The organism is Archangium minus (assembly GCF_044360475.1).
Taxonomy (GTDB): domain Bacteria; phylum Myxococcota; class Myxococcia; order Myxococcales; family Myxococcaceae; genus Archangium; species Archangium minus.
The window spans coordinates 111,496-169,166 of the sequence record NZ_CP043494.1 but is presented as its reverse complement, the minus strand read 5'-3'; the positions used below and the strand labels follow the sequence as shown (position 1 = coordinate 169,166).

General features: G+C 67.4%; 45 protein-coding genes and 3 pseudogenes (2 of these 48 only partly in view). 22 read left to right on the top strand and 26 right to left on the bottom strand.

Features of this window, described 5'->3' with window-relative positions; translation table 11 throughout:
- On the top strand, positions 1 to 155 hold the 3' end of the coding sequence (locus F0U60_RS00765) for a tryptophan synthase alpha chain (protein ID WP_395812866.1). Its footprint begins 2,050 nt before the window's first position; the window shows 155 of its 2,205 coding nt (coding positions 2,051–2,205); the start codon falls outside the window, past its left edge; it ends in the stop codon at positions 153 to 155.
- Positions 156 to 195: 40 nt separating this feature from the next.
- Here the strand turns inward: F0U60_RS00765 and F0U60_RS00760 are convergent, their stop codons facing one another.
- From F0U60_RS00760 to F0U60_RS00750, 3 genes are read right to left on the bottom strand one after another with little or no spacing between them, the layout of a single operon-like run.
- The gene (locus F0U60_RS00760) at positions 196 to 1,359 is read right to left on the bottom strand and encodes an App1 family protein (RefSeq protein ID WP_395812864.1); all 1,164 of its coding nucleotides are present in this window, start codon (positions 1,357 to 1,359) and stop codon (positions 196 to 198) included.
- A gap of 12 nt (positions 1,360 to 1,371) precedes the next feature.
- Positions 1,372 to 2,004, bottom strand: a complete 633-nt coding sequence (locus tag F0U60_RS00755) for a YdcF family protein (protein WP_395812862.1) — start codon at positions 2,002 to 2,004, stop codon at positions 1,372 to 1,374.
- Between the two features lies 1 nt (position 2,005).
- Positions 2,006 to 2,566 carry a putative glycolipid-binding domain-containing protein gene (locus F0U60_RS00750; protein ID WP_395812860.1) on the bottom strand — a complete coding sequence of 187 codons (561 nt, stop codon included), beginning with the start codon at positions 2,564 to 2,566 and terminating at the stop codon, positions 2,006 to 2,008.
- Between the two features lie 379 nt (positions 2,567 to 2,945).
- On the opposite strand from F0U60_RS00750, the gene F0U60_RS00745 reads away from it, so the two are divergent.
- Positions 2,946 to 4,250, top strand: coding sequence for a hypothetical protein (locus F0U60_RS00745; protein ID WP_395812858.1), 1,305 nt, complete (start codon positions 2,946 to 2,948; stop codon positions 4,248 to 4,250).
- Positions 4,244 to 4,594: pseudogene (locus F0U60_RS00740) on the top strand (DUF2019 domain-containing protein); the annotation flags it as partial. The gene F0U60_RS00745 and the pseudogene F0U60_RS00740, both read left to right, overlap by 7 nt.
- A gap of 385 nt (positions 4,595 to 4,979) precedes the next feature.
- Here the strand turns inward: F0U60_RS00740 and F0U60_RS00735 are convergent.
- On the bottom strand, positions 4,980 to 5,423 hold the full coding sequence (locus F0U60_RS00735) for a hypothetical protein (RefSeq protein WP_395812856.1): 444 nt from the start codon (positions 5,421 to 5,423) through the stop codon (positions 4,980 to 4,982).
- An 889-nt stretch (positions 5,424 to 6,312) separates the two neighbouring features.
- Here F0U60_RS00735 and F0U60_RS00730 point away from each other — a divergent pair.
- Positions 6,313 to 7,463 (top strand): annotated as a pseudogene (locus F0U60_RS00730) (IS4 family transposase).
- A gap of 9 nt (positions 7,464 to 7,472) precedes the next feature.
- Here F0U60_RS00730 and F0U60_RS00725 read toward each other — a convergent pair.
- Positions 7,473 to 7,577, bottom strand: a complete 105-nt coding sequence (locus F0U60_RS00725; protein WP_395825915.1) for a helix-turn-helix domain-containing protein — start codon at positions 7,575 to 7,577, stop codon at positions 7,473 to 7,475.
- Positions 7,578 to 8,785: 1,208 nt separating this feature from the next.
- Between F0U60_RS00725 and F0U60_RS00720 the strand changes: the two genes are divergently transcribed.
- A protein-coding gene (locus F0U60_RS00720; RefSeq protein WP_395812854.1) for an IS3 family transposase occupies positions 8,786 to 9,957 on the top strand; the annotation gives its coding sequence in 2 pieces (ribosomal slippage) (positions 8,786 to 9,041 and positions 9,041 to 9,957; 1,173 coding nt in all).
- On the opposite strand, the gene F0U60_RS00715 is transcribed toward F0U60_RS00720, so the two are convergent.
- From F0U60_RS00715 to F0U60_RS00705, 3 genes are all read right to left on the bottom strand, one after another.
- Positions 9,934 to 10,647, bottom strand: a complete 714-nt coding sequence (locus F0U60_RS00715; protein ID WP_395812852.1) for a GMC family oxidoreductase — start codon at positions 10,645 to 10,647, stop codon at positions 9,934 to 9,936. The genes F0U60_RS00720 and F0U60_RS00715 overlap by 24 nt on opposite strands.
- A 259-nt stretch (positions 10,648 to 10,906) precedes the next feature.
- The gene (locus F0U60_RS00710; protein WP_395812850.1) at positions 10,907 to 11,533 is read right to left on the bottom strand and encodes a hypothetical protein; all 627 of its coding nucleotides are present in this window, start codon (positions 11,531 to 11,533) and stop codon (positions 10,907 to 10,909) included.
- A gap of 8 nt (positions 11,534 to 11,541) precedes the next feature.
- Positions 11,542 to 13,116, bottom strand: coding sequence for a hypothetical protein (locus tag F0U60_RS00705; protein WP_395812848.1), 1,575 nt, complete (start codon positions 13,114 to 13,116; stop codon positions 11,542 to 11,544).
- A gap of 136 nt (positions 13,117 to 13,252) precedes the next feature.
- On the opposite strand from F0U60_RS00705, the gene F0U60_RS00700 reads away from it, so the two are divergent.
- The 4 genes from F0U60_RS00700 to F0U60_RS00685 all read left to right on the top strand — a co-directional run bounded on the left by F0U60_RS00700 (position 13,253) and on the right by F0U60_RS00685 (position 18,027).
- Entirely contained in the window at positions 13,253 to 15,022 is a 1,770-nt protein-coding gene (locus tag F0U60_RS00700; protein WP_395812846.1) for a hypothetical protein, read from the top strand.
- A gap of 44 nt (positions 15,023 to 15,066) precedes the next feature.
- Positions 15,067 to 16,356, top strand: a complete 1,290-nt coding sequence (locus tag F0U60_RS00695) for an adenylate/guanylate cyclase domain-containing protein (protein WP_395812844.1) — start codon at positions 15,067 to 15,069, stop codon at positions 16,354 to 16,356.
- A 156-nt stretch (positions 16,357 to 16,512) separates the two neighbouring features.
- Entirely contained in the window at positions 16,513 to 17,349 is an 837-nt protein-coding gene (locus tag F0U60_RS00690) for an alpha/beta fold hydrolase (RefSeq protein ID WP_395812842.1), read from the top strand.
- 60 nt (positions 17,350 to 17,409) lie between these two features.
- Positions 17,410 to 18,027, top strand: a complete 618-nt coding sequence (locus F0U60_RS00685; protein ID WP_395812840.1) for a TetR/AcrR family transcriptional regulator — start codon at positions 17,410 to 17,412, stop codon at positions 18,025 to 18,027.
- A gap of 33 nt (positions 18,028 to 18,060) precedes the next feature.
- Here F0U60_RS00685 and F0U60_RS00680 read toward each other — a convergent pair whose 3' ends face one another.
- From F0U60_RS00680 to F0U60_RS00650, 7 genes are all read right to left on the bottom strand, one after another.
- On the bottom strand, positions 18,061 to 22,917 hold the full coding sequence (locus F0U60_RS00680; RefSeq protein WP_395812838.1) for a CHAT domain-containing protein: 4,857 nt from the start codon (positions 22,915 to 22,917) through the stop codon (positions 18,061 to 18,063).
- Positions 22,918 to 23,048: 131 nt separating this feature from the next.
- Positions 23,049 to 23,453 (bottom strand): DUF2019 domain-containing protein, encoded by a 405-nt coding sequence (locus F0U60_RS00675; RefSeq protein WP_395812836.1) that lies wholly within the window; start codon positions 23,451 to 23,453, stop codon positions 23,049 to 23,051.
- 8 nt (positions 23,454 to 23,461) lie between these two features.
- Positions 23,462 to 23,812, bottom strand: a complete 351-nt coding sequence (locus tag F0U60_RS00670; protein ID WP_395825912.1) for a DUF2019 domain-containing protein — start codon at positions 23,810 to 23,812, stop codon at positions 23,462 to 23,464.
- Complete coding sequence (locus F0U60_RS00665) at positions 23,812 to 25,146, bottom strand: hypothetical protein (RefSeq protein WP_395812834.1); 1,335 nt, start codon at positions 25,144 to 25,146, stop codon at positions 23,812 to 23,814. Before F0U60_RS00665 ends, F0U60_RS00670 begins: the two co-directional genes overlap by 1 nt.
- 114 nt (positions 25,147 to 25,260) lie before the next feature.
- A complete protein-coding gene (locus F0U60_RS00660; protein ID WP_395812832.1) occupies positions 25,261 to 27,111 on the bottom strand; it encodes a glycoside hydrolase family 15 protein in 1,851 nt (616 codons plus the stop codon).
- A gap of 103 nt (positions 27,112 to 27,214) precedes the next feature.
- The gene (locus F0U60_RS00655; RefSeq protein ID WP_395812830.1) at positions 27,215 to 27,856 is read right to left on the bottom strand and encodes a cyclase family protein; all 642 of its coding nucleotides are present in this window, start codon (positions 27,854 to 27,856) and stop codon (positions 27,215 to 27,217) included.
- 104 nt (positions 27,857 to 27,960) lie between these two features.
- Positions 27,961 to 29,055 carry a glucose 1-dehydrogenase gene (locus F0U60_RS00650; protein WP_395812828.1) on the bottom strand — a complete coding sequence of 365 codons (1,095 nt, stop codon included), beginning with the start codon at positions 29,053 to 29,055 and terminating at the stop codon, positions 27,961 to 27,963.
- A gap of 141 nt (positions 29,056 to 29,196) precedes the next feature.
- Between F0U60_RS00650 and F0U60_RS00645 the strand changes: the two genes are divergently transcribed.
- The gene (locus F0U60_RS00645) at positions 29,197 to 29,793 is read left to right on the top strand and encodes a hypothetical protein (protein WP_395812825.1); all 597 of its coding nucleotides are present in this window, start codon (positions 29,197 to 29,199) and stop codon (positions 29,791 to 29,793) included.
- Positions 29,794 to 29,827: 34 nt separating this feature from the next.
- On the opposite strand, the pseudogene F0U60_RS00640 reads toward F0U60_RS00645, so the two are convergent.
- Positions 29,828 to 30,142: pseudogene (locus F0U60_RS00640) on the bottom strand (winged helix-turn-helix transcriptional regulator); the annotation flags it as partial.
- A 133-nt stretch (positions 30,143 to 30,275) separates the two neighbouring features.
- Here F0U60_RS00640 and F0U60_RS00635 point away from each other — a divergent pair.
- Both F0U60_RS00635 and F0U60_RS00630 read left to right on the top strand, forming a co-directional pair.
- On the top strand, positions 30,276 to 30,878 hold the full coding sequence (locus F0U60_RS00635) for a malonic semialdehyde reductase (RefSeq protein ID WP_395812823.1): 603 nt from the start codon (positions 30,276 to 30,278) through the stop codon (positions 30,876 to 30,878).
- A gap of 143 nt (positions 30,879 to 31,021) precedes the next feature.
- Entirely contained in the window at positions 31,022 to 31,579 is a 558-nt protein-coding gene (locus F0U60_RS00630) for a Uma2 family endonuclease (RefSeq protein WP_395812821.1), read from the top strand.
- 8 nt (positions 31,580 to 31,587) lie between these two features.
- Here the strand turns inward: F0U60_RS00630 and F0U60_RS00625 are convergent, their stop codons facing one another.
- Positions 31,588 to 31,992, bottom strand: coding sequence for a hypothetical protein (locus tag F0U60_RS00625; RefSeq protein WP_395812819.1), 405 nt, complete (start codon positions 31,990 to 31,992; stop codon positions 31,588 to 31,590).
- A gap of 223 nt (positions 31,993 to 32,215) precedes the next feature.
- Here F0U60_RS00625 and F0U60_RS00620 point away from each other — a divergent pair, with 223 nt between their 5' ends.
- Positions 32,216 to 32,458, top strand: coding sequence for a hypothetical protein (locus F0U60_RS00620; protein ID WP_395812817.1), 243 nt, complete (start codon positions 32,216 to 32,218; stop codon positions 32,456 to 32,458).
- Between the two features lie 10 nt (positions 32,459 to 32,468).
- Here F0U60_RS00620 and F0U60_RS00615 read toward each other — a convergent pair whose 3' ends face one another.
- Positions 32,469 to 32,978, bottom strand: a complete 510-nt coding sequence (locus F0U60_RS00615; RefSeq protein ID WP_395812815.1) for a YkgJ family cysteine cluster protein — start codon at positions 32,976 to 32,978, stop codon at positions 32,469 to 32,471.
- A gap of 157 nt (positions 32,979 to 33,135) precedes the next feature.
- Between F0U60_RS00615 and F0U60_RS00610 the strand changes: the two genes are divergently transcribed.
- From F0U60_RS00610 to F0U60_RS00580, 7 genes are all read left to right on the top strand, one after another.
- The gene (locus F0U60_RS00610; RefSeq protein WP_395812813.1) at positions 33,136 to 34,605 is read left to right on the top strand and encodes an MDR family MFS transporter; all 1,470 of its coding nucleotides are present in this window, start codon (positions 33,136 to 33,138) and stop codon (positions 34,603 to 34,605) included.
- A 124-nt stretch (positions 34,606 to 34,729) separates the two neighbouring features.
- The gene (locus F0U60_RS00605; protein ID WP_395812811.1) at positions 34,730 to 36,820 is read left to right on the top strand and encodes a hypothetical protein; all 2,091 of its coding nucleotides are present in this window, start codon (positions 34,730 to 34,732) and stop codon (positions 36,818 to 36,820) included.
- A complete protein-coding gene (locus F0U60_RS00600) occupies positions 36,817 to 38,157 on the top strand; it encodes a hypothetical protein (protein WP_395812809.1) in 1,341 nt (446 codons plus the stop codon). The genes F0U60_RS00605 and F0U60_RS00600 overlap by 4 nt, the downstream gene beginning before the upstream one ends.
- A gap of 80 nt (positions 38,158 to 38,237) precedes the next feature.
- The gene (locus F0U60_RS00595; protein WP_395812807.1) at positions 38,238 to 40,343 is read left to right on the top strand and encodes a hypothetical protein; all 2,106 of its coding nucleotides are present in this window, start codon (positions 38,238 to 38,240) and stop codon (positions 40,341 to 40,343) included.
- Complete coding sequence (locus F0U60_RS00590) at positions 40,340 to 41,680, top strand: hypothetical protein (RefSeq protein ID WP_395812805.1); 1,341 nt, start codon at positions 40,340 to 40,342, stop codon at positions 41,678 to 41,680. Before F0U60_RS00595 ends, F0U60_RS00590 begins: the two co-directional genes overlap by 4 nt.
- Before the next feature lie 80 nt (positions 41,681 to 41,760).
- Positions 41,761 to 42,531, top strand: coding sequence for a hypothetical protein (locus F0U60_RS00585; protein ID WP_395812803.1), 771 nt, complete (start codon positions 41,761 to 41,763; stop codon positions 42,529 to 42,531).
- Positions 42,528 to 43,862: a hypothetical protein gene (locus F0U60_RS00580; RefSeq protein WP_395812801.1), complete on the top strand. Its 1,335-nt coding sequence runs from the start codon at positions 42,528 to 42,530 to the stop codon at positions 43,860 to 43,862. The genes F0U60_RS00585 and F0U60_RS00580 overlap by 4 nt, the downstream gene beginning before the upstream one ends.
- Positions 43,863 to 43,872: 10 nt before the next feature.
- On the opposite strand, the gene F0U60_RS00575 is transcribed toward F0U60_RS00580, so the two are convergent.
- Positions 43,873 to 45,936, bottom strand: a complete 2,064-nt coding sequence (locus F0U60_RS00575; RefSeq protein ID WP_395812799.1) for a PilZ domain-containing protein — start codon at positions 45,934 to 45,936, stop codon at positions 43,873 to 43,875.
- 462 nt (positions 45,937 to 46,398) lie between these two features.
- Here F0U60_RS00575 and F0U60_RS00570 point away from each other — a divergent pair, with 462 nt between their 5' ends.
- Positions 46,399 to 48,948: a protein kinase gene (locus F0U60_RS00570; RefSeq protein WP_395812797.1), complete on the top strand. Its 2,550-nt coding sequence runs from the start codon at positions 46,399 to 46,401 to the stop codon at positions 48,946 to 48,948.
- Between the two features lie 184 nt (positions 48,949 to 49,132).
- On the opposite strand, the gene F0U60_RS00565 is transcribed toward F0U60_RS00570, so the two are convergent.
- The 6 genes from F0U60_RS00565 to F0U60_RS00540 all read right to left on the bottom strand — a co-directional run bounded on the left by F0U60_RS00565 (position 49,133) and on the right by F0U60_RS00540 (position 56,600).
- Complete coding sequence (locus F0U60_RS00565) at positions 49,133 to 50,596, bottom strand: cyclic nucleotide-binding domain-containing protein (protein WP_395812795.1); 1,464 nt, start codon at positions 50,594 to 50,596, stop codon at positions 49,133 to 49,135.
- A 52-nt stretch (positions 50,597 to 50,648) separates the two neighbouring features.
- Positions 50,649 to 53,450 (bottom strand): ELWxxDGT repeat protein, encoded by a 2,802-nt coding sequence (locus F0U60_RS00560; protein ID WP_395812793.1) that lies wholly within the window; start codon positions 53,448 to 53,450, stop codon positions 50,649 to 50,651.
- Between the two features lie 82 nt (positions 53,451 to 53,532).
- Positions 53,533 to 53,892: a DUF3471 domain-containing protein gene (locus tag F0U60_RS00555; protein WP_395812791.1), complete on the bottom strand. Its 360-nt coding sequence runs from the start codon at positions 53,890 to 53,892 to the stop codon at positions 53,533 to 53,535.
- On the bottom strand, positions 53,868 to 54,932 hold the full coding sequence (locus F0U60_RS00550) for a serine hydrolase domain-containing protein (protein ID WP_395825909.1): 1,065 nt from the start codon (positions 54,930 to 54,932) through the stop codon (positions 53,868 to 53,870). The genes F0U60_RS00555 and F0U60_RS00550 overlap by 25 nt, the downstream gene beginning before the upstream one ends.
- An 86-nt stretch (positions 54,933 to 55,018) precedes the next feature.
- Entirely contained in the window at positions 55,019 to 55,564 is a 546-nt protein-coding gene (locus F0U60_RS00545; protein WP_395812789.1) for an SRPBCC family protein, read from the bottom strand.
- 52 nt (positions 55,565 to 55,616) lie between these two features.
- Positions 55,617 to 56,600, bottom strand: coding sequence for an NAD(P)H-binding protein (locus tag F0U60_RS00540; protein ID WP_395812787.1), 984 nt, complete (start codon positions 56,598 to 56,600; stop codon positions 55,617 to 55,619).
- A 99-nt stretch (positions 56,601 to 56,699) separates the two neighbouring features.
- Here F0U60_RS00540 and F0U60_RS00535 point away from each other — a divergent pair, with 99 nt between their 5' ends.
- On the top strand, positions 56,700 to 57,593 hold the full coding sequence (locus F0U60_RS00535) for a LysR family transcriptional regulator (RefSeq protein WP_395812785.1): 894 nt from the start codon (positions 56,700 to 56,702) through the stop codon (positions 57,591 to 57,593).
- Between the two features lie 44 nt (positions 57,594 to 57,637).
- Here the strand turns inward: F0U60_RS00535 and F0U60_RS00530 are convergent, their stop codons facing one another.
- Positions 57,638 to 57,671: the 3' portion of a DUF1579 family protein gene (locus F0U60_RS00530; protein ID WP_395812783.1), read on the bottom strand. Its footprint extends 542 nt past the window's final position; 34 of the gene's 576 nt are visible here — the last part of the coding sequence; the start codon falls outside the window, past its right edge; it ends in the stop codon at positions 57,638 to 57,640.

Below are 57,671 nucleotides of genomic sequence, written 5' to 3'. Positions count from 1 at the left end.
TGGTGGACGGCCTGGAAGGTGAGACCGAGGCCACGCCCATCCGCTACACGCTGCACATCAACGAGTACGTGCCCCGTGAGTCCGGCCGCTGCTCCAACGGCGCCGACGACGACGCGGATGGCCGGGCGGACGAGAAGGATTCGGACTGTCGGTGACAAACCCTCACCCCAGCCCTCTCCCAGGGGGAGAGGGAGCTCAGCCGTGGTCGCGGTCGAGCTTGTCCAGGAGGGTCCGGGCCTCGGCGTCCTGCTGCTGGTGGGCCTGGACCTCGGCCACCTCGCGCCAGCGAATCCAGCCCTGGCTGGCGGCGTGGCGGGCCGCCGTCACGGTGTCATCCACGGCCAGCATCTGACTGCCAGCGGCGCGGATGTCCGCGGCGATGAAGGCCAGCTCGCGCTCGCGGCCTGGGCGGTGCCACACGTTGCGGATGTAGACGCAGCGGATGCGGCCGGGGAACTCGTGGACGATGGTGCGGTAGTGCTCGGCGTCCTCCTGCCCGCTGTCGCCAATGAGGATGAAGGGCAGGGACTCCATCGTGGCCAACAACCCACGAATCTTCTCCAGCTTGTGCCCGTGTCCGCCGCCGGGAGCAAAACCGGTGCGGCTCAGCCCCCAGTCGCGCAGGAGCAGCGGGCCGGCGGGAATTCGATGCAGCCCGAGGAACTCATCGAGGTGCTCATACAGGTTCCACGGGCTGGAAGAGACGTAGAAGATGGGGTTGCCCGCCGAGCCAGTGCTGCCCTGGTGGAGGGCGTCGTAGAAAGCATCCACGCCCTCGAAAGGCAGACGCGTGCGGTGCTCGGTGAGGAAGAGCGTCCAGGCGCGCTTGAGGAAGTTGGTGACGTTGGTGACGATGACGGTGTCGTCGATGTCGCTGATGACGCCGAACTCGGCCTCGGAGCCGGCCACCAGCACGGGGGAGCGCACCCGGGCCACGCCCTTGGGAGCGGGCGACAGCAGCTCCAGCTCCACGTCGTGCCAGCCGGCCTTCACCCCAGCGGGAGGCTCCACCCACAGCTCCAGGAAGCCCTCCTCGTCGGTGGTGCCCTCCCAGTGTTTATCCCCCCAGCACACCTTCACCCGGGCGTGGGGAATCTCCACCGTCATGTAGCGCTTCCACGAGGCGATGGCGCTGCCTAGCAGCGTGTGGCGCTTCCAGGGCGGACGCACGTGCCGATCCTCCAACACACGCGCCTTGATGACGGACTGACGGGGCGTCCCGTAGCCCCGGTAGGGGAGGATGCGCGGGGGGCGGCCCAGCCCCACCTTGCGCCGCAGGCGCCAGCTCCACGATTCAACATGGTGCTCGACGTGGAAGGCGAGCCGGACAAGGGGGTTGGGCGACTTCTGGGAGGCCATGGCCGCGGAACTCTACCGGCTCGGCTCGCGAGCGAACAACACGCGCGGATGCAGCAGCAGCGCGGCGGCCTCGCGCACCGTCCAGTAACAACGGTCCACGAAGCCCATGTTGCGCTCAGAGAGGAAGGCGGGGCTGGTGGCCACCTCGAAGCCGTGGAGGCGGAAATACTGGCGGGCGCGCAGGAGGTGGTACGGGTCAGAGACCACCACCACGCGCCGAGCGCCGAGCGAGCGCAGCACGTCCGAAGAAAAACGCGCGTTCTGCTCCGTGGAGTGGCTCTGCTCCTCCAGGAGACAGGCCTCCTCGGGGACACCGAGCCGCATGGCGAGGTCGCGCATGACGCGGGCCTCCGAGGGAGGGTTGATGCCCACGCCGCCGGAGAAGAGGAGCCGGGGAGCCAGGCCCCGGTGGTAAAGCTCCACCGCCTTCTCGACACGGGCGCGCAGCGCCGGAGAGGGCGAGCCCCCCGGCAGCACGCGCGCCCCGAGCACCACCACGACGTCCGACGGGACAGCCCGCTCGCGCTGGCCGAAACGGTCCACCACGAAGGCCATGCCGTAGAGACCGAAGGTGGCCACACCCAGCCCGACGAAGAGCCAGCGCCGGAGGGGACCGGCCCCCTTCTTGAGAGCGAGCGGAGGCACGTCAGCGCGAGGGGAGGCGGCGGAAGAGCCCCGGGTAGTCGAGCACGAGGCCTTGGGAGTCAACGGGCAGCTCGGCGCGAAAGCCGGACTCGAGACTCTCGAAGAGGTAGCGCTCGGGGCCGAGACAGGTGTAGCGCTGGCGGCAGCGACGGACGGAGAGCTCGGGCACCGCGAGGTAGACGACGACGATGTCGTCGGAGGAGTCGGGAGCGAGCCCCAGGCGGCGGATGGGGAGGGTGTTGGTGAAGGGGCTCGCGGAGATGTCCACGTCGATGCAGCCGTCGAGCTCGGGCAGGGAGCGGCCCTTCTCATCGGTCCACCTGCCGGCGCCATCGGAACGCAGGGCGAGCCGGGCGTCACTGCCGAGCAGGGCCAGCTCCACCTCGCGGACGCGGCAGGCGGAGTCGGTACGCAGGAAGTAGCGCAAGGAGAAGGGACGGCCCTCGTCGGTCACACCCTCGACGGAGCTGTGCGCTGTGAGGGCGCTGGAGACCTCGCGCAGCACCAGATGCTCGTGACCGGGGCCGGACCAGGGGGCCCAGGCGACATGTTGCTCGTTCATGCTCGGGCGCAGCATACGGGAGCCCCGACCTGGAACCAGGACAACCTGCACGCCCCACTCCATGCCGCGCTGCGCCCAACTCCGGGAACGCTCGCGGGCTGGCTGATGAACAGTGCGTGAAAAAGAGTGGTGTTCGGCGTGGGCGCTGAGAGGAAGCCGGGGCAACTCGACGGCTTGACTTAGCTGTCAGCCGTTCTCTGAAATTGACGGATTTGGCTTCCAGCCCGGGCGGCTCACCCGGGGAGGTGCGGCAATGTCTCGGCGTTCTGTCGGAACTCTCCCCGTGGACACACGGTGGCCCCTACGCGCGGGAGCGCTGGCGCTGGCTGCTTTGATGCTGTTTACAGCGTGCGCCACGGGGGCTCCCAGGGGAGGAGAGTTGACGGCTTCCCGTTACCGTCCGCCCGTGCCGCACGACTCGTCCGAACCGTGGGCGCTGGAGGCGGAAGCCCAGGCCGGGGAGGCTATCTTTACCAAGCTGCCCACAGACTTTGCGCCTGTGCAGGTGAGTGACGCTGAGTTTTCGGCAGCCATGACAACGCTTTGGCTTAACATGCCGCTCCGGGTGGCCGCGTCCCGCTCTCCGTTGTATGTCGGCCGTAGGCTGGCGTTGGCTTCCGCGCCCCTGAGTGGCGAAGTGTGGCAATCAAACCTGGCCCGGTCCTATGGGCAGTTTTGCGAGCGGTGCGGCACTCCAGGGGACTGCCTGACGCTGTTTGAAGACGGGCCCCACCTCCAGGATGACGACAAGCGAAGCCTTGCGCTCGCCCTGGCGGTAGGCCCTGCCCTGGAAGGAGTCAACGCGGAAGTGCGGGCCATGCTCGACCCTACACGAATGCTCGCGATGCTGAGTATAAGCATCACGGTTTATATGGCGCTGCTGTTGGCGCCTGTGCCCGAGCCGGTGACAAAGGGCGCGGCCCTGGTGTTTAGCGCCGCCTTGTGGGGTTATCTTGGTTATGAATTCTTCGATTTGCTGCGAGCCTATGCGCAGCTTTACGAAGATGCGCCCCGGGCCTCTACCTTTGCGGAGTTGCGCGAGCTCGGCGAGCGTTTTGGACGTGTCATCGGCCCCAACAGTGTGCGCATTCTCGTCATCGTGGGGACGGCGGCCCTTGGCAAAACGGCGGCCCTTGCATCCAAGACCCCAAAGCTCCCCGGATTCGCGCAAGCGTCGGAGAGAGTCGCGGTTAGCACTGGCTTGGGTCTGCTGGAGACGTCAACCGGAGCCAAGCGCCTTATTGTCTCTGTGCCCGAGGGGACGATCCGCATGGTGTTGGCGCCTCATGCCGTGGCGATGGCTGCCCGGAGCGTTGGCGCTGGGAGTCCAGCGCCGAGTCGGGGTAAGCTCCTGTCCAACGGACATAGGGCTTGGGGCTCGTACAGTGGCTTTAAGTCGGCCATGGGGTCAGCGGGAAAGGGTAAGGAGTGGCATCACATCGTGGAGCAGACCCCAGGCAACGTGAATCGGTTTGGGGGCGAGGCCCTGCACAATACCGAGAACGTCATCGCATTAGACAAGACTCTGCACACCAATGTGAGCCGCCTTTACTCCTCGATTCGCTATGATATCACAGGCTCGTCCACCTTGACCGTTCGGAAATGGCTAGGTGGTCAGTCGTATGAGGCGCAGCGAGCGTTTGGCTTGCGCGCAATAAAGAACGTAAAGATTGGGATATGGTGAAGAGCCTCGAAAAGCTCGTTGAAGAATTTGCTTATCACGTACAAGCGCAGAATGAAGAGATTTTCAAGGGAGACGCGAGGACCGGAAATAAACATGCCAAGAAAGCGCTTGCCGCTTTCCTGCAACTTCGCTCCCACGGAGATACCGGGCGTGATGCGCTCGCGGTTCTGTTCTCACATCCTCGTATGGACGTGCGGGTAATGGCTGCGGTGTTCCTGCTCCGCCATCGGACAGCGGAGGCCAAAGCTATTTTGGAAGAGGCAGCAAAGGGGCAAGGATTGGTTCCGTTCGGCGCATCCGAAGCCTTGAAGCGCTGGGAAGAGGGCACTTGGGCCCTGGACCCTGCTGAGGATGATGCGGGGCAGTCAGAGGAACCCCGTCCCACCCCTCCGACCAAGCGCAGCCGACCACGTACAGAGCGCGCCGCTTCTGCGAGGCAGAGAGGCAGCAAACGGGACAAACCTGGCGGTTGAGCTTGAGCGGGGTGTGCAAGGGTCCGGCAGGAGTTCCTGCCTCCATAACGCCTGGAACCTCGCGACCTCCGGACTCCTCTCGGGCCTGAGATAGGGACTCCATATCCGAGGGCCAGTAGTTCCGCGCGATGGAGGACAACTACTCGGCCGTAAAGGTCATGGGCTCAGCTCAGAAAGCATAAAGCCCCCAGACTGCGCAGGTCAGAAGAGCTGCCTGGGGGCTTTCACTCACGTACAGGGCACGACCTCGCGGCGGTCAATCCGGGAAGTGGCGGTCGGGGAGTTGGACGTACGCGAACACCAGGGGCGCGTTGAGGACGGCGGCCTCCCGGCCACGAACTACCTTGGCCGGATCGACCTCGGCCCCCCTGTCCGGACTGGCCGCGTGTGTCAGCACCCCGAACTTCGTCCGGTCGCGATCGCTCACGACCACGGCGCAAATGGGAGACGGTACGCGGCCGGGAGTCGCCGGGTAGAGCCCATCCAGGTAGATCCGATCGAACTGTGCATAGACTCGATCCGGGAACACCTTCGCCTCGCCGGTCACCCGCCGGATGCTCCCATCGGGCAGCAGCATCCAGGCCTCCATGGGTCCACTCCTGACGTTGATCAGGCCCGTCTTCTCCTTGCCAGCATCCGTAACGGTCGCCAGCTCGATATTCGTGAAGGGTCCTTTTTCGAAGCCCAACTGGACGGCCATCAGCCGAGCCTCAGGAGGACAGCGTTCCAGGAAGCCTCCGACGTCAGGGCGAACGGGTGCGCTCGTGCAGCCAAGGAAGTGGGTGGAGGCGGCACAGAGCAGTATGAACGTTTCGCCAAGAGATCTGGGAGTGGAGAAGCGCAAGGGTTCGCATCCTTTTTCGGAAAGCGCGGGGAGGGCCAAACAGACGACTCCCCACCCTATCCCGAGCAGGAGCGGAATGAGGGCGAGCACGGCGGGTGCCCTCCCCCAACCCCCGCGATGCAACCCCGTTTCCCTCCTGGCACTGCCCGACTCGACCATTCCCGGGGCCGCTGGTGCTTTCCGCTCGAACAACGGAGGCGAGTCTTCCCTCTCGGAGATGAGGGAGGCCGAGAGAAGACGGGGAGCCTCGACAGCCTCTGGCCGAGGGGTCGCTTTGTCGCGCGTCGAGGGGAAGGCATACGGCGCCGTCCACGCCTCCGTGTTCCCTTCCCTCTCCAACATCCGCACCAACTCCTCGTGCAAAGCCCTGGCGCTCGGGGGTCGCTGCTCCGGTGCCTTCGCCAACAACCTCATCACCAGCGCGTTCAGGCCCGGAGGTACACGCGGGTCCAATCGGACTGGCTCCACCGGTGGAAGGAACTCAATGGCGAGCAGGAGCGTCTCCGCGGGCATGCGGGGATTGAAGGGATGGCAATCCGTGAGCGCTTCGTAGAGCAGGGCGCCGAACGCGTAGAGATCCACCGAGGGCTCCGCGGGGAAGTTCACCCCCTCTTCCCATGCACCCCCTCGCAGAAAGGCGGCAACCTCGGGAGCCCTGAGGCATCCCCTCATATAGCAAGTAGGCGAGGAAGCGTGTATCTGGCCATATGGTTTGAGCAGTAGGGTCATGGATGTTACCGGAGAAGTGGGTACTCAAGCCATCAACGAACAGCAGGTGCATGAATTCCTCGCCGGACTCTTCGGAGAAGACCTCCACGCCAAGAGGGTGTTGTCGCTCTCCCTGGCGACGCTGGGCGTCATCCACGCCGCGAGCCTCTCGGTGTACGCCATCGGGCAGGCCCTGGCAGTGGCGCGGGGGAAGAAGGGCAAGCACGGGGTGAAGCAGGTGGACAGGTTGCTGTCCAACACGGGCGTGGACGTGTGGCACTTGTTTTCCCTCTGGGTGCCCTACGTCATGGGACAGCGCACCGAGACTGTGGTGGCCTTGGACTGGACGGACTTCGACGAGGACGACCACACCACGTTGGTGGCCTCGCTGCGCACCGGACACGGTCGCTCTACTCCCCTGGTGTGGTTGACGGTCCCCAAGTCCACGCTCAAGGGGATGCGCAATGACGTGGAGGACAGCGTCCTGCTGCGACTGCGGGAGTTGATTGCGCCCGAGGTGAAGGTGACGATTCTGGCCGACCGGGGCTTCGCGGACCAGAAGCTCTACGCCCTGCTCGAGGAGTTGCGCTTTGAGTACGTGGTGCGCTTCCGTCAGCGAATCATCGTCACCAGCGCCCAGGGAGAGCGCCGGAGCGCGGCGGAGTGGGTGCCGACCTCAGGCCACCTGCGCAAGCTCAAAGGCGCACGCGTCACGGCCGATGAGGTGCAAGTCGCCGCGGTGGTATGCGTGAAGAAGAAAGGCATGAAGGAGCCCTGGTGTCTGGCCACCAGCCTGACAGAGGCTTGCGGAGCCGAGGTGGTGGCTCTCTACAGTGGGAGATTCACCATTGAGGAGAGTTTCAGGGACGTGAAGGATTTGCGCTTCGGCATGGGCCTGTCCTCCTTCCGAATCGCGGAGACGGACAGGCGTGACAGGCTGCTGCTCTGAGTGCCCTCGCGTGTGCCCTGCTGACGTTGCTGGGCGCTGCTGGCGAGAGCCTCGGCATGGAGCGCGACCTCAAAGCCAACACCTCCAAGAAGCGGACCTACTCCCTCTTCCGCCAGGGCTGCATGTACTACCAGGCTCTGCCCAACATGCCCGAAGCCCAGTTGCGGCCTCTCATTGAACGCTTCGCCCAACTTGTCTGCGAGCAGCTCGTTTTCCGTGAAGCCTTTGGCCTTTTATGAGGGGATGCCTCAGGGCCCCGGGAGCTTGATCTCCAGCGCATCCAGGCCCTCGCGGCTCCATGCCTTGAGGACACGGCGCACTGTTGCCGCATACACCCCCAGGTGTGCCGCAATCCGTGGGGTGACCAGCCCGAGGCGGACAGGAGAATCATCTCCACTCGGTCACGCTCCCACGGAGTGGCAAAGGACGAGCGGCCCCGCTCTCGGAGCCGCACCCAATCCTCCGGGTTCACATCTGCACGCAGCATTGCAGATGTGTACAACATCTATGGCGGATCGCTTAGCTTGGTGGAGTGGTACACGCCAGAGATGAGGGACAACCTGGCGATGCGCCATACCAATTATAATCTGACAACCCCGCCTATTTGACCATGCAAGTCACCGAAAGGGGAAGAACAGTGCCATTCCAGCACTGAACCAACGCTGAACTCCGGTTGAGGGTGATTTCCCCAGAGACGTGCACTTTCCCTGCGGCCAAGGCAGGAATAGTGAACTCGCACGTATTTTTTCGTATCTTTGTTGAGGCACAATCAACCCCCGCAGGATTGCGCCCCTGAGGCCCCTGAGGCCCCTGAGGCCCCTGAGGCCCCTGAGGCCCCTGAGGCCCCTGAGGCCCCTGAGGCCCCTGTGGTCCCATAGCCCCCACTGAACCTTGCGGCCCCGTGTCGCCCTTGGGACCCGTGTCGCCCTTGGGCCCCGTGTCGCCCTTGGGCCCCGTGTCGCCCTTGGGCCCCACGGCCCCTATTGTGACATCAAATGAATCATTCTGCGGAACATTCGCACCAGCCGAAACCTTGAGCAAATACGCTCCAGGCGTCTCAAAATACACCGATGGCAACGTCGCAACCAGGAATGTATCCCCATTGCTCTGAACGCCAAGCAGTTCATCAGCGAACCTGACCTCAGGAGCGGTATCACCAAAATTGCGTCCGTGGATATAAATTAGGCCCGCTGGCTGGTCGACCTCCACCTGAGTCACCACCAATGGGTGCAAGGGATCGGGAGCCGCAGCACTCGCCCATAGCGAGCCAAGAAAAGCAACACAGAACGACAACTTGCATGCCGCTTTCACACCCAAGTCGAACTTGGTCCTACCCATTTTTAGTTCTCTCCAATGCGCTTGCCCCCCATCTCATTAGCGCAGCACATCCGCTGCTCGAATTCCGAGACCAAGAGGCCGGTGAATTGTCCACTGAGAAGAGCAGAGAGATCAATCCCCGGCCCAATATTCCAAGCTCTCAAAGCATAAGAAGGATGGAATGTGAGCCTGCCCCGGTTTTGTGGACACACCTCATAAGTCGGCTACACGGGAGGTAGTGTTCATGGAGCGAAGGAAGAGGCGGAGTTTCACCCCGGAGTTCAGGGCCGATGCGGTCCGGTTGGTGCGCGAGGGCGGCAAGAGCTTGCCCCAGGTGGCCAAGGACCTGGACCTGACCGAGTCGGCCCTGCGCAACTGGGTACGTGAGGCCGAGGGGGGAAAGGGCAAGAGCCCAGCAGGCGAGCTCACCTCGCAGGAGCGGGAGGAGTTGGTGCGGCTGCGCAAGGAGGTGCGTCATCTGGAGATGGAGCGCGACTTCCTAAAAAAAGCGGCGGCCTTCTTCGCGAAGGAGACCTCGAGGTGAAGTTCGAGTGCTTCCAGGCGCAGAAGGCCCACTTCCCTGTGGACTTCATGTGCGAGCAGCTGGGCGTTTCCCGCTCGGGCTACTACGCCTGGAAGGAGCGCCCGGAGTCCGAGCGGGACAAGGCGGACCGGGCCTTGGCCGAGGAGGTGACGCGGATACATCGCGACAGCCGCGGCACGTACGGCAGTCCTCGCGTCCACACGGAGCTGCGTGCCCGGGGGCAGCGCGTGAGTCGAAAGCGTGTGGCCCGGCTCATGAACGAGCACGACATCGCTGCTCGCAAGAGACGTCGCTTCGTGCGCACGACGGACTCACGCCACAACCAGCCCGTTGCCCCAAACATCCTCGAGCGCAACTTCTCCCCCGGCCAGCCCGATTGCACCTGGGCCACGGACATTACCTACGTGGGGACAAGGCAGGGCTGGCTCTACCTGGCCGTCGTCATGGACCTCTTCTCTCGCAAGGTGGTGGGCTGGTCCATGAGCCAGAACATCGACCGGCACCTGGTGCTCAACGCGCTGGACATGGCGCTCAAGGGACGCCAGCCGCCGCGCGGGCTGCTGCATCACTCGGACCGGGGCAGCCAGTACGCCAGCACCGACTATCAGCAGGCACTGGCCGCTCGTGGGATTCAGTGCAGCATGTCGCGCAAGGGCAACTGCTGGGACAACGCCGTGGTGGAGAGCTTCTTCAGCACCTTGAAGCAGGAACTCGTCTACACCACCGACTTCGCCACGCACGAGCAGGCCCGGCTGGCCCTCTTCGAGTACATCGAGGTCTTCTACAACCGCCAGCGCCGGCACTCATCGCTGGGCTACGCCAGTCCAGCGGATTTTGAGCTTGCGGCCTTACCGCAGAAGTTGGCATCTTAATCCTACTGTCCACGTAACCGGGGCAAGCCCACGGGGATTGGCCAGGTACTGAGACACGAAGGCGGAGAAGGCGTCCTGGCGGATGCCGTCCACCACGTTGAGCTGGCTATAGGTGACGCCCAGTTGGTTGTCGCCGTTATAGTCCTCGTTGAAGGGATAGCCGAGGCCCACTGCGGCCTGGACGATGGCCTGGGATAGCGAGTTGCGCGCAGTGAGCGCGTTGGAGGGGCGGATGGGTCCAGACAGAGCCTGGAAGGAGGGGAGGACGCTGGCGAAGTCCCAGCCCTTGCACCCGGCCGCGGCCCAGCCGTCGTAGTCGGCTCTGTTGCCGCGCACCCAGACCATGCCGTTGATGGAGCTGCTGCCACCGAGCACCTTGCCACAGGAGTACGACTGGGGCCTGCCGTTCAGCGAGGCCTGCGGCTCGGACTTGTAGGCCCAGTCGGTCTCAGCACCCGGCTGGGTCAGCTTGTAAGACTGGGTGAAGTCCCTGATCTCCGGATGCTCCTGGGTGCCACCCGCCTCGATGAGGAGGACACGGGCGTCCGAGTCCGCCAGAAGCCTGGCGGCCAGCGTGCAGCCCGCGGAGCCGGCGCCGATGATGATGTAGTCGTAGTCCTTCGAGTCCGAGCACCCAATGAGGGTGGGCATCCCGAGCGCGGCGGTCGAGAGACCGAGCAGCTTCAACAACTCACGGCGGGAGTATCTGCCCGCAGCCGCCGTCTGGAGGAGAGCCTTTATGTCGGAAGCGGAGCGGGTTCTGTTCCTACTCATTCGGTATTTGCCTTGGATGGAGTGGGTCGGACTGTCAGCGCTGGGGCCGCGCAAGATTATCCGCTGCCTCGAGTGCACGCGCACGTTCAATGGGCAGGACCGGCTCCTTTAGGGCGAGCGCCCAGAGTTGAGCCGCGGTCCCCGAGCAAGGCCGGAGCGTCCGCACAGGAGATCGTCAGTAGACGATGAAGTCGAACTTCTCGATGACAGCCTTGAGCTCTTCCGCAGTGGTCTCGAGTTTCTTCGCCACCGCGGGAGCGTACTTCGTCAGGGCCACCGTGGCCGGCGGCTGGGTATGAAGGTTGTCTATGACGACGCCACCAAAAAGGCCCGGCCACTTGACGCTGCGCAGTTCGGGGGCTCTGCGGATGGGATCCAGAATGGTGAAGCAAGGCCACTTGGGAAAGCGCAGGGTGCGGGTGTCACACCCCATGAACCGGCAGGCGTCCAGACGGGCCTCGGTGAAGTCACAGTCCTCGATGGCACCGCCCTCCCATCCCTTGGAGTAACCGGGCCAGCGGCCAAAGTCGCATCCCGTTAGGCGCCCATTGAACCGGCAGCCCTTGAGAGAGGCGAACACCCAGTCCTGGTGGTTCTTCAGTTCCTGCTTCACCTCGAAAGAGCAGTCGATGAAACGTGTTCCTTCACAGATAAACAGATTCCTGGCGGATACCTTGGAGATGATGGTGCAGTTCCGCAGCGTCAGGTTGGAGCCAAGGAAGTAGAGCGATCCTTTGTCGGTCAGCTCCAGCCGCTCGTTTTGGATTTCCCTGTCCTCGTAGAAAACCTTGGTGAAGAGCATGCGCCCTCTCAGAAGGTGAGCATCCGGAAGACCTCGCCTGACAAGCGCCTGCCATGCCGCGCCAGGTTCGACGCTGTCCCGGAGAGAATCTCGTACCGGCAGCCTGTCTTCGGGTCAATCACATCGACACCCTTGTTCCGACTGAAGTCGTAGAGATGCTTGAACTGGTCGCTCACCCGTCGTTCCACGAAGCGGCCCCGGGCTTCGCGTTCCAACAAGCGCGCCAGCCAGTACCTACCCTCTTTCAGGGCCTTGTCGATGGCATCTCTTTCGCCATCCGAGAGCTTATCGGGTCCCCATTCCCTGGCTGCACGGGTAACTGCTTCCTGGAGTTCATCCCCCACCTTGTCCTCTGCGGGAATGTCCGCAACCGACTTGCCGCGCGGCAGATGCCAGCGCTGGCCATTGCCAAGCACCACCTGCTGATTGCCGCCCCGGTGGCGCATGGCGACAGTGACGGAGGAACCACCCCGAGGGGCAGCGGCACCGCCCGTCCCCTTCTTGAGCATCACCACCGCCAGCGCGCCCTGGGGCGAGGCCACCACCGTCTCCACCGCGTGCAGCACCTCGGCGAGCGCGCCCTCCTGCACCACCGTCTCCACTCGCTCCAGGACAGCGGACCCGTCCCGCTGCGCCTTCCACTGTGCTCCCGCCAGGCCATAGCCCGGCAGCGAGCGCACGCGTGCCGATACCTCGCCCAGCGTGCGTCCCGTCAACGCGCCCACGGCCAGGAGGAGTGCCCGCGCCGCGTCCGTCCCCAGTACCTTCGCGAACTGCGCACCCGCCTCGCGCAGCTCCGTGAAGGTGGTCGCCTCGTGGGCCTGAGTGGCCAGTCGGGCCCACCCGTCCATCAGCCCCCACACCGTGTCCAGCCCCAGCCATGCCACCAACATCACCGTCAGGGCTCCAGCCAGTGCTTTCGTGGTCGGCTCGGGCACCAGCCACATGCCCAGATACAAGCCGACCGTCCATATGCACATCGACACCAACGCGCGTGGGTCCAACTCCCGTCCCAAGGCCTCGCGCGTCTCGTCCAGCACGGAGCCAAAGGCCAGGGCGAGCGCCAGCGTGCGGCGATCGTCCGTACGCAGGTAGGGCCCATCGTCGAGCAAGTGCAGGCAGTCGCCCCCGCCCCGTGTCTTGCACCAACCCGTGTACCTGCTTCGCAGGGCGGCGTCCGCTTCAGGGGCGAGGGGACTGTTATCCTCCAGGGGCACCAGGGTGAGGACGCGGCCCCGGCTCACCTCAGCCAACCACTCTCCTTCCAGTTCCGGATGTGTCCTCAACAGCTCTCGGGCGGCCTCCTGGGGCGTTCCCTCCAGCCGCATCTCACGGGCCAGCCCCAGCAGAGCGCGCTGGAATTCACCTTTGTCGAGCGGGACGGGCCGGGTGGCCACCGTGCCCGGCTCGAGCACGTCCACGTCGTACACGACAGCAGAACCGAAGTGAGTCTCCGGGAAGGAGCTCCCCACGAACGACCTACCCCCTGGAGAACGGCCGTCCGTGGCACACGCGGCGTGGAGGACCAGGACGACGAGGGCATGAACGCGCAACCAGGGACGCAGCCGACAAGGTTTGGGCATGCCGCACCTCGAATCGACAGCGATGGGTTGGGACTGAGTCTTGAAATGTATCAGGTAGGCCAGGGGAGCGGGCTGGGACCGGCCGAGCAGCCATGAGTGGCCCCGCGTGACGGCAGAGGTCATATTCCCCTCACCTATGTCTGGAGTCGACCTGTCCCATCCCTCTGGGGAGAAGCTGTCCCTCAAGGTGTACCGCGAGGCCGTCGAGGCCCGGTTGGAGTCCTGCTCCGAGGAGGAGCTGCGCGCCATCCTCCGCTCCCTCGCCAGTCGCGTGCGTCCCTCGGAGCGGTTCGCCTTCCTGCAATCCCTTCATTCCTCCCAGGACGCCGGTGCACAGGAGCTCCGCCAGCACGAGCTGCTTGATGACATCGCTGAGCTGGCCCACGCGCTCCCCGAGAAGGCGAAGGATTGGGAGGACGTCTGGTCTGAGTCGGATGTCCTCGGCCCCTACGCGGAGCTGCTCGAGCCTCTCACCGCCCTCTTCGCGCGCGCCCAGGAGGCCTCCGAGCGGGGCCAATCTCCGCTCGCCCGCGAGGCCTACCAGGCCCTGTTCTCGCTCCTCGAGTATGAGGACCCTCGCGGCCAAGGTCTCCGCGCCGAGCACCTCTCTCAGGTGGACTTCCCCGAGGCCCGTGCCCGCTACCTCCGCGCCGTCTACGTCACCACGCCCCCCGAGCAGCGCGCTCCCGTGCTCCTCGAGCAGATGCGTCGAGTGCGTTCGCTCCTGCCTCACGGACCCCGGCCCCTCATGCAGGAGTGGCTCGACATCTCCTCCGAGCCTCTCCCCGACTCCGAGGCCTTCCTCCAGGACTGGGTCTCCCTCCTCCGCCAGCAGGCAGACCCCGACGCCGATGCCTGGTTGCGCGAGGCCATCCGCCTCTCCCAGGGCACCCGCGGGCTGCGCGAGCTCGCTTTCTCCGAGCCCACTCGCCACCCTCGTGCCTTCATTGATCTGCTCACCGCCCTCGAGCGCGAGGGCTCTCCGCATCAGGTCCTCTCCACCGCCCAGGAGGCCCTCGAAGCACTCCCCTCCGGCCTCCCTTTGCGCGCTGCCATCGCCGGCTTCCTCGCCTCGGCCGCCGAGCGCCTCGGACAGCCCGACACCGTGCGCGCCGCTCGCTGGGAGGCCTTCGTCTCCCAACCCACCCTCTCGCGTCTGCTGGAGCTGCGCGACGCTCGTCCCTCTGAGCCCGAGCGCGCCCACGTCATGAGTCAGGCCGCTCGTCACCTCGAGAAGGTCCTGCGCCAACCTCGCGCTCCCTCGGGCTCCATGGCCACTCTGCCCCACAACGGGGATCGTCTCGAAGTCCCCGCCCACGCGGATCGGCGGCTGCTCGCCCATGCCTGGTTGCTCGCGCACGACGGGGAAGCCGCCCACGCGCTCGCCGCGAAGGAGAGCGCGCTCGGCTGGACGTATGGCGACAACCCCCAGGGCACCGTGGTGCCTGCCTTCCTCGTGCTCCTGTCCCGGCAGCCCCTCGGGGAGCTGCCTCGCAACGTGGACAAGCTCTGGCGCCAGGCACTCGAGTCGGGCACGCAGGCGGGGGATTGGTACTCAGGTGGCGCGCGTCACGACGAGGCCCTCCGTGAGCGGTTGGCGCGCGCATACGACGAGGCCCTCGCTGCCTTCTCGGTGGAGCCCTCGGAGCAGGAGCAGATGCTCGAGTGGTGTCTGGAGGTCGCCCGCAAGCGCGCCAGCTCCATCGTCAGCCGCCAGCACCGGCGCAGCTACGGCAAGGCGGCCGTGCTGCTCGTCGCCTGTGCTGAGGTCCTCTGGCTGCTGGGTGAGCAGGCGCGCGGCAACCTGCTGCTCGCGGGTTTCCGAGAGAGCTTCCGCCGTCACCGCGCCTTCCAAGCCGAGCTGGATGAGGCCGTGGGCTCGCCCGCGCCCGCATCTAAACGGTGACAAGGTGCGCGCTGCCCGCGTCCTGGCGCTATTCTCGACTCCACATGCGCGCCTCTCCCCGCTCCCGTCCCGTTCCCAGCGGGTTCGACGCCCTCTACGCCGAGACCGTGTTGTACATGGAGTCGCGCGTCGCGCAGGTCGCCACCACCGCGGGCGTCATCGCCACCGCGCTGGTGCTCGCCGCCATTGCCTCGGGCTCGGCCATCCCCCGCATCATCCTCGCCGCCACCCTGGCGTTCCTCGCCTGGTACTCCTGCGTCGTGCTGCTGATGCGCACCGGCCGCTTCCGCCCGTGGATGCGCTATGCGTCCTCGCTCTTGGACGTGTCCATGGGCAGCGTCGTCGCCCTGCTGGATTTGCACGTCAACGGCCCCGCCTTCGCCGTGTCCGCTGGAGGCCCTGCCCTCTATGCCGTGGGCGTCGCCATGACCACCCCCCGGCTCCAGCCCCGCCTGTGTCTCTTCGCCGGCCTCACCGCCGCGGCCCAGCTCGTCGCCATCATCCACTTCGTCCTCCGCCCCGCCGCCACGCCCGAGCTCCTCGCCACCGGCGCCTACGACTTCTACCTGACGCTCGCCAAGGCCATCTTCCTCGTCATCACGGGCGCGCTCGGCATGGTGGCCAGCCGCTCCATGCGCAAGCTGCTCTTGCGCCTCACCGAGAGCGCCGTCGAGCGCGAGCGCGTGCGGGGCCTCCTGGGCATGCACGTGAGCGAGCAGGTCATGGAGCACCTGCTCTCCGGCCGCATGCCCGAGGGCGGTGAGCGCCGCGCTGTCACCATCTGCTTCACCGACGTGCGCGACTTCACCCGCCTCTCCGAGTCCCAGCCTCCCGAGGAGACGCTGCGCCTGCTCAACCTCTACTTCGGACGAATGTGCGAAATCGTCGCGGCGCATGGAGGACTGGTGAACAAGTTCCTTGGGGACGGGATGCTCATTGTCTTCGGTGCGCCCACGCACCAACCGGACGACGCACGCCGCGCCCTCGCCGCCGCTCGCGAGATGCTCGTCGAGGCCGCGCGCATGCGTGAGAGGGGTGAGTTCCCCGACCTGCGCATTGGCGTGGGTCTGCACCGCGGCGAGGCCGTAGTGGGCAACGTGGGGGGCGCCCAGCGCCAGGAGTACACTGTCATTGGGGACACGGTGAACACCGCCTCGCGCGTTCAGGATCTCACCAAGGTGCTCGGCCGGGAGCTGCTCCTCACCCGCGAGTGCCGCGAGGCCCTGGGTGAGGAGGCCTCCCTCGAGCCGCTCGGCGCCCATGCCGTGAAGGGCCGTCAGCGACAGCTCGAGCTCTTCAGCGTGCCCGAGAGCGACTCGCTCCAAGCCGCCTGAGCCCGCGTGTCCTCGAGCGCACGAATGAGGGGCAACTGACGGCCAGCAGACGGCGGCACCGCACTTCGGTCCCCTGTCCTACCTGGTCCTTCCGAAGCATGTCTCCGCCCCAGGCTGAGCGCGGGATGAACCCAGCGCCGCCGGGGGGAGACGCACATGGCCGAGACGCGCGTGGGTGGGGCTCGTATCCGTTATGACGACGTGGGGCAGGGAGGGCCTACGCTGCTCTTCATCCCCGGCTGGTGTACCAGTCGCGCGGTGTTCCGCAAGCTGGCCCCCTGGTGCTCCACGCTCCACCGGACGCTCGTGGTGGACCTGCCCGGCCATGGCGAGTCCAGCCTGCCTGGCATGGACTTCGAGAACGCCACCGTGGTGGACATCCTGCGCTCCGTCATCGACGCCAGCGGCGCTCGCCAGGTGGTGCCCGTGGCCCTGTCCCACGGCGGCTGGTGGGCCCTCGAGCTGCGGCGCCAGCTCGGCTCGCGCATCCCCGCGCTCGTGCTGCTGGACTGGCTCGTGCTGGAGCCGCCCCCGGCCTTCCTCCAGGCGGTGCGGGCCCTGCAGACGCCCCAGTGGCGGCAGGCCCGTGAGGGGCTCTTCTCCCTGTGGCTGCAGGGGGTGAGCTCGCCGGATGTCATCCGCTTCGTCCAGGAGGACATGGGCTCCTTTGGCGAGGACATGTGGAAGCGCGCCGGGCGCGAGGTGTCCCGGGCATACGCGCAGTATGGCAGCCCGCTGCGGGCGCTCTCCGCGCTCTCGTCCCCCGTGCCCACCCTCCACCTCTATGCCCAGCCGGAGGACAGCGCCTGGTTGGACGCCCAGCGCTCGTTCGCCTCCTCGCACCCCTGGTATCAGGTGCAGAAGCTCCCCGCGCGCAGCCACTTCCCCCTGCTGGAGCTCCCCGAGGAGATGGCCGCCCGCATCGGCCGGTTCATCGACGCCCGCGTGGATGTAGGCAACCCACTTGATAGGTTGGCTCCTTCGCCCTCTTGATTCCAACCCCCTCGCGCGGTTAGTTAGTTATCGATAGCTAACCAATCAGCGAGTGAAGTCATGGGGCGACCCCGACAGGTCCTGGACGAAGACATTCTGGAAGCGGCACGAGCCTGTTTCATCGAGCACGGAGCCTCGGTGAGTACGGAGACAATTGCCGCGCGTCTGGGGGTGTCGGGGCCGGCGTTGCTCAAGCGCTTCGGCAGCAAGCGGGAGCTGCTCAAGGCGGCGTTCGGGGTGACGACGACGCCGCCGTGGCTCGGGATGATGGAGCAGGGTCCGGACGAGCGAGATCTGCGGCTGCAGATGCGCGAGGTGGCCGGGGCCATTGACGCCTTCTTCCGGAAGATGGTGCCGGCCTTCGCGGTGTTGCGCGAGGCGGGCATCACCCCCGAGGACCTGCGGGGCAAGCACGGGGAGCTGCCCCCTCCGGCGCAAACCTACGAGACGGTGACGGGCTGGTTCCGCCGGGCCCAGGAGCAGGGCCGCCTGCGTGGGGGGGACCCTGGCGTCATGGGCGGCATGTTCCTGGCGGGTCTGCAGTACCGCCACTTCCTCGCCCACATCACCAACCAGGTGGTGCCTCCGGAAGAGGATGACCCCTGGGTGGAGCGCATGCTGGACGTCTTCTGGCAGGGCGTGGCGCCAGAGAAGAAAGGCGACGCGAAGCAGGGCTGAGCCGAAGGGCCGAGCCCCTCTCCATGCGTCAGCTCAGCCGGGACTCCCTGGCCTGCTGGAAGAAGTGAGGCTCGCCCGCTCGCGCACGCACCGCTCGAAGCCGATCCGGGACTCCTCGGGCGTCTCGAGCAGGTAGCGCTGCCGATGCTCCGGTGACAAGCAGCCCGTGGTCGCCTCGCGCAGCAGCGTCTGGAGCCGGCCCGTCCCCACGCTCCACAGGCAGAGGGTCCGCTCCGTGCTCAAGAGGATGCGCGAGCCCTCCGGGTCGAACTCCGCGGCGCCCACCTCGCACTCGTGGAACAGGCTGACAATCGGCTCGCCAGCGCCCTCTTCCGTGCACCACACCCGCGCCATCCCATCCTCGGACACGGCGAGCACCCGCTTCCCGTCCGCGCTGAAGGAGAAGCGCGCCCTTCCTCCGTAGGCGCGGAGCACGAGCGGCGCTCCCACGCCATCCGCTCGCCACACCCGCACCGTCCCATCATCGGATGCGGTGAGCACCCGCTTCCCGTCCGGACTGAAGGCCGCGCGCTCGACCCGTCCCTCATGGCCCGTGAGCACCACGGGCTCCCCGATGCCATCCGCCCGCCACACCCGCACCGTCCCCTCGCGCGAGCACGTCAGCACCCGCTGCCCGTCCGGACTGAAGGCCGCGCGCTCCACCTCTTCCTCCGGGCCGGCGATGAGCGCGGGCTCGCCCTCGCCATCCGCCCGCCACACCCGCGTCGTCCCGTCCTCCGCGACGGTGACCACCTGCTGCCCGTCCGGGCTGAACTCAGAGGAGCGCACCCCGCCCACATGGCCGGCAAGCACCACCGGCGGCCCGCCTCCATCCGCCCGCCACACCCGCGCCGTCCCGTCCCCCGACATGGAGAGCACCCGCTGCCCGTCCGGGCTGAACTCCGCGGACCACACCTCTTCCTCATGGCCCCGGAGCAACACGGGCTCTCCGGTGCCGTCCGAGCGCCACACCCGCACCGTGCCTTCCCTCGAGCGGATGAGCACCCGCTGCCCGTCTGGACTGAGCTCCGCGGGCCACAGCACCGCCAGGTAGCCCAGGAGCACCACGGGCGTCCCGGTGCCATCCGCCCGCCACACCCGCACCGTGCCTTCCCGTGAGGCGGTGACCACCCGCTGGCCGTCCGGGCTGAAGGCCCCGGAGCCCACCTCTCCCCCGCGGCCCGCGAGCACCACGGGCTTGCCCGCGCCGTCCGCCCGCCACACCCGCACCACCCCGTCTCCCGAGGCGGTGAGCACCCGCTGGCCGTCCGCGCTGAACTCGGCGGACCACACGCCGCCCACGTGGCCCGCGAGCACCACGGGCTTGCCCGTGCCGTCCGCCCGCCACACCCGCGCTGTCCCGTCCTCCGACGCGGTGAGCACCCGCTTCCCGTCCGCGCTGAACTCGGCGAACCACACGCCACCCTCGTGGCCCGCGAGCACCACGGGCTCCTCGGAGCCGTCCCGCTTCCACACCCGCGCCGTGCCGTCCCCCGACGCGGTCAGCACCCGCTTGCCGTCCGAGCTGAACGCCACGGACCACACACCGCCCGCGTGTCCCGCGAGCATGACGGGCGCTCCCTTGCCGTCCGCGCGCCACACCCGCGCCGTCCCGTCCTCCGACGCGGTGACCACCCGCCGCCCATCCGGGCTGAACGCCGCGGACGCGACCCCTCCCGCATGGCCTCGGAGCACCACGGGCTTGCCCGTGCCATCCGCCCGCCACACCCGCGCCGTCCCGTCCTCCGACGCGGTGAGCACCCGCTGCCCGTCTGGACTGAACTCGGCGGAGCGCACACCCCGCTCATGGCCTCGGAGCACCACGGGCCTGCTCCCCCCATCCGTGCTCCACACCCGCGCCGTCCCGTCCTCCGACGCGGTGACCACTCGCTTCCCATCCGGGCTGAACGTCGCGCTCCTCACGCCGCCCTCATGGCCGCGGAGCATGACGGGCTCCTCGGTGCCATCCACCTGCGCCACCCGCACCGTCCCGTCCTCCGACACGATGAGCACCCGCTGCCCGTCCGGACTGAACTCCGTGGGCCACACCCGCTCCTCGTGGCCCGCGAGCACGATGGGCTCGTCGGTGCCATCCGCCCGCCACATCCGCACCCGCCCCTCGCGCGACGTGGTGAGCACCCACTGCCCGTCCGCGCTGAACTCGGCGGACCACACGCCGCCCTCATGGCCCGCGAGCACCACGGGCGTCCCGGTACCATCCGCCCGCCACACCCGCGCCGTCCCGTCCTCCGAGCCAGAGAGCACCCACTGCCCGTCCGCGCTGAAGCCGGCGAGCTCCACCTTTCCCTCATGGCCCTGGAACACCACGGGCTCCCCACCGCCCCGCTGCAGCACCTCGAGCGCCGTCTGGTGCCACTCCGGCGTCCGCTCCGGCGCCGACACCTCGCGCAGCACGAGCGCCGCCATCGCCGGCTCCGTCTCCATCAGCCGCCGGGCCTGGAGCACGCGCGACACCTCCAGCGCGTGCCGCAACCGCTCCTCCTCCGCACGCCGGGCGCGCTCCTCCGCCTCGCGGGCCCATTCCTCCTCTTCGCGTCCCCGCGACTCCTGCCCCCACCGCCCCAGCCGCTCCCACCGGCGAATCAACGCCTCGTGGGCGATCCGCAGCCACGGCTCCCCCGGCTGCCCACCGGTGCCACCGTCCGCGTCCCGCACCACCAGCCGGCGCCGCACCAGCTTCTCCACCACCGCGTCGAACGCGGCGGCAAGCTCCTCCTGCTCCGGGCGCAACGCCTTCAACGCCTCGCCTCGGAGATCCACCAGGCGCACGAGCAGCTGGCGAGCCTGGTGCCGCTCGGCCTCGGGTAGCTCCGCGTAGAGCTGGTCTCCCGTGCGGGCCAGCGCGCCCCCTACCCCGCCGAGCTCCTCGTAGGCCGCCTGCGTCAGCACGCGCCCCACCCGCCGCTCCCACAAGCGATCCATCACATGCGAGAGCAACGGCAGCGAGCCCGGCTCCTGCTCCACATCCCGCCGCAACAGCTCCAGGAGGCCCGGCTCCAGCTCCAGGCCCACTGCCCGCGCGGGACCCTCGATGCTCCGCGCGAGCAGCTCGCCCCGGAGCGGGCCGACGAAGAGCCGGTGCTCTCCCGAGTACACCACCTCATCCAAGCGCGGGCCCTGAGCGTCCACGCGCACCTGCGCGCAGCGCTCGAGCGACTCCACCCGCAGCGTGCTCACCACCACCACGCCAGACGACTGGGCGTGCGCCAGCTTCCACAGCGCGCGCACGAAGGCCTCGCGCTCCTTCGGCGTGGACGCCTCGTTGAGGAGCTCCTCGAGCGCGTCCACCACCAGCAGCAGCCACCGCCCTGGCCGGGCCTCGCGCAGGAGCCGCGCCTCCTGGAGGACCTCCGCGACCGTGGCAGGCCGCGTCGGGGGAGCACCTTCGGGGCGATAGAGCCCGGCCAGCAGTGACCGCAGCCGTCCGAGGGAGCCGAACCGGCCCGGGCCCTGCGACGCGAGCGTCCGAAGCGTGCCCACCCCGCCCGAGCGCATCACCGCCACGTCCCACGGGTCGCGCACGTCCTCGCGCAACCTGGGTATCAGCCCCGCGAGCACCAGCGAGGACTTGCCGCTGCCCGAGGCGCCCGCCACCACCTGGAAGCGAGAGCCCCAGCCCACCCTCGCCGCGCGCACGCGCAGCACCAGCTCCCGCTCCAGCTCGCCGCGCCCGAAGAAGAAGCGCCGGTGCTCGGGCTCGAAGGGCAGCAGGCCGCGGTAGGGGCGTGGGGACAGGGGACGGATGCCAGGACCTGCCTCGGTCCGGGCGTAGAGCTGCAGCGAGGCCCACTCCATGAGCCCCGACTCCCGCAGACGCGCGCGCGCCGCGCTCAACGCGGACTCCAGGGAACCGGGTGCTTCCAGCGGCGCCTCGGGCGAGCTCGGGACACCCAGCAGCGTGCCGTAGAGTGTCTCGGTCAGCGCGAGGTAGCCCTCGGTGGACAGCCGCAGCCGCGAGGCCACCACGGCGGGAATCCCCACGCGGTGGAGCCCCTGCGCCACGCCACCCAGCTGGCTGCCTAGCCGCTCATGGCCGCCCTGACAGACGCACAGCACCACCATCCGCAGCGTGCCGGCATACGGCGCCAGCACCTCGCCCAGCCGATGGGCGTCAACGAAGCTCTTGGTGTGCCCCGGGCTGTCTCCTCCCTCCAGGAGGAGCCCATCCACATTCCCCCTCTGCCCGCCGTGGCAGAGCAGGTGCAGCACACTCACCGGCTCTCGAGCGGCCCGGGAGCGCTCCAACTCCCGAGACAGAGAGGCGAGCGACACATGGGCGAGCACGTCTCGCGTCTCGTCGAAGGGGTAGCCCCCCCTGCGGCAGACCTCGCGCAGCACCCGGAGGTGGGCCGGGGCGGGCACATCCCCCCCAGCCGAGGACCAGGTGAAGAGGATGCGACCTTCCGCGGAGGAAGTTTCCACCCGAGGCGGCTCACCCGCGCCGGTCCACTCGTAGTGAAGGGTGCAGCCCTTCTGCTGGCTGAAGTGCTGCCCCGAGTCGCGCAGGGTCAGCAGCTCCCACGGCAGCGCGTACAGCTCGGCGGCGGCCGAGCGGACGGTGAGGAGGACCTCCCGCTCCTGGCTCAGCGCCTCGTTCAGCTCCGCCTCGTCGCGGCCCCAGTCCAGCTCCTCGAGGAAGCGGCGCAGCTCATGGCCCAGACGCTGGATGAGGCCGAGGTCCAGGTCCTTGCGCTCGAGGCGGGACAGGTCATCGAGGAGCCCCTGGCTCCAGGGAAAGAGAGCGCTGCGGACAGACCCGTCCGCCCGCTTCCGCAGGTACTCCTGCTTCTGGAAGTGGAAGGCGAAGGGATCGGCCGTGCTGTCCTTGCGAGACAGCTCCAGCGTCAGCACGAGGGGCTGGTTCTGCACGGCGCCACCTTATCAGCCGGAAGCCCGGGGCAGGACCCGGCCCGTGCGAGAACGCGCAGAAGCCGGGGCCGATACCACCCGGGAGACGCAAGTCCCTCAGGCCGTTGGGGAATCAAGCGGGCGTCATGCCTTCACTGGGAGCGAGACCTCTTCCGACCCCGAGCGCTGGTGGACGGAGTGGGCTCGGAGGGATCCAGGGCCCAGGTACCGTTCTCCCAATTCTTCAATACGATCGAAGCTTCAAAGGGGACCAGCCCCTCGCCTTTCGCCGCTTCCTCCAATACCGCGCGGGCCTCTGCCGTCCGGTATCGGAGCAGGTACGCGGCTGCTGAGACCCGAACGTCCATGCGCGGGTGCGTCAACAGCATGGCGAGCGCTTCGCGCCCGGCATCGCCGTGAGCACGTAACGCATCGAATGCGGCAATGTAACGCTTGGCGTGCTTGTTCCCGGTCTTCGCATCGCCCCGCCAGATCGAGTCAGTCTGCGCGGCCACGTTCTGGGCGAACTCCTCGACCCATTCTTCGAGTGTTTTCACCGGCCGTCCTAATCGATATCCAAGCGCCAGGTACCCTCTTCCCAATACTTCAACGCCTGAGATGCTTCGAAGGGGATCATGCCTTCTCCCTTGGCTGCTTCCTCCAAGACAGGCTTGGCTTGCGCCGGCCGATCACTGAGCAGGAAGACCGCCGCGTTGACTCGAACATCCATACGCGGATGAGTCAAAAGCGCAGCGAGTGCATCCCGTCCCGCCTCACCGTGGTCGCGCAACTTCTTGAATGCGGCAATGTAACGCTTGGCATACTTGTTCCCGCCCTTGCGATCACCACGCCAGATCGCATCAGTCTGCGCGGCTACATTCTGAGCGAACTCCTCCGCGATACTCCCCAAATCCATCACCAGATACCCTTCCTGACATTCTCAATTGCCAGCAGACCAAACTCTCGCTGCGCCTCATACGACTGCGTAGCAAGCCACTGCCTTACCGTCAGTTTGGTAGACTTGGTAATAGCCACTCGAATCGAGGAGTAGAAAGAGCTCACCTTGCCGTGCAGCGCCTTATCCATCGCGACGACGTTCTCTGTGTTGTGCAGGGCCTCGCCCCCGAACCGCTTCACGTTGCCCGGGGTCTGCTCGACGATGTGGTGCCACTCCTTGCCCTGTCCCGCCGCGCCCATGGCCCGTCTGAAGCCGCTATACGAGCCCCATGCCCTATTCCCTGAGGGAAGGAGCTTGCCACTCCGAGCAGCCATGGCCACGACGTGAGGCGCCAGCACGACACGGATCGTCCCCTCGGGCACGGAGACGATGACGCGCTCGGCACCGGTTGCCGCCTCCACCATGCGCGAGGCCTGCCCGAAGCCCGGCAGCTTCGGCGCCCTGGACATGAGAGACCCAGTCCCGCCCACCGCCGCCGTCCCCACCATGACGAGGATTCGTACGCTGTTGGGACCCATGACCTGTCCGAACCGCTCGCCCACCTCGCGCAACTCCGCGAAGGAGGAGGCCCGGGGCGCATCCTCGTAGAGCCGCGCATAGGCCCGGAGCAGGTCGAGGAACTCCCACCCAAGGTAGCCCCACAGCAGCACGGTAAACGCAATGGCCGCGCCCTTCGAGATCGCCTCCGGCGCCAGCACGAGCGCCATATAGGTCGTGATGGCGAAGCTCACGGTCGCCAGCACTCGCGTCGGGTCGAGCATGGCCCGCACCTCCGCGTCCACTCCCTCCAAGGCAGGGCCCACTGCCAGGGCCAACGCGATGTCGCGCTTGTCGTCGTCTCCCAGTCCGGGCCCGTCCTCGAACAGCGTCAGACAATCGCCCGGACTGCCGCGCCGCTCGCAATATCGCCCATAGGACCGCACCAGGTCCGATAACCCCGCCTCGCCACCCAACGGCGCAGAAGCCAGCGCCAGCGGACGGCCGACGTACAGCGGGGCACGGCGAGCAGCCACCCGCAGCGGCACCTCGAGCACCAGCGACGAGAGGACGGCCGTGAACTCCGAGTCCCCTACTCGCACCGGCGCGAAGTCCGTGGGCAGCGAGGCCAGGACCGCGTCTCCCGTGTCCAGGGACTCTCGCGGCGGGGACGAACCCTCCGTCATCCGCCGTCCACCCGTATGAGCCCCCGTGGCGCACGCGGTCAGCAGCATCAGCGCCGCCAGGGCCAGCGCGCCCACGCGCGAGCACCACCGCTCACCCACGGGGCGCGAATCGACGACAGGGGTAGACACGCCGCACCTCTCCGAGCAAACCGCCGGGCGGGAGACCACGGCCCACCGATTACACGGAGCGGCCACCCCTCACGTCAACCCACGGGGCGTAATGCCAGAGCGCCGCGTCTCCTCTCAATCCCGATGGCCCAGGGCCCTGTCCAAATTGTACGCCGCGCTGATGAGCGACAGGTGCGTGAGCGCCTGCGGGAAGTTGCCCAACGCCTCGCCCGAGGGCCCCGTCTGCTCCGCGAACAGCCCCACGTGGTTCGCATAGCCCAGCATCCGCTCGAACGTCAGCCGCGCCTCGTCCAGCAGATCCGGCCGCGTCACCCTCGCCCGCGTCATCGCCTCCACCAGCCAGAAGGTGCACAGGTTGAACGTGCCCTCGCGCCCCAACACTCCGTCCGGCGTCGCCTCCACGTCGTAGCGGAACACCAGCCCGTCCGACGTGAGCCCGCCCTGTGCCGGTGGCTTGCGCAGCACATCCAGCGTCGACAGCATCCGCGGATCCACCGGTGACAGGAAGAACACCAACGGCATCAGCAGGTTCGCCGCATCCAGCGACATCGACTCGTACGACTGGATGAACGCGCCCCGCTTCGAGCACCAGCCCTCGCGCATGATCTCCTCGAAGATGGTGTCGCGCGTGTGGAGCCACCGCGCCCGGTCCGCCGGGAAGCTGCGCTTGTCCGCGAGCCGAACGGCCCGGTCCAACGCCACCCAGCACATCATCTTCGAGTACACGAAGTGCTGCTTGCCCGCGCGCACCTCCCAGATGCTCTCGTCGCGCTCTTGCCAGTGCTCGCACAGCCAGTTCATCAACCGCCGCAGGTGGCTCCAGAAGTCATACGAGATGGGCGCCCCGTACTTGTTGTACAGGTACACCGAGTCCATCAGCTCGCCGTAGATGTCGAGCTGCAACTGGTGCGCCGCCCCGTTGCCCACGCGCACGGGCCTCGAGTCCCCGTACCCCGCCAGGTGCAACAGCTCCTGCTCCTTCGGCACCTCGCCCCCATCCAACGCATACATGAGGGGCAGGGGCTGACCGTCGGGCAGCTCCGCGATGCGCTTCTCCAGCCAGCGCATGAACGCCCCCGCCTCCTCATGGAAGCCAATGCGCATCAGCGCGTACACCGTGAAGGCCGCGTCGCGAATCCACACGTAGCGGTAGTCCCAGTTGCGCATGCCTCCCGGGAACTCCGGCAGGCTGCACGTGGGCGCCGCCACGATGGCCCCCGAGGGCTCAAACGTCATCAGCTTCAACACCAGCGCCGAGCGCTGCACCGTCTCACGCCACCGCCCCGTGTAGCTGCACTTCGCCAGCCAGTGCCGCCAGTAGTCCACCGTGGAGCGGAACAACACCTCCGAGGCCTCGTGCCCCATCACCCGCTCGTGGCACGACTCCGGCGCACCCTCGCGCAGCGAGAACACCACCGACTGGCCCTCATGCAGCGAGAAGCGCGCGGTGACCCGCTGCCCATCCGTCTCCAGCTTCATCGACGTGGCCAGCGACAGGCTCAGCGTCTCCGACAGGAAGCTCGCCCCACCGCGGATGATCCGCACCGTGTGCGCGTCCCGCCCGTAGTTGAAGGCGGGCAGGCACTCCATGTGGAAGGCCATCTGCCCGCGCACCACGCGGATGCGGCGCACCACCTCGCGCGGGGCGTTCTTCTTGCCCACGGGCATGAAGTCCACCAGCTCGCCCACGCCGTCCCGGGAGTAGAAGCGCGTCACCAGCACGTTGGTTTCCGGCCAGTAGAACTGCTTGCGCACCACCCCATCCCGCTCCATGTCCGGGCTGATGCGGAAGTGGCCACCCTTCTCCCGGTCCAGCAGCGCCCCGAAGACGCTCGGGCTGTCGAAATGCGGGAAGCACAGCCAGTCCAGCGTGCCATCCGTCGCCACCAGGGCCACGGTCCGCATGTCCCCGATGACGCCGTGGTCCTCGATGGCTGGAGGCCGCGATGTCTTTTCCCCGTTCATACGCTCCCTCCCGCCTCGGGAGCCCCGGACTCGCTGATCCGGCGCCCCCAAGACGTTCAGGGTATGTATGAATTTGGAGAGTGGGCTTCGCCCGCCAGCCTGGCTACTCCACGGACGAACTGCGCAGCGCGCGCACCAGCGCCCGCGCCGGCGAGCCCCACTCCGCCTTCACCTTCAGCGGCAGGCACACCAGCTCGTGCATCCCCACCTTCACGTCGCTCAAATCCAACCCCTCAATGAGCCACACGCCCGTGTCGCGCAGCTTCTGGTGCACGCCCATCGCCTCGGCGTGGAAGCCCACGCGCGACACGTAGTCCACCCCCACACACGCCACCTGCCGCTCCACCAGCAGCCGCGCCGCCGCCTCTGACAGCATCACGAAGTCTTCCGCGTGCGGCCGCTTCCACCACTCGCGCAGCGAGTTGCGCGTGCGTAGCAGCAGCCGCTCCCCGGGCTTCGGCTCATATTCCGCCAGCGAGTCCGCCCGGATGCAGTCCACGTCATCCAGGTACAGCACCCGCGCCTTGCCCACCGTCGCGCTCAGCGGCAGCCGCTCCGTGTCCTCCAGGTCCAGCTCCAGGCTCGGCGGCGCCGTCACGTACGTCCCCATCCACGCCGTCCGCTTGAGCCAGTCAGCCTGCTCCGCCGCCGTCTCAGGGAGCCCCGCCCCCGGCTGCGTCCCTTCCGCTTGTGCCGATGGCTCCTCACCAAATGGCACCGAGATGTCCAGCCAGGCTCCCTCCATGTGTTCCTCCTTTTTTGGGACGCGGATGTCCTTGGGGTGGGTCGATACCCTCACCCTAACCCTCTCCCAGGGGGAGAGGGGATAGACACAGTGTCACCTGTTTCTCACTCTGGGGTGAAGACGATGACGTCTTTGATGTCGCTGCGTTTTTTCCCTGTGACCACCTCGGCGTAGTCCTCTGGCCGGTGCCTCGCGGTGAGCAGCCGCTCGACCTTTCCTGGCCACTTCGCCCGGAAGCGCCCGAGGTCCTCCAACGCCGACTCGAAGTCTACCGCCGCCGCATTCACTGTGCCGATCAGCACCTGGTTGTTCATCACCACCTGCTTCATCAGCACTCCCTCGTCCAGCGTCTCCTCCTCACTCTCTGGCACCCCGGTAAAGATGAACACGCCATTGGGTGCCAGCGCCGTGAGCAGCTCGAAGGCGGCGCTCGCCACACCCGCGGCCTCGTACACCACGTCCGCCTTGCCCCGCTGCTTCACCAGCGCGTCCACCGGGTTCTCCTTCGAGGACACGTACGGTGCGCCCAGCGACTCGGACAGCTCCGCCTTCGCGTTGGGTTTGGCCCCGCGCGAGTACACTGTCGTCTGGAAGCCCGCGCGCATGAGCGCCATGGCCCCCAGGAGGCCCACCGGCCCCGCGCCCAGCACCACCGCCTTGCCCGGCAGTTGTCGCTGCCACGGCATCCGCGTCTGGACATGCGCCACCTCGCGCAAGGCCTTCTCCGCGATGGTGAGGGGCTCCGTCAGCACCGCCACCCCACGCAGCTCGCGCGGCACCTTGTGCAGGTATTGCGAGTCCTCCACGAAGTACTCCGCCGCGAAGCCGTGCGCCCCTTGAATGCCCCGCTCCGTGTACTCGCCCGTCACGCAGAAGTCCGTGGCCCCCGTGCGGCACGGCAGACAGTCCGGGCTCGGGCACGGCCTGCGCACCCGCGGCACCACCAGGTCTCCCGGCGCGAGGTTCTTCACCTGCGCGCCCACCTCCACCACCTCGCCCAGGCACTCGTGCCCGACAATGAGGTAGTCCTCTCCCTTGGGCGGCTTGCCGTGCTTGAACTGCACCACCTCCTTGTCCGTGCCGCACACGCCCACCTCCAGCGTGCGCACCCGCACGTCCGTGGGCGAGCCCAACCGCGGCTCCGGCACGTCGATGACCTTCACCTCGCGGCCCTTCGGGAATACCGCCACCGCCTTCATGGAGCTGCCTCCTCTGTGCGCTCCTGTCGATAAGCCCTGGATTCACCGCGCGTGCACCCCCGGAGGTGGCCAGAGCCCCGGTGGTGGACACTCGCGCCGCCCGGATGCGCACCGGTCAACGAAGCCCCCGCGAGTTCGCGCGTGCCCCCCACGGCCTGTCCGGGCTATGACGGGCCCGTGAGCGACACCGCGCCCTCCGTCACCCCCTCGCGCTCCCTGTTCATCGGCGCCTTTGGCGTCCTGGGGCTCTCCATCCCGTTCTTCATCTTCGGGCTGGTCTTCCTCAACGTGAAGGCCCGCGTCGAGTTCGGGTGTCAGACCGGCGGGCCTTGTACCCTTTCCCGCATCGGCTGGCTCACTCGGGACGAGCCCCTCACCTTCACGCTGGAGGAGATGAAGGAGGCCCGCGTCGAGCGCGACCGCAGCTCCCGGGGCGAGCAGCAGAACATCTACCGCCCGGAGCTTCTCACCACGCGCGGCGAGTTCCCCCTGTCCTACCACTGGATGGCCGAGGAGCGTCAGGCCAGCAAGGTCGCCAACGCCGTCAACCGCTTCCTGCAGAACCCCATGACGCCCGGCTTCGCCATGTGGCACGACGACCGGCCGCGCGCCAGCCGGCTGGGCGCCCTGTTCACCGGGGCCGCCGTGCTGGTGCTGCTGCTCGGGCTGTGGCTCACCTGGCGCGCCGTGAAGCGGCGCCGCGAGGAGCGCGCACGCGAGACGGCTCCGGGGGTGTAGCGCCCGAGGCGGTGCGTGGGGAGGGCTTCACGTCCACCCACCGCTCGGCCCACTGCCCAATCTCGTCGACGACCTTCCCGAGGGCCTGACCTTTGTCGGTCAGCCGGTACTCGACCCGGACGGGCGGGCCTGGCTCGACGTGCCGCTCGACGACGCCCTCACTCTCGAGTTCCTTGAGCCGCTCCGACAGGATGCGCTCGCTGATGGCGCTCAGCTCGCCGCTGAGCACGGAGAAGCGACGAGGCCCCTCCATCAGCAGGCGCAGGATGAGGCCCGTCCAGCGCTTGCCCAGCAGGTCGACCGCCTTCAAGTACTTCGCACAGATTGGGCTGGAACTGCCGTTCTCCATCGCGCCTCCCACTCCCACTATAACCGCGAGCCGCCTACTTACTTTTCTAAAGTAACTTGCAAAGAGGAAGAGCGTTCATTACTCAGGGCGAGCACGGTCGCTCTCCATGACCGCGATTCACGCGAGGAAATCCATGGCGGTTCAGAATCCTGTTCTCGACAAGGCGGCATTGGATGCGTTGTTCCAGGAGGCGCGTACCCACAATGCATGGCTCGACAAGCCGGTGGAGGATGCCGTCCTTCGCCAGCTCTATGAGCTCGCGAAGATGGCGCCGACGGCGATGAACACGCAGCCCGTGCGCCTGGTCTTCGTGAAGAGCCGTGAGGGCAAGGAGCGGCTCAAGCCGGCCCTGTCGCCCGGCAACGTGGACAAGACGATGAACGCGCCAGTGACGGTCATCGTGGCCTGGGACACCGAGTTCTACGAGAAGATGCCCAAGCTCTTTCCGGCGCGGGACGCGAAGACGCAGCTGTTGGGGATGCCGGTCGAGGCGCGCAACAAGATGGCCCTCACGAACGGCACGCTGCAGGGCGGCTACCTCATCCTCGCGGCGCGGGCCTTGGGGCTCGACTGCGGGCCGATGGCGGGCTTCGACAACGCCAAGGTCGACGCCGCCTTCTTCCCGGACGGCAAGTGGAAATCCAACTTCCTGCTCAACGTCGGCTACGGCGACCCGGCCAAGCTGTTCCCCCGCAACCCGCGCCTGGACTTCGACGAGGCCTGTCGGTTCGAGTGAAGCGGCCCGGGGGTGACTTCTCTGGAGGGCGCGGGCTGCCTCATGTCGGAGGTAGGGTCTAGACTGCTTGCATGGATGGCCCATCGAGCAGTGCACCCTGGACTCCCCTTGAAGAGGCCCGCCCGGCTGCCCATGCTCCGGGGATGAGCGGTCCGAAGCGCAAGGCAACCTACGTGGACCTTGAGGCAGTGCCTCCACACCGGGTGGCCGAGCTGATCGCGGGCGAGCTGTACGTGAGCCCCCGGCCGGCCGTCCCGCATGCGGTGGCCACCTCGGAGCTCTTCGGCGAGCTGAGCGGCCCCTTTGGGAGGGGACAGGGTGGGCCTGGAGGCTGGCGCCTGCTGTTCGAGCCCGAAGTGCACCTGGGCGAGGACGTGCTGGTGCCGGACATCGCGGGCTGGCGGCGCGAGCGGATGCCCAAGACTCCACGCACGGCGGCTCTCACGCTCGCGCCTGACTGGGTGTGCGAGGAGCTCTCTCCCTCGACGCGAACGTTGGACAGGACGGCGAAGTTGCCGGTGTACGCCCGTGAGGGCGTACGCTTCGTGTGGCTGGTGGACCCAGACGCACGCATGCTGGAAGTGTTCCGGCTGGAGGGCACCCACTACCTGTTGCTGGCCACCCATGCCAGCCAGGCCCGGCTTCGCGCCGAGCCCTTCGAGGCGCTCGAGTGGGAGCTGGCCCTCCTGTGGGAGGAGTGAACCGGGAGCTACGGCTCCGGTGGGGGCGCCTCGGAACCTCCCAGGCCCTGCTGAGCCTCCTGCTCCTGCAGCAGCGCCGCCCACTGGGCACGCAGCGCGGCCTTCTGGAGCTCATCAAGCGCCTGCCATTCCTTCTGGAACTTCGGCCAGTGGTCTTGAATGTCCGCGAGCTGCTGGCGCTGCTCCGCGCCCAGCGAGGGATAGACCTGGGTGAGCTCCGCGGCCGCGTCCTTCTCGCAGTCCTTGGGCTTGGGCTGCCCGGCGACCTCACTCATGAAGAAGCAGACGAACTCGGCGTTGGCCTGAACGAGCGCCTTGGGAGGAACGTCTCCCTTCGCCTGGGCCATCACCGTGAGGGACGGGAACAGAAGCAACGTGCCGAGGAGCCGGACGGACAAGGACGGGGACTTCATCTCGCTTCCTCCCTACACGGTGCGGAATGCTCCGTGAGACACATGCATCTGCACGGTCACGAGGCTCGGTGAGGGTTGCAGGGCACTCGTGCCTTCGAGCGCTCCGGGCTTCCGCTCGTGCGGATGACACGCGCGAGTGCGCACCCTGGGCGAATTGTCCTGGGACAGCGGGTCGAGCTAGAAATAACCGCCCAACCCGTCGCTCCCCTGAAAGGGGATTTCCATGTCCAAGCTCGTTGCGCTCATCGCCGCGGTCGTCTCGGCGGCCGGCGTTCTCGTTCCAGTCGCCGCCTATGCCTATGGCATGGAGCAGGGACCCTGCACGGTCTCCGTGCAGTGCATCGGTGGCAGCACCATCGGATGTGGTGGACAGACCGTGTGCTACTGGAAGGTCGATTCCATCCGCAGCCGGGGCTTCGTGGAGTGTGATGACCAGGGTCCCGTCATCTGCGGCCTCATCGACTAACGGCCGCACGTCACTCGGGTTCTCCCGGGGCGTGGGCAAAGCGCCTCGGGCCTCCGTGGAAGTGCTCGTCCAGGAGGACCTCGGTGCGCTCCCTCAGCGCGCGTGTCTCGGGGGAGAGCCCGTCCTCGGACAGGTCGGCGAAGCGCGCGCGCTCCATCACCGGGGAGGGTCGCGCGTCCGTGTCGGGCGGAAGGCCCTCGTTGAGCGCCGATAGCAGGGCATGGGCCCGGTCCACCACCGCGAGCGCGTCCTCCAGGGACACCCTGCCCGCGGCCAGCTCCTTGAACAGGCGGCACCCGTAGGCACGGCACCCCTCGGGGCGCTCCGCGTAGAGCGTGCACCGGCGCTGGCTCAGGGCCGTGCAGCACTGCCGAAGCGCGGGCGCGCCGCCCACGAGCGCCTCCACGTCGAGCCCGTGACGCCGAGCGGAGGCGACCTCGTCGGAGCGGAGCGCGACGTGGGAGAAGAGGTTGCCGTCGCAGCACAAGCCGCAGCGCAGGCAGAGGGCGGAGAGGGACACGGCCCACGAGGTTACCTCAGGTGGGGCGACTCCACCCGGAGTGGACCCCTGCCGACACCGGGCGAGCTGACGCCCGGACAGATGGGTTGACTTGACGATGGCGGCCCTGGCGCCCACCCGTTAAGCAGGACACCTCTCCCAACCTTGAACCCACAGCATGCGAACCACCCACCGCCCCCTGACCACCGTCGCCCTGGCCTTGAGCCTCTTCATGGCGGCGCTGGAGATGACCGTCGTCTCCACCGCCATGCCCACGGTGGTCAGTGAGCTGGGCGGGCTGGAGAGCTACGCCTGGGTCTTCACCGCGTACATGCTGTCCTCCACCATTACCGTGCCCATCTACGGGAAGCTGGCGGACCTCTATGGACGCAAGCCCGTGCTCCTCTTCGGCATCGGCCTGTTCCTCGTCGGCTCCATCCTCAGTGGCCTGTCCACGTCGATGAACATGTTGATCGCCTTCCGCACGCTGCAAGGGCTGGGGGCGGGGGCGATGCAGCCCGTCGCGCTCACCATCGTGGGGGACATCTACACGCTGGAGCAGCGCGCGAAGGTGCAGGGTGTCTTCAGTGCGGTCTGGGGCATCGCGGGGCTGGTGGGCCCGCTCACCGGCGGCCTCATCGTGAAGTACCTCTCCTGGCACTGGATCTTCTTCATCAACGTCCCCGTGGGGCTGGGCGCCATGGGTCTGCTGGTGGCCTTCTTCCACGAGCAGGTGCAGCGCAAGCCCCAGAAGCTGGACTTCGCTGGAGCGGCGCTGCTCTCGGCGGGAGTGGTGGCGCTGCTCTTCGGTGTGCAGGGAATCGGCCGCAACCTGCTCGCGCTACCGGTGGGGGCCGTGCTGCTCACCGCGTTCGTGCTCGTGGAGCGCAAGGTGGCCGATCCCGTCATCCCCATGTCCATCTTCAAGATTCCCGCGATTGCCATCTCCTCGGCGGCGGGCGCGCTCTTCTCCGCGGCGATGTTCGGGGCCACCACCTACGTGCCGCTGTACGTGCAGGGCGTGCTGGGCGGCTCGCCCACGCTGGCGGGCGGAATGATTACGCCGATGATCGTCGGCTGGCCCGTGGCGAGCCTGTTCGCAGGGCGGCTGTTGCTCAAGACGGGCTACCGTCCGCTCATCGTCGGCGGGTTCGGGTTGACGGTGATTGGGACGGCGTTGATGGCGTTGCTGCTCAAGCCGCAATCGTCGCTGCTGATTCCGGAGCTGGCGATGGCGCTGTTTGGCATTGGCCTGGGCTTCTCATCCACGGCGCTGCTCATCGCGGTGCAGACGAGCGTGGGCTGGGAGCTGCGTGGGGTGGCCACCGCCAGCAACATGTTCTTCCGCACCATCGGAGGGGCGCTCGGGGTGGGGTTGATGGGCGGAGTGCTGGTGTCGCAGCTGCTCCATGATCCGCGAGTCCCCGTCGCCGCCGCCAACGAGCTGCTCGGCCCCGAGCACGGCCGCGGCCTGCCTCCGGACCTGCTGAGGACGCTGAGCGGAGCGCTCGGCCATGGCCTGACGATCAACTTCTGGATCATCTGCGCCGCCTCCGTGGCCGCCTTCGCCGCCGGGCTGTTCTTCCCCAAGATCAAACGCGGCGAGGGGATGACGATCTCCACCAGCGACGTGGCGGCGCCTCACTGAAGCGCTGGCGAGGGAACGAATCAGAAGGAGGAGACCCTCCGGGCCCGCTCTTCGGCAACTTGTCCGACTGTCGGACAGGTCGGAGAAAAGTGTGGCCGGAGGTCAGCGGGGACGAGGTCGTGACGTGCGAACGGGACATCTCCTCCTACTCCTGGTGGCGCTGGTGCTGCTGTTGGGCGGATGCGCCACGCGCCCTCCGCGCGGGAGTCTGCTGAGCGGCTTTGGCACGCACGCGGCGGCGGGAAGTGCGGGTGGATTCCTCTCCCGGCAGACGGACACGTTGCAGGGAGCACCGGAGGCGAGTGGCCAGGAGGTAGACGCGCGTCCCGGTCAGTCCTCCGGTCAGGAGGTGCTCGCTCCATTCCTGGCGTGCACCTCACCTGCGGAATTCATCGAGCTCCAGCACCAGGTAGACATGCCCTGGCTGGTGGAGGGACTGGATGATTGGTCCGCCGTCCGGCTCGGCGCCCTGGGGCCTCTGCGCTCAGAGGCGGGGGCCCGCATCCTCAACCGTAAGCGCGCTGCCTTCCTCGTCACCGCCACCCGGGAGTACGGCGCCGCACGCGCCGAGCTCTTCGCCCTCTTCCTCCTCCACTCGGCCTTCACCAACGACTTGCACGAAGTGCTCACGCTGTTGGCTCGGGATAAGCAACTCGGGGAGACAGTGGGGCGGATGGGCCATGTCCGCGAGGCCCTACGGCAACGGGGCCTGCACCTCTCGGACTACGTGGACCGCCCCGAGCGCCTCGGTGACGTGGCGCGAGGTCTGGCCAGCGCCGCCCATGAAGCCCTGTCCACCAGCGAGCTGCGCCGCGGGGCCCTCGCCATGAAGTACTCCGTGCAGCGAGGACACTTGCCTCCGCCCTACCAGGCCGCTCTCGACGAGGTGGAGCGGGCGGAAATGGCCGCGGCCTTCTCGCCGGATAGCGTGGCTCTGGGCAGCTTCGACGCACTCACGTTGGGCGTACCCCTGGGCTTCTACAACCTGGTGGCTGGCACCTGCCACGGGGTGTACTCGCTGTCCCAAGGCAAGTACGAGCACGCCACGCGCGAGCTGTCGGCTGCTGCGGTGCTGGTGTCCTTGTATGCCGGGGGCAAAGGCGTGCGTCGCCTCTCTGAGGCCAGGGTCACCACGAGTGCCCCGTGGCTCCGGGTGGGGCGGCTCCAGGTGCCGGAGCTGGGCTTCGAGGGACTGGCGCAGGTGACGGAGCGCTTGTGGGCGCGGCTGGGCGGAGACGGCCTCCGCGAGCTGGCCAGGTACCTCCAGGCAAACCGGGAGGCAGCTCTCCTCGTGTACGAGCGAGGAGAGGCCGGCGCCATGGCCCTCCACGAGGCCCGAGGCGATGTGGCCAGGGCCCAGGTGTGGTTGTCCGAAGCCAAGCGGCCCGAGCGCTCAGGCTCCGCTCCAACGAAAGCCAGTGCGGGGAAGAGCCTCGGCGGCATGGCGTCCCTCGTGGACGAGGCGGCGGGTCTCTCCCGGGAAGTGGTGGAAACAAAGCTCGCGCACGCGGAGCTCGACTCCGCGGGCCCGCGTCTGTCCGGGAATGTGGCCGTCCTGGAGAAGCAGCGCCCCTCCCTCAAGGCTCCACCAATGGAAGCCCAGGGCCACCCGCTCTGGAGCGAGTACGTGTCCTATTGGGAGACTCGCCTCGCGGAGCTGAAACAGGGCAAGCCGGTCAAGCCGCCCCTTGCGTGGGCAGGCTACGAGCCGATGCGCGGGCTGTTCGCCCGAGGGCTCGCCTTCGAGCGCACCATGGTGGCCCTGCTACGTGCCGACGCGGCCTTGCCGCGAGCGCAACGCCGCTTCCTCAAGGACTTCAACCAGCCTCACATCGAGACGTCCGTGGGCGTGACGAAGCCGGGCACTCCCGGCGTCCGCTTCGCCGATGTGCTCGTCATCGAGGAACAGCCGCTTCCCAGCCAACAGCCCCGCGTGGAGACGTTCAGCTTCAAGAGCCGCGATCTGTCCCTGCTGGGTGAAGAAGCGCTGGTGGCACGAATGAAGGCGGACGCGAGTGAAGCCTTGCGGTATTACGGCAAGACGTTGGACATTCGCAGGCGCGCTCTCGAACTCCGAGGTACTCAAGTGGAGGTTCATAGGGTCCGTCTCATCTATGAGGGCGGCGCACTCCAGCCCAGGAGCTCACGACTGCGGGAGAGAGCCGTACAAAGAGCTGAGGCTGAGATCAAGGGAGTCGAGGTGCTGTTCCAGTGAAGCGGCTGAATATTCGGGAGTTGAACGTGGGGGACAGCCTCCTACTGACCTTCGACGGCGCTTTCGACCCTCCCTCGGAAATCGCTCGTGAGTTGGAGCCTTTCCTCCAGGCGCTCGAGACGTATGCGGGCGAGTGGATGCCGGACGTCATCGAAGGTAAGCGGCGGCGCAAATACTCCCGCGCCGCCATCTGGAAGGCGCTGGAGGAGAAGCGCGACGAAAACAGCATGTCCATCGGGCTCTATCGAACGAAGTTGCCCGCGTTGGATATGTCGCTCAGGCTCTGGTTCCCGCCTCTGCCTCCCGAAGTTCACATCTGGCTCGAAGTTCAACCCCTCTCCTTCTTCACGGAGGCAGAGCGCTGCCACAAGTTCGTGGATATGGTCCGTGCCTGGGCCTCTCACTACCCAGTCCCCCATGCCATGGCACACAGCATGGCTGACGATGAATTGTCTGGCGCTCCGTACTTCGGCCGCGATGAACAAACCGCGCGCAGAGACGGCTTCGACAAGATTTACGAGCTGTCCTGGCTCAACGTCTTCGGTCCAAAGCTGGTGGAGACCGTCGGCCGCGAGCGGATGCTGTCCACGCCGGCCCACCGGGTGGAGGAGCTTCCCAACGGCTCCATCCTCCTGGTGACGTGGCCCACCGCCGCCGACTTCGCTTGTGACGAGGCTCGTGTCGCCCAGGCTCGCGCCCATGTCCACCTCCGCCCGGACCTCGACTTCGACACCGTGCTTCGCTCCCTGCGCGAGCGCAGCGCCACGCTCGCTCCCGTGGTACCCCGCTTCCACCCGGACGTGGCCCCACTCCTCTCTCGTGTCGTGGACCGCGTCTCCCTCGGCGAGCGTCAGCGCAGAATCTCTGAGCTCAACGCCTGGCAGCCGCCCGAGCCCGAAGAGTGGCTCCCCGCCGACTCCGCCCTTCCTCCGGACGTGGAGGACTCCGAGCGCGTCCGCGACTACTACGGCTACCTCGCAGAGCGTCTCGTGGCGCTCCTGCACTCAAAGGTCCCCTCCGTCTTCACGGAGTCCCCCGAGTCCCTCACCGACATCGACGCCCACCTCTGGTCGGAGAACTTCCCAGAAGTTTTCGAGCGCCAACACATCGACGAGCACGCCGTACCCGCTGTAGGCGCCTACCTGGGCGAAGTGCTCGTGCGCAACCTCGGCGGCCAATGGCTTCCACGCAAGAAGCTCGGCGAGGCCCAGGTCCTCGTCGGCCAGCGCGTCTGGTTTCCCATGGTCCGCGCCCACCGCTACCTGCGCTCCCGTCAGTCCCTCCTGGACTTCTCCCTCTCCCAGCTCTACCGCACGGCCGAGCGCCACCGCGGCTGACCCGCTCCCCTCACATGTCTCCCCGCGGCGTCGTCGCCTCGCACAAGTCCCTGACGGGTGTATTTCAAAGAGCATTTGCCGTGGCGAAGAAGAAGCGCACATTCCTCGACAGGAGGAGCCCCGCCACGAAGGACAGCGGTAGCTCGGTCCTCCTGGCCCTGGTGGCGCTGGTACTGCTGGGAGGATGTGCCACGCGCCCTCCGCGAGGGAGTCTGCTGAGCGGCTTTGGCACGCACGCGGCGGCGGGAAGTGCGGGTGGATTCCTCTCCCGGGAGACGGACGCAGTCCAGGGGGCACAGGAAACACGTGCCGGTCAGGAGGTGCTCGCCCGATTTTTAGCGTGCACCTCGCCTGCGGAATTCATCGAGCTCCAGCGCCAAGTGGACATGCCCTGGCTGGTGGAGGGGCTGGATGACTGGTCCGCCGTCCGGCTCGGTGCCCTGGGGCCGCTGCGCTCGGACACGGGAGCCGATGTCCTCAACCGCAAGCGCGCCGCCTTCCTCGTCACCGCCACCCGGGAGTACGGCGCCGCACGCGCCGAGCTCTTCGCCCTCTTCCTCCTCCACTCGGCCTTCACCAACGACTTGCATGAAGTGCTCACGCTGTTGGCTCGGGATAAGCAACTCGGGGAGACAGTGGGGCGGATGGGCCATGTCCGCGAGGCCCTACGGCAACGGGGCCTGAACCTCTCGGACTACGTGGACCGTCCCGAGCGCCTCGGTGACGTGGCCCGAGGCCTGGCCAGCGCCGCCAACGAAGCCCTGTCCACCAGCGAGCTACGTCGCGGGGCGCTGGCCATGAAGTACTCCGCGCAACGCGGGCAATTGCCCCCGCCCTACCAGGCCGCCCTCGACGAGGTGGAGCGGGCGGAGATGGCACAGGCCTTCTCGCCGGGAAACGTGGCGCTGGGCAGCTTCGACTCACTCACGTTGGGCGTACCACTGGGCTTCTACAACCTGGTGGCCGGCACCTGCCACGGGGTGTACTCGCTGTCGCTGGGCAAGTACGAGCAGGCTACACGCGAGCTGTCGGCTGCCGCGGTGCTGGTGTCCTTGTACGCCGGTGGCAAAGGCGTGCGTCGCCTCTCCGAGGCCAAGAGCACCACGAGTGCCCCGTGGCTCCGGGTGAGGCAGCTCCAGGTACCGGAGCTGGGATTCGAGGGACTGGCGCAGGTGGCGGAGCGCTTGTGGGCACGGCTGGGCGGAGACGGCTTCCGCGAGCTGGCCAGGTACATTCAAGCAAACCGGGAGGCAGCTCTCCTCGTGTACGAGCGAGGAGAGGCCGGCGCCATGGCCCTCCACCAGGCTCGGGGCGATGTGGCGAGGGCCCAGGTGTGGTTGTCCGAAGCCAAGCGGCCCGAGCGCTCAGGCTCCGCTCCGACGAAAGCCGGTACGGGGAAGAGTCTCGGCGGCATGGCGTCCCTGGTGGACGAGGCGGCGGGTCTCTCCCGGGAGGTGGTGGAAACAAAGCTCGCGCACGCGGAGTTCGACTCCGCGGGCCCGCGTCTGTCCGGGAATGTGGCCGTCCTGGAGAAGCAGCGCCCCTCCCTCAAGGCTCCACCAATGGAAGCCCAGGGTCACCCGCTCTGGAGCGAGTACGTGTCCTATTGGGAGACTCGCCTCGCGGAGCTGAAGCAGGGCAAGCCGGTCAAGCCTCCCCTTGCGTGGGCAGGTTACGAGCCAATGCGCGGGTTGTTCGCCCGGGGGCTCGCCTTCGAGCGCACCATGGTGGCCCTGCTGCGTGCCGACGCGGCCCTTCCGCGAGCACAACGCCGCTTCCTCAAGGACTTCAACCAGCCTCACATCGAGACGTCCGTGGGCGTGACGAAGCCGGGCACTCCCGGCGTCCGCTTCGCCGATGTGCTCGTCATCGAGAAGCAGTCTCCCTCGGGTCAGGTACCCCGCGTGGAGACATTCAGCTTCAAGAGCCGCAATCTCCGTCTGCTTGGAAGGGACTCCCTGACCGCTCAGATGAAAGCGGACGCGAGCGAAGCCGTGCGGTATTACGGCGAGACGCTGGACATCCGCCGGCCCTCCCTCGAACTTCGCGGCAGCAAAGTGCGGGTCCACAGGGTCCGCCTCATCTACGAGGGCGGCGAACTCAAGCCCTTGGACCCGGACCTGTTGACGAAAGCCGCGCGTGCAGCTGAGAACAAGGTCAAGGGAGTGGAGGTGCTGTTCCAATGAAGGTGGTGAAGCTTCACGACTCGAACGAAGAGGATCGCCTCAGGCTCTCCTTCGAAGGTGCCTTCAACCCGGGGGCTGCACTCGAACGTGAGTTGGAGCCCTTCCTCCAGGCACTCGAGACGTACGCGGGCGAGTGGATGCCAGACGTCATTGAGGGTAAGCGGCGGCGCAAATACTCCCGCGCCGCCATTTGGAAGGCACTGGAAGAGAGGCGTGACGAAAGCAGCATGTCCATCGGGCTGTATCGCACGGCATTGCCTGCTTTGGATTTCGCGATCGATCTCGGGTTCCCGCCTCTCCCTCCCGAGCTGTCCATCTGGATCGCTGTCCAACCCCTCACCTTCTTCACGGAGGTGGAGCGCTGCCACAAGTTCGTAGACATGGTCCGTACCTGGGCTTCCCACTACCCAGTCACCTACGCCAAAGCCAACAGCTTGGCTGACGATCAGTTAGCGGGCTCTCCCTACTTCGGCCGCGATGAACAAACCGCGCGCAGAGACGGCTTCGACAAAATCTACGAGCTGTCCTGGCTCAACGTCTTCGGTCCAAAGCTGGTGGAAACCGTCGGCCGCGAGCGGATGCTGTCCACTCCGGCCCACCGGGTGGAGGAACTTCCCAACGGCTCCATCCTCCTGGTGACGTGGCCCACAGCCGCGGACTTCGCCCGTGACGAGGCCCGTGTCACCCAGGCCCGCGCCCACGTCCACCTCCGCCCGGACCTCGACTTCGACACCGTGCTTCGCTCCCTGCGCCAGCGCAGCGCCGCGCTCACTCCCGTGGCACCCCGCTTCCATCCGGACGTGGCTCCGCTCCTCTCTCGTGTCGTGGACCGCGCAGCCCTCGGTGAGCGTCAGCGCAGAATCTCTGAGCTCAACGCCTGGCAGCCGCCCGAGCCCGAAGAGTGGCTCCCCTCCGACTCCGCCCTTCCTCCGGACGTGGAGAATCCAGAGCGCGTCCGCGACTACTACGGCTACCTCGCAGAGCGCCTCGTGGCACTCCTACACTCAAAAGTCCCCTCCGTCTTCACGGAGTCCCCCGAGTCCCTCACCGATATCGACGCCCACCTCTGGTCGGAGAACTTCCCAGAAGTTTTCGAGCGCCAACACATCGACGAGCACGCCGTACCCGCTGTAGGCGCCTACCTGGGCGAAGTGCTCGTGCGCAACCTCGGCGGCCAATGGCTTCCACGCAAGAAGCTCGGCGAGGCCCAGGTCCTCGTCGGCCAGCGCGTCTGGTTTCCCATGGTCCGCGCCCACCGCTACCTGCGCTCCCGTCAGTCCCTCCTGGACTTCTCCCTCTCCCAGCTCTACCGCACGGCCGAGCGCCACCGCGGCTGACCCGCTCCCCTCACATGTCTCCCCGCGGCGTCGTCGCCTCGCACAAGTCCCTGACGGGTGTATTTCAAAGAGCATTTGCCGTGGCGAAGAAGAAGCGCACATTCCTCGACAGGAGGAGCCCCGCCACGAAGGACAGCGGTAGCTCGGTCCTCCTGGCCCTGGTGGCGCTGGTACTGCTGGGAGGATGTGCCACGCGCCCTCCGCGAGGGAGTCTGCTGAGCGGCTTTGGCACGCACGCGGCGGCGGGAAGTGCGGGTGGATTCCTCTCCCGGGAGACGGACGCAGTCCAGGGGGCACAGGAAACACGTGCCGGTCAGGAGGTGCTCGCCCGATTTTTAGCGTGCACCTCGCCTGCGGAATTCATCGAGCTCCAGCGCCAAGTGGACATGCCCTGGCTGGTGGAGGGGCTGGATGACTGGTCCGCCGTCCGGCTCGGTGCCCTGGGGCCGCTGCGCTCAGAGGCGGGGGCCCGCATCCTCAACCGCAAGCGCGCTGCCTTCCTCGTCACCGCCACCCGGGAGTACGGCGCCGCACGCGCCGAGCTCTTCGCCCTGTTCCTCCTCCACTCGGCCTTCACCAACGACTTGCATGGCCGCGACCTCTCGCTGCTGGAAGAGAAGGCTCTGAAGGCCCAAATGGTCGCGGACGCGCGCGAAGCCCTGCGGTATTACGGCGAGACGCTGAACATCCGCCGACTCTCGCTGGAGCTACTCGACAAGCAGGTGACAGTCCACAGGGTCCGCCTCATCTACGAGGGCGGCGCACTCATTCCCATGAAACCAGAGGATTTGGGGGCAGCCATGCGAGCAGCCGAGAAAAGGGTCAAGGGAGTGGAGGTGCTGTTCCAATGAAGCGGTTGAAGATCCTGGACGTGGACAACTACCTCCATCTCACTTTCGAAGGTGCCTTCGACCAGCAGGTCGCACTCGAGCATGAGCTAGAGCCTTTATTCCAAGCACTCGAGGAGTATGCGGGCGAGTGGATGCCGGATGTCGTTGAAGGCAAGCGCCGACGCAAATACTCCCGCGCCGCCATCTGGAAGGCGCTGGAAGAGGAGCGCGACGAGAACAGCACATCCATCGTGCTCGGTCGCACCAGGTGGCCCGCGTTGTATATGCTGCTCAATCTCCATTTTCCGCCGCTTCCTCCCGAGCTGAGCATCTCAATCAAGGTGCAGCCCCTGTCTTTCTTCACGGAGGTGGAGCGCTGCCGCAAGTTCGTGGACATGGTCCGTACCTGGGCCTTCCACCATCCAATCACCCACGCTCAAGCCAACAGTCTGGCCGAGGTTCAGTTGTCGGGCGCGCCATGGTTCGGCCGCGACATGCGAACCTCGATTCGAGACGGCTTCGACAAGATTTACGAGCTGTCCTGGCTCAACGTCTTCGGTCCAAAGCTGGTGGAAACCGTCGGCCGCGAGCGGATGCTGTCCACTCCGGCCCACCGGGTGGAGGAGCTTCCCAACGGCTCCATCCTCCTGGTGACGTGGCCCACCGCCGCGGACTTCGCCCGTGACGAGGCCCGTGTCGCCCAGGCCCGTGCCCACGTCCACCTCCGCCCGGACCTCGACTTCGACACCGTGCTTCGCTCCCTGCGCGAGCGCAGCGCCGCGCTCACTCCCGTGGCGCCCCGCTTCCACCCGGATGTGGCTCCTCTCCTCTCTCGTGTCGTGGACCGCGTCGCCCTCGGCGAGCGTCAGCGCAAAATCGCTGAGCTCAACGCCTGGCAGCCGCCCGAGCCCGAAGAGTGGCTCCCCGCCGACTCCGCCCTTCCTCCGGACGTGGAGGACTCCGAGCGCGTCCGCGACTACTACGGCTACCTCGCAGAGCGCCTCGTGGCACTCCTGCACTCAAAAGTCCCCTCCGTCTTCACGGAAACCCCCGAGTCCCTCACCGACATCGACGCCCACTTCTGGTCGGAGAACTTCCCCGAGGCTTTCGAGCGCCAACACATCGACGAGCACGCTGTCCCCGCCGTGGGCGCCTACCTGGGCGAGGTGCTCGTGCGCAACCTCGGCGGCCAATGGCTCCCTCGCAAGAAGCTCGGCGAGGCCCAGGTCCTCGTCGGCCAGCGCGTCTGGTTTCCCATGGTCCGCGCCCACCGCTACCTGCGCTCCCGTCAGTCCCTTCTCGACTTCTCCCTCTCCCAGCTCTACCGCACGGCCGAGCGCCACCGCGGCTGACCCACCCGGCTCACATGTCTCCCCTCGGCGTCGTCGCCTCGCACAGGTGCTCGATGAAGTCCGGCAGGAGCTGCGTCGACAGAATCCAGATGCGCCCCTCGCCCAGGTCCACCAGCCGCGCCTGCTCCGTGTACCGCGTGTGCTCCGTCTCCACGTAGTGCACGAACACGTCCAGCCCCCGAGCGCGGTACCACTCCGCCGCTCCCGCCAGCAGCGCCAGCATCGCCTCCTGCCCCTCCGCTGACGCCTCGTCCCCCAGCGGGATGATCCGCAGCCCGTTCAGCACGTTGAACAGGTTGAGCCCCGCGTGCGCCGTCTCCATCACCCCCACCGCCAGCGCGCGCCCGTCCTTGCGCGCCACCAGCACATCCCGCTCCCGCGTAAGCTTCGCCTCGCTCCACTGGCGCTTGAGCTCCGCCAGGTCAAACCGCTCCGGCACCAGGTCCAACGCCTCCCGGTACGCCTCCGGCCGCGTCGCCTTCAGCCGCTCGAAGAGCTCCGTCCGCTCCGCCTCCGTCGGCGCGCTCAGGCTGAAGCCCTCGGGCATGCTCCACTCGCGCCGCGCGTCCGCCTCCATGAAGCGGAACGGCACCATGCACGCCTGGCCCGTGTGCTGGTACCACTCGGCGAAGTCGAACGCCGTGAACTTCACCCACCTCACGTTCGCCTCGCAGTACGCGAGGAACCACTTCACCTCCGGGTCAATCTGCGCCGGCTCGAAGCCCCGCAGGTAGACGTCCCGCAGCGCGTCCCGAGCCGTGCTGCGCAGCTTCTCGTTGCGCGGCTGCTGGCGCGCCAGCTGGTGTCCCAGCCAGCTCCCCGAGTACGGCTTGAGCCACGACAGGCTCGCCTCCACCGACTCGCCGCTCGGCATCGGCCGCACCACCCGGTAGCCCAGCCGCGGGTGGCCCTCCAGCCGCTCGTGCGCGTCACGGTACTCGGCCTGCATCCGCTCGAAGTCCGCCGGGCTCTTCCCCGACAGCCGGAAGTACCCCGAGCGCTCGAACAGCTCCCACGTGCCCTGGTTCCACGGCCCCTTCACCCGCGTGTTTGGATGGCTCTGCTCCTCCACCAGCCACCGCCAGCGCGCGCCCTCCTCCTCATTCAGCGGCTCCACCCGGAGGCCACAGCGCCGGCCCAGCGACGTGCCGATGATGTTGCGCACCTCCGCCCTCACCCGCACCGGCTCCTTCCCCGGCAGCCCCACCGTCACCTCCGGCAGCACCAGCCCGGGGTACATCAGGTCCTCTCCCGGCTGCGTGGCGAAGGACAGGCCCTCGTACGAGATGTCCATCAGCTCCCGCTCCACGCGCACCTGCGGCCAGAGCGGATGGGCGAAGTGCGCCGCGCACCCTCCCCACGCCGGCGCCCTGCGCAGCTTGCGGTGGCGGTAGCGCACCAGCTCGCGCGGCAGCGCCACGCTCCACAGTCCATCCTCGTACGAGGTGTGCTCCACCAGGAAGTGCAGCACCGAGCTGAAGCCGAACACCTCCAGCGCGAAGGGCCCCGAGGGCAGCACCCCGTTGGCCTCCCACGACACCCGCCCGTCATACTTGTCGTAGAGCGCCGCCGTCAGCTCCACGTCCCCCGAGGCCGAGCGCGCCATGCCCCGGCACCGCCGCGCCGTCAGCGCCTCGAAGATGCGGCCGATGCGATCCGGCCGCGTAATGCGCTCCTTCCAGATGGGGCTCGTGTGCGGCGTCTCCAGCTGGCCCTTGTCCCTCCAGCCCTCCAGCATGGAGACGATGTGCCGCGCCTGCTCCAACAGCGGCGCCACGAAGCGCAGGCTCAGCTCCGGCGGCGCCTCCGGCCCCGGCACGTGCACGTTCATCACCTCGGCCCGCAGCGACGTGCGCTGCGCTCCCAGGCCCAACACCACATTCGCCGTCTGCCCGGGCCGCAGCGCCGTGGGCTTGGACAGGCTCATCGTCAGATGCTCCGGCGAGAGCTGCACCAGCCTCCCCGCCGACGACAACTCCCCCTCCACCGCCGCCACTGCCAACAGCCCAGGACCCATGCGGTAACCCAGGAAGCGCTCTCGGGCTCGCGTACGCTCCGCCTTCTCCGTCGCCATGGGAACTCCGTTTGTCGTGGAGAGCCGAATTACGGGTCCAGTGAAAGTTTTCATTTCTAGCGTTGTGCCGGTCATCTGGATGGGATTCCGATTCCGCCAATGTGGACACACGTCTTGGGGCTTGCAGCGGCACCGGGGGGTGGGATCTATGGAAGCGTTGCGAACCAACCCAGTCCCCCGGACCCGATGAGGAGTGAACAGCCCTCCTGTCCACCCGGTAGAGATTGCGCACGATCCTTCGCGGACGCAGGGCGTGGCTTCCCACGCTCTCCCGGTGTTTTCTTTCACTTCTCAAGAAAAGGACAAAAGGAGCGGGGCCTGTCTGGCTTCACCTGCTTCCGCAGGCGCCACCTTCAGCACCAGACATGTAGGTAGAATCCGCTCGGGTTGCGCTCTCACTCGAAAATCACGGCGTCGGCTTTCGCGTCGGAGCGGACGGCCATATAAGCTCGGCTTTCTCGAATGGCTGGGTCGAAGCTCCCCTTCGCGCCGGATGATGTGCGCGGCAGGCAGATGGGCAACTACGAGGTGCTCTGTCGCCTGAGCACGGGCGGGATGGCGGAGATCCTGCTCGCGACCCGGCGCGGCCTGGCCGGCTTCCACAAGCCCGTGGTGCTCAAGAAGATCCTCCCGGACATCCAGGGCCAGGAGGAGTTCGTCCAGATGTTCCTGGACGAGGCCCGGGTGACGGCGGCCTTCAACCACCCGAACATCGCGCAGGTGTTCGACCTGGACGTGGCCAACGACGAGCTCTTCCTGGCCATGGAGTTCGTGCCGGGCGCCACGCTGCTCGAGGTGGCCCGCGCGTGCCATGCCGCCAACGAGCCCATGCCCATGGGGTTTGCCCTCGCCGCCGCGAGGGACACGGCGCTGGCGCTGCACTACGCGCACACCTTCACGGACGCGCTCGGCCAGCCCTCGCCCGTCATCCACCGCGACGTGGCCGAGAAGAACATCATGGTGACGTACGAGGGCGTCACCAAGCTGCTGGACTTCGGCATCGCGAAGAGTCTGGCCGGTGCCAGCCGCACGCAGGTGGGCATGGTGAAGGGCACCAGCGGGTACATGTCGCCGGAGCAGATTCTGGGCGAGCCGCTGGACGCGCGGAGCGATCTCTTCAGCCTGGGCGTGGTGCTGCACGAGTGCCTCACCGGCATGCGGCTCTTCCCGGGCAAGGCGCCCGCGGCGGTGTGCAACGCGGTGCTCAAGGGCCCCATCCCCGAGCCCTCGCGCGCCAACAAGGCGATTCCCCCAGAGCTGGACGCGCTCGTGCTCAAGGCGCTGGCGCGCAAGCGCGACGAACGCCACGCGAGCACGCTGGAGTTCGCCCGCGAGCTGGAGCGCGCCGTGGCCCCGCTCATCTGGCTGCCCGAGCAGAGTGGTGAGCTGCTGCGGCGCCTCTTCGCCGAGCGGCGCGAGCAGACGCGCCAGCTGCTGGCCAGCGGCCGGGCCTCCACGGGCGAGGTGAAGCTCGCGCAACCCTTCTCGGAGAAGGAAGCGCCAGCCCCCCCTCCTCCCGCGCCGCCCGTGCGGACCCCCGCCCCGCAGCGCCTGCCCATCATCTCCGCGCCCCTCTTCCCGGCACCCGGCCAGGCCGTGCTCTCCGAGCAGACGGACATCGTCTCCTACTCGCTGGTCACCAGGCCTCCGGCGCCGCTTCCCTCCCCGGCCTCGCCACCGCCGCCTCCCCCCGAGGACACCAACGTGCAGCGGCCGGCGCAGCTCACGGCTCGCGCCCGCCCAGCCCGTGTCGCAGCCGAGCCTCCCGCGGTGACCGCCCCACCCGTTCCGGATCCGCCCCGGGCCTCCCTCCGGACCGCGACGCCCGAACCGGTCGTCCCCCGCGCGCGCAGCCTGAGCCGCACCGACGCCCTGCCGCCCCCCGTGCCTCCGGAGACGGAGTCACAGGAGCCGGAGCTCAAGACCGCCGTCATCCGGCCGCAGCGCACCACGCCCACCGGCGAGCAGCCTGTCACCTCGGACAACACCGTCCCCCGGTACAACCCCACGCGTCCGGCACGCCGGGCGTCACTGGCGCACCTGGACGCCATCACGGAAGTGCCGGAAGCCCCCACCCGGCCCTCCATCCGCTCGCCGCTGCCCCGGCCTCGCCCGGTGGAGCCCGAGGACGACCCGCCGGAGTACCCCACCCAACCCTCCCTGACGCTCCCCTCCGAGGAGGAGGAGCCCACCACCGCGCCGAACCTCCAGCGTTCGCCCCTGCCACAGAAGAACGTTGACGCAGCCTCGCCCGCGCCCGCCCGTGGAAAGGGTGTGCGGGTGGCCATGCTGCTCCTCCTGCTCCTCCTGGGTGGCGCCGCGACCCTGGTCGTGCTGCGGCTGGACGGTGGCCTCCTGTCCTCGCGGCTCTTCCCGCCTCCCCCGGCGACTCGCGCCACCGAGGCCCTCGCGGAGAGCGCTCCCGCGGCTGCGGCCCCACAGACTCTACCCCCCGACACAGGGGACGCCCCGCCGCCCGCCGAGGCGCCGCAACCTCCTCCTGCCGAGTCCGCCCCGCCGGAGCCCACGGCCCTCGCGCCCACCACCCCCACCGCCGAAGCCCCTCCCCCCGCGCAGGAGCCTCCCCCCAACGTGGCCTCCGAGAGCGTGAAGGACGAGGAGCCCGCGCAGCCAGTGAAGCGCGGCAAGGCGTCGGCAGGCCCGCGCCGCAAGCGAAGTGCGACCCCCGTGGGCGTGGAGACCTCTCCCGAGCTGGTGACGAACTCCGACGAGGCAGACCGGGCGTGGCAGGCCCTGGAGCGGGAGCGCTCCGGGGCGGCCGGGACCTCCAGTGACAAGGGTTTCTTGACACTCGCCACGGACCAGTACGTCACCGTCTACCGGGGCAGCGAGCGGCTGGGCGACACTCCGCTCTTCCGGGTTCCCCTTCCCCCGGGCAAGCACACCCTGCGGCTCGTCGCGGACGGTAAGTCCTTGAAAGTCCTGGTGGAAATCAAGACGGGCCAGGTCACCTCCATCCGCGGACCCCTCTCCAAGCTCTCCGGGGAGTGAGCAGCCAAGAGAGCCCTGAAGTTCGTCACGAACCCCCGGAGCGCGTTCAGGTGAACAGCTCCTGCGGCTGATAGGTGCACGACGCGGGGCGTATCGGGTACGAAGGGGGGGCGGAACGAGGTACCGGGGTGGGGGCATGGAGCCGGGGGGGTTCCGCGCCCTCACCCTTCTCGTTTTCCAGCCGTCAGCTCAGCCGGAAGATGCTCTTGAGCCGATCGAGGATGTGGTGCTCCTCCGAGACAGGCAGCGTCTCGCCGGAAGCCGTCATCGCCGCGTTCAACTGCGTGCGCCGGTGCGCCAGCATCCCCGACAGCTTGGGCGCCAGCTCCGGGTGCTCGTCGAAGAGCCGCGCGAACACGGGCCTGTCCAGCTCCAGCAACACCACATCCGTGAGCGCCACCACCGTCGCCGTGCGCGGCTCGCCCGTCAGCAGCGACATCTCCCCGAAGTAGTTGCCCCGCGACAGCCGAGACACCTCCACCCCACCCGCGCGCACGGACAGCTCTCCACGGCCCACGAGGTAGAAGGTGTTGCCCATCTCCCCCTGCTCGATGACGTGCTCACCCTTCCCGAAGCGCTTGGGCACCATCTCCCGCCGCAACCGCGCGCGCTCCTCCTCCTTGAGCACCTTGAAGAGGTCCACCCGCCGCAACATCTCGGCCACGGCCTCCTCGGGGAACTCGGGGGCGGGCGGGCCGCCCGACTGCGCCCGGCCCTTCGGGAAGGGCACCTCGATGCCCTCGCGCCGGAAGCTGTACCAGAGCCGGGTGTACACCTCCTCCTTCACCCAGTCCGCATGCCCGAACTCCTCCACGTAGTAGCGCACCTGGTAGAGGATGCCCGGCTCCTCATAGGCCCACGTGCGGCAGACGGGCGCGGGCTGGCGCAGCATCAGCGGCACGTTCTCCAGCGCCTCCAGCACCACCGCCTTCACCTCGTTGGGTGCCCGCTCGTGCGAGGCATGGAAGTGGATGTCCACGGCCACGGGCATCCCGCCGCGTGAGTAGTTCCTCACCGCCTCCTTGGAGCAGATGTTGTTGGGCAGGGTGACGATCTCCTTGCGAGACGTCTCGATGCGCGTGGCGCGCCAGGCGATCTGCACCACACGCCCGGTGATGTCCCGGATGGTGACCCAGTCCCCCACCTGGTAGGGGCGCTCGAGCTGCAGGGACAGGCCGGCGAAGAGGTTGCCCAGCGTGTCCTGCATCGCGAGACCGAGCACCACCGAGACGATGGCGGAGGTGGCCACCAGGCTCGTCAGGTCCACGTCGAGCTGCGTCTTGAGGATGGGGATGACGCAGAGGGCATAGAGCGAGAAGTCGAGGACGTCGCGCAGAATCTTGGGGATGGGCACGCGCGAGCGCAGGCGCACCAGGAGCAGCGCGAAGGACACCGTCACTCGAATGGCGCCGAAGGCGAGGGCGAGCATCCACACCACGCGCAGCACCTGCCGCGCCTGGGGGTACAGGAGCGCGCCGAACTCCCCGTCCACCGCGCGCAGCACGAGGAACGTCACCAGGAGGCCGACGGCCCCACCCAGGTCCTTGCGCAACTGCGCGTCCGAGCTCAACGCCCGGATGACGAAGACGAGCAACGTGAGGACTGCACCCACGACCAGAGAGAGGTGACTTGGCGGGATGGAGAGCACGCCGCGAGCGTGCTCTCCGTGCCCAGGAGGGTCAAGGCACCGGGAGTCTCTCTCATTCCCCGAGTCTTCTGATGGGCAGTGCCCACGGCTCGCGGCCTGTAGGCGAGTTGTCGACGGTGAAGTAGACGTGCTCTCGCGTGGCGATAAAGCGAGAGGGATTGCCACCTACCCGGCCTGGCACCAGTTCCTGGAGCAGTCGAGTCCCCGCCGGCGTGCCGTCACTCACCCACAGCTCGCGGCCCCGGAGGCCATCGTCCGCGGAGAACAGCAGCCGGCCGGCCACCGGGAACAGGTTGAGGGGATTGCTCGAGCTCGGACCCGGCGAGATATCCGCGACCAGGACGGTCCCCGCCTCCGTGCCATCACTCACCCACAGCTCGCGCCCGAAGGTGCCATCATCCTCGGCACCGAAGAAGAGCCGATCTCCGACAACCACCAGGGGATCCGGCAAGGAGCTGTCCGGTCCCGGGCGGATGTCCCGCACCCTCACGGTCCCTTCGGCCGTGCCGTCACTCCGCCACAGCTCGGAGCCGTACTCGGGCTCATACCCGATGAAGAAGACCGTGCTGCCCAGCACCGTGAGCTGCCTGGGCGAGCCGCTCATGGAGCCGATGGAGATGGCCCGGACCAGGACAGTGCCTTCCGACGTCAGATCACTTCGCCACAGCTCGGTGCCCTCGAACGTGAAGACGCGCAAGAAGAGCAGCTCGGGCGTGGCGGCCAGCTCTTCGATGAACAGGCTGTCCGGTCCGGGGAGGAGCTCCACCGCGAGCTGCGTGCCTGGCTCCGTCCCGTCCGAGCGCCACAGCTCGCGACCATGAGCCTCGTCGGTGGCGACGAAGACGAGCTGCCCGTTCCACGCGGTGAAGTAGGTCGGCGACGAGCCCTCGGGGCCTGGCCAGATGTCCCTCACCAACCACGTGCCCTCGGGTGTCCCATCGCTCCGCCACAGCTCCTGGCCGTGCACACCATCGTCCGCGGAGAAGTACAGCACCCCATTCAGGACGATCCATTCGATGGCACCGCTGCTCCCGGCTCCAGGGAAGATGTCCTTCACGAGCCGTGTGCTCCCGGGCGTCCCGCTGCTCCGCCACAGCTCTTCGCCGTGCACGCCATCGTCCGCGAAGAAGAGCAGCACGCCTCCACCGAGATCGACCATCTTCGAGGGGAACGAGCCCTCGGGCCCGGGGCGGATGTCCTCGACGAGCCGCGCGCCTCCGAGAGAACCATCCAACCTCCAGAGCTCGGTGCCGAAGCTTGGATCAAACGCGTCGACGAAGAGCAGCCCGCCCACGCTCGCCTGCCAGAAGATGCCCGAGTCCCCCCCACCCGGGACGATGTCCTGCACCAGGTACGCGGGCCCGAAGTCGCCCGGCTCCTCCCCCACCTGGGCCTCGGGCCCGACACGCACGGTAGCGGCCGTGCCCGCCGTCAGGGCCCACAACTCCGTGCCGCGCCTCGGCTCCGTCGCCGCGAAGAACACCCGCGCACCGGACTGCGTAAACCCATGGGGCGCGCTGGAGAAGGGACCGGTCACCAGGTCCGCGATCCGCCTCGTTCCCTCGAGCGTGCCGTCACTCGTCCACGGCTCGTGCCCTGAAGCCCATGCCTCGCGAGCGGTGAAGAAGAGCCGGCCGGCCTGCGCCGTCAGGTACGCGATGCTGGAGCCTTGCACCCCAGGCCTCACGTCCCGGAGGAGGAAGGTGCCGCCCGCGGTTCCGTCACTGCGCCACAACTCATCCCCCACGGCCGGCGTGTACGCGGAGAAGTACAGGATGCCATCCAGCCCCGTGAGCTCGCGAAGGTACGGACTGTCAGGCCCCGGGACGATGTCCTCCACCAGGCCTGTTCCCTCGCGTGTGCCGTCGCTCGTCCACAGCTCGCTGCCGTGCACACCCTCATTGGCGACAAAGAAGAGCCGGCTCCCCGTGGCGATGAGATCAGAGAACAGCCGAGCGGGCACTTCCGCGACAAGCACCGTCCCTTCGGGCGTGCCATCGCTCCTCCAGACCCAGAAGGGCGCGCGAGGGAAGCCGTCCACATCCTCCTCATACAGAACGAAGTAGAGCAGGCCCTCCGCGGCCACGGGGCCGATCGGGAACACGATGCCGGGCTCGTCCGTGAAGTCACGCAGCAGGACGGTGCCCTCCGCCGTGCCGTCACTGCGGTAGAGCGCCCGGTCCACGAAGAAGTAGAGCTGGCCCTCCCACACCGTCAGCGTTTGCGGAGAGGAAAACAACCAGTCGACGATGGGCCGGGTACTGTCGGGCGTGCCCTCCGTCCGCCACAGCATGCCGCCCATCTCGAAGGAGAACGCGGAGAAGTAGAGGACACCGTCCAGCGCGGCCACCGCACCGATGTACGTGCTCTCTGGCCCAGGGGAGAGGTCCTCCACGAGCTGCGTGCCCTCGGGTGTCCCGTCGCTCGTCCACAGCTCGTGACCGTGGATGCCATCATCCGCGGAGAAGAAGACACGCGGCCCCGCCCCCGTGAGACGGAAGATCCCCGAGTCGTCCGGCCCGGGACGGATGTCCTCCACCAGGCGCGTCCCAGCGGACGTCCCGTCGCTCGCCCACAGCTCGGTGCCATGCTCGGCGTCCGTGGCGACGAAGAAGAGCGTTCCCGCCGCGTCCGTCAGCTGGCTCGGACCGGAGCTGAGCTGACCCGGGACGATGTCTTCGACTCGATACGGCTCGCCGAGCCGGTGAGAGGCCGGAGCCGTCACCAGCCGCAACTCGACGGCTTCCAGCCCGTCCTCGAGTGACTCCGCGGAGGAGCGAGGGGACTCACCGCAAGCCAGGCTCATGGTGAGGGCCAGCGGGAACAACCGAAGGAGTGCGGTAGACAAGCGCATACAAAGCTAAAGGTGGATGCGCGCCCCCGCGTGCCTAGAGGACCTCCAATCGGTTGTGCGTGTCGGCTACACCACGCAGTGACTACAGCCGGCGACCAAAGGGCTGGCCATCCAACAACAAATAAACCTGGCCGTCCGGGGCGCTCTGGAAGCTCACGTTCACACCCTCGTTGATGCCGAGGTGATGCCGGATGACGAAATCATTGTCACCGTAGGGCTCGAGCTCCAGGACCTGGGCGGGCGTCGTATAGGTCCAGTCCGCCAGCAGCTTGCCTGACGACACATAGAGCCGCATCACGCCATAGATGGGGAGGAGGTAGTTGCCCACGTACTTCTCCCACACGGAGGTGTCCGGCACGAAGGTGCTGGGAGGCCGGTAGACCAGGGGAGGAGCCGGAGGAGGCTCAGCGCCCAACATCAGCGCGGCAACGCCCTTGGCCAACTCCTGAACATGGAGCCGCTGCCAACCACGCTGCCGTCGTGGTAGACGGCCTGCCGTCCGAACATCGACCCCAGCTCCCAACCATACCCATACGCTCCGGTGGCGGAGGTGGCCGCCGCGGGCTGCCACATCTCGCGGAGGGACTCCGGGGTGATGACGCGGCTGTGGAGACCTTGACCCTTCGCGAGCAGCGCGGCCAGGTAGGAGCTCACGTCACGGGCCGAGGAATAGGTCGAGGACCCAGCCGGGTGCTGCTCACGTGCGAGCAGCATGGGCGCGGGGCGCGTCTCCCCCCGTGTCCACACGTAGCCTTGAGCCAGAGGGGCGGTCGTGCCCTCCGGAGGGCCAAAGGTGGTGTGCTTCATCATCAGGGGATGGATGACATGGCTCGCCAGGTACAGCTCATAAGACATACCGGACACCCTCTGGACGATGAGCCCCAACACAGCGTAGCCCGTGTTGGAGTACATCCAGCCCTGGCCCGGTGGGAAGGCGAGGCTCAACTGCGAGAACGAGCGCACCCGGCGCTCCAGCGCACCGGCATCCGTGGTGCCCTCGAGGAGAGACTTCGCTGGCATTCCCGAGGTATGTGCCAGGAGTTGCTTCACGAGGATGCTGCTGCCCTTCCCATCCGCGGTCTGGAACCAGGGGATGTAGCGCGTCACCGGCGCCTCCAGGTCCACCTGCCCCTGCTCCACCAATTGCATGAGGGCCAGCGCCGTCATGGACTTGGTGGTCGAGCCGATCGACACAAGGGAGCACGAGGTCATCGACTCGCCCGTCGCCAGGTTGCTGCTCCCATAACCCCGGACGTACACGGGCTTGCCTTCACGCAGGACCACCAGCGAGAGCCCGGGGATGTGGCCATGCTGCATGCGCTCTCCGACGAACTTGTCGATGCGCTCCTTCAGCTGCGCGGACAGGGAGCCCTCCGTCTCCAGACAGCAGCTGGAGCACGACTCCAACGAGGGCTCGGCGTGGGCGGTACTCCAACTGGCACCCAGGGAGAGCGCGGCGGCGAGGACGAATCTCTTCATCATCAAGGTGAGCTGCTCCAATGACCTGGGACGGTCCGGCCAACCGCCCCTGCTTCAACTGACTTGGTCTCCAGAGCACCTGGAATTGATCAAAGATTTTTATCGATTTGCTGGGTCACCCGCTCGGCAATGCGACTGTTCCATACATTGAGGGAATCGGTGAGAATTGCGCTTCCGTCGACCTGTCCGGCAAGCTTCCATTCGTCGATGGATTCGTCGTTGCGCAGAAGCGTGCCGTTGCCCGTCGGGACCAGCTCCCACACATGAACGGCGCCATCCGTGCCATTCCAGACCAACCGGCGCTCGGCTTCCACGACAACGAGACGAGACTCCACCACCTGGCCCTGAGGTTCCCAAAAGATCACCGAACCGGGTGCGAGGGGCCCTTCGAGCCGCGCCGAAGCAAATTCGGGCATCCACTCGGTCCAGCGGTCGATATCGGTCAACACCGACCAAACAGCCTTCGGCGGTGCGTCGATGAGCAGTTCGGTGCGCGCGATGGTTGCTGCGTTCGGATTGATTTCCGTTCGGATGCTGGGCACGTCCTGGTCTTGGTCCTGGTCCTGGCATCGGACATGAGAAATCGCGAGGATGGCGAGAAGTAGGATCTTGGCAAGGCCAGCTATTCTGTTCATCGATATCTCCGTTGTACCGCGGGTTGAAGATCGGAAGTCCTGGGCGAGACGGTCAGGCCACGGAAAGTGCGTTGACGGCGCTCTCCGGCAGGCAGCCGAGATGGACCAGGGTGGTCCGCACGGCGGCGTCGAGGCCCGTGCGCGGCTCGGGTCCGATCAGCTCGGTAAGGCGGCGATTGTCCAGTCGGACCGGATAGCGCCAATACGGGGCGATCTCGGCCGCTTCGCGCGGGAAGCCACGGAACGGCGAAAGCAGCGCCATCAGCCACCACGGGAAGTGCCGCGTGGCAACCTTTCGTCCGACGACACGGGAGATGGCCTCGACGAGGCCGGTGCCACTCTGGTCGTAATACCCTTCGAATTGCACCCGCTCGAAGGGTTGAAGCTTTTCGCTTTCATCGAGCAGACGCGCCGCGGTCTCTGCCAGGTCCGGGAGATAGGCCCAGCTATGGCCACCATCGCGGGTAAGCTCGGTGATCCGGTGCACCGGCTTTCCAGGCGTCACCATGGCCTGGGCGAACCAACTCGCGCGTGTGCCGGGACCAAAGAAGTCGCCAGCCCGCAGGATCAGCGAGGGGACCTCAGGGGCGGCCTGTTCCAGCCGGCGTTCCAGCTCCACACGGATGGCTCCCTTGCGGCTGCACGGCTGCTGCGGCGTGCTTGCATCGATCACCGGCGTCCGGGCAGGATCGAAATTGTAGATCGTACCCGGCAGGAGAATGCGCGCGCCACCAGCCACCTGGGCGGCGGCAATCGTGTTGTCGATCATCGGCAGCACGAGCTTGTCCCAGTTGGCATAGTTCGGCGGGTTGACCGCATGGACGATCACCGAAACGCCACGGGCATGCTCGACCACGTCCGCGCGGCGCATCGCATCGCCCTTCACCCACTCGATCTGTTGGTTCTGCTTGTGAGCCGCCGCGGCGTCGCGGGCCATGCCGCGAACCTTCCAGCCATGGCGGAGTAGCGCGCCGGCAATGGCTCCGCCTATTCCGCCAGTTGCGCCAAGGACAAGGGCTGTTTTGTTGGTTTCCATGATCGTGCTCCATCTCGTTTGCATTGCGATGAGACGAAGATGGACCACGACGGGCTGAAACGGAATTGCACCCAACCTACAGCAGCTGTAAGGTTTTTTATGAGCACGACGATCTCGTGGGACGATCAGCGCATCTTTCTCGCCGTGTTGGAGACCGGTAGCCTGTCCGGTGCGGCACGCAGTCTCGGCCTTTCGCACCCGACAGTGCGGGCGCGGATCGAGGCTTTGGAGCACGGTCTGGGCACAGTCCTGTTCACCCGCTCGGTCAATGGGCTGACCCCGACGGAAACAGCTGAGGCGCTGCGGGACGCTGCCCGCACAATGGCCATGGCGTCCGACCTCTTCGTGCGCCAGGCATCGGCGCCTCACGGCACGATCGCCGGAACCGTTCGCATCAGCGTGCCCGATATCATGGGGGTCGAAGTGATCCCCGCCATGTTGCAGACGCTGCGCGAGAAACATCCGGCGCTGCGGATCGAACTATCGCTCAGCAACGCCCAAGCGGATCTCCTGGCGCATGAAGCCGATCTGGCGGTGAGAACGGTGGCTCCCAAGCAGAACGCGCTCGTGGCCCGGAAGGTCGCGGCGATTCCACTCGGCCTTTTCGCCTCGCCCGATTACGTCGCCCGGCGCGGCGTGCCGGAAAACGTCGATGACCTTGAGCACCACGATCTGATCGGGTCGGACCGCAATCAAGTTGATCTGGCCCTCGCTGCAAGCCTCGGTCCCCAATTCGAGCCGAACCGGTACGTTCTGCGCACCGATAGTCACCCGGCGCAGGTGGCGGCGGCGCGTGCCGGCGTTGGGATCGCAGTCTGCCATGTGCCACTGGGCAATGCCGATCCGCGCCTGATCCGAGTGCTGCCTGATTTTGTCATCCACGTGCTGGAAACCTGGATCGTGACGCATGAGAACCTGTCGCGGGTGCCACGCGTGAGAGCGGTATTCGATCACCTCGCTGCTGCCTTCAATCGGATGAGGAACCGCAACTAAGAGACTCTCTCAGTAGGAAGTGGAACCAGGTGACGTCTGGTTGCTCACTTCTTACAGGACAGCTCGTACCCGGTGCTC

What these genes read in the sequence shown, in the direction of transcription:
- F0U60_RS00760 (WP_395812864.1), bottom strand. Translation starts at nt 1,359, where the DNA reads ATGGCCTCCCAGAAGTCGCCCAACCCCCTTGTCCGGCTCGCCTTCCAC.
- F0U60_RS00750 (WP_395812860.1), bottom strand. Translation starts at nt 2,566, where the DNA reads ATGAACGAGCAACATGTCGCCTGGGCCCCCTGGTCCGGCCCCGGTCAC.
- F0U60_RS00735 (WP_395812856.1), bottom strand. Translation starts at nt 5,423, where the DNA reads ATGGCCGTCCAGTTGGGCTTCGAAAAAGGACCCTTCACGAATATCGAG.
- F0U60_RS00710 (WP_395812850.1), bottom strand. Translation starts at nt 11,533, where the DNA reads ATGCTCTTCACCAAGGTTTTCTACGAGGACAGGGAAATCCAAAACGAG.
- F0U60_RS00705 (WP_395812848.1), bottom strand. Translation starts at nt 13,116, where the DNA reads ATGCCCAAACCTTGTCGGCTGCGTCCCTGGTTGCGCGTTCATGCCCTC.
- F0U60_RS00700 (WP_395812846.1), top strand. Translation starts at nt 13,253, where the DNA reads ATGTCTGGAGTCGACCTGTCCCATCCCTCTGGGGAGAAGCTGTCCCTC.
- F0U60_RS00695 (WP_395812844.1), top strand. Translation starts at nt 15,067, where the DNA reads ATGCGCGCCTCTCCCCGCTCCCGTCCCGTTCCCAGCGGGTTCGACGCC.
- F0U60_RS00690 (WP_395812842.1), top strand. Translation starts at nt 16,513, where the DNA reads ATGGCCGAGACGCGCGTGGGTGGGGCTCGTATCCGTTATGACGACGTG.
- F0U60_RS00685 (WP_395812840.1), top strand. Translation starts at nt 17,410, where the DNA reads ATGGGGCGACCCCGACAGGTCCTGGACGAAGACATTCTGGAAGCGGCA.
- F0U60_RS00670 (WP_395825912.1), bottom strand. Translation starts at nt 23,812, where the DNA reads ATGGATTTGGGGAGTATCGCGGAGGAGTTCGCTCAGAATGTAGCCGCG.
- F0U60_RS00660 (WP_395812832.1), bottom strand. Translation starts at nt 27,111, where the DNA reads ATGAACGGGGAAAAGACATCGCGGCCTCCAGCCATCGAGGACCACGGC.
- F0U60_RS00655 (WP_395812830.1), bottom strand. Translation starts at nt 27,856, where the DNA reads ATGGAGGGAGCCTGGCTGGACATCTCGGTGCCATTTGGTGAGGAGCCA.
- F0U60_RS00650 (WP_395812828.1), bottom strand. Translation starts at nt 29,055, where the DNA reads ATGAAGGCGGTGGCGGTATTCCCGAAGGGCCGCGAGGTGAAGGTCATC.
- F0U60_RS00635 (WP_395812823.1), top strand. Translation starts at nt 30,276, where the DNA reads ATGGCGGTTCAGAATCCTGTTCTCGACAAGGCGGCATTGGATGCGTTG.
- F0U60_RS00630 (WP_395812821.1), top strand. Translation starts at nt 31,022, where the DNA reads ATGAGCGGTCCGAAGCGCAAGGCAACCTACGTGGACCTTGAGGCAGTG.
- F0U60_RS00625 (WP_395812819.1), bottom strand. Translation starts at nt 31,992, where the DNA reads ATGAAGTCCCCGTCCTTGTCCGTCCGGCTCCTCGGCACGTTGCTTCTG.
- F0U60_RS00620 (WP_395812817.1), top strand. Translation starts at nt 32,216, where the DNA reads ATGTCCAAGCTCGTTGCGCTCATCGCCGCGGTCGTCTCGGCGGCCGGC.
- F0U60_RS00610 (WP_395812813.1), top strand. Translation starts at nt 33,136, where the DNA reads ATGCGAACCACCCACCGCCCCCTGACCACCGTCGCCCTGGCCTTGAGC.
- F0U60_RS00590 (WP_395812805.1), top strand. Translation starts at nt 40,340, where the DNA reads ATGAAGGTGGTGAAGCTTCACGACTCGAACGAAGAGGATCGCCTCAGG.
- F0U60_RS00580 (WP_395812801.1), top strand. Translation starts at nt 42,528, where the DNA reads ATGAAGCGGTTGAAGATCCTGGACGTGGACAACTACCTCCATCTCACT.
- F0U60_RS00575 (WP_395812799.1), bottom strand. Translation starts at nt 45,936, where the DNA reads ATGGCGACGGAGAAGGCGGAGCGTACGCGAGCCCGAGAGCGCTTCCTG.
- F0U60_RS00570 (WP_395812797.1), top strand. Translation starts at nt 46,399, where the DNA reads ATGGCTGGGTCGAAGCTCCCCTTCGCGCCGGATGATGTGCGCGGCAGG.
- F0U60_RS00560 (WP_395812793.1), bottom strand. Translation starts at nt 53,450, where the DNA reads ATGCGCTTGTCTACCGCACTCCTTCGGTTGTTCCCGCTGGCCCTCACC.
- F0U60_RS00550 (WP_395825909.1), bottom strand. Translation starts at nt 54,932, where the DNA reads ATGATGAAGAGATTCGTCCTCGCCGCCGCGCTCTCCCTGGGTGCCAGT.
- F0U60_RS00545 (WP_395812789.1), bottom strand. Translation starts at nt 55,564, where the DNA reads ATGAACAGAATAGCTGGCCTTGCCAAGATCCTACTTCTCGCCATCCTC.
- F0U60_RS00540 (WP_395812787.1), bottom strand. Translation starts at nt 56,600, where the DNA reads ATGGAAACCAACAAAACAGCCCTTGTCCTTGGCGCAACTGGCGGAATA.
- F0U60_RS00535 (WP_395812785.1), top strand. Translation starts at nt 56,700, where the DNA reads ATGAGCACGACGATCTCGTGGGACGATCAGCGCATCTTTCTCGCCGTG.